The sequence below is a fragment of the Brevundimonas sp. SL161 genome, from assembly GCF_049896985.1.
Lineage (GTDB): Bacteria > Pseudomonadota > Alphaproteobacteria > Caulobacterales > Caulobacteraceae > Brevundimonas.
The window spans coordinates 57672-113489 of the sequence record NZ_JAFCVJ010000009.1; the positions used below are offsets into that span (position 1 = coordinate 57672).

Annotated in this window: 55 protein-coding genes (2 of these 55 running past the window's edge); 33 read left to right on the forward strand and 22 right to left on the reverse strand. The window is 67.8% G+C overall.

What is annotated here, in order from left to right; genetic code table 11:
- From ACP7AU_RS08570 to ACP7AU_RS08595, 6 genes are all read left to right on the forward strand, one after another.
- A protein-coding gene (locus ACP7AU_RS08570) for an LPS-assembly protein LptD (protein ID WP_426051138.1) crosses the window boundary here: on the forward strand, positions 1-1266 show its 3' portion. Its footprint begins 1173 nt before the window's first position; only the last 1266 of its 2439 coding nucleotides appear in the window; its start codon lies off the left edge, out of view; it ends in the stop codon at positions 1264-1266.
- An 82-nt stretch (positions 1267-1348) separates the two neighbouring features.
- The gene (locus ACP7AU_RS08575; RefSeq protein WP_426051139.1) at positions 1349-2674 is read left to right on the forward strand and encodes a peptidylprolyl isomerase; all 1326 of its coding nucleotides are present in this window, start codon (positions 1349-1351) and stop codon (positions 2672-2674) included.
- 5 nt (positions 2675-2679) lie between these two features.
- Positions 2680-3690 (forward strand): 4-hydroxythreonine-4-phosphate dehydrogenase PdxA, encoded by a 1011-nt coding sequence (gene pdxA, locus ACP7AU_RS08580; protein ID WP_426051140.1) that lies wholly within the window; start codon positions 2680-2682, stop codon positions 3688-3690.
- Positions 3691-3699: 9 nt separating this feature from the next.
- A complete protein-coding gene (rsmA, locus tag ACP7AU_RS08585) occupies positions 3700-4512 on the forward strand; it encodes a 16S rRNA (adenine(1518)-N(6)/adenine(1519)-N(6))-dimethyltransferase RsmA (protein WP_426051141.1) in 813 nt (270 codons plus the stop codon).
- On the forward strand, positions 4509-5639 hold the full coding sequence (locus ACP7AU_RS08590; protein ID WP_426039303.1) for a pyridoxal phosphate-dependent aminotransferase: 1131 nt from the start codon (positions 4509-4511) through the stop codon (positions 5637-5639). Before rsmA ends, ACP7AU_RS08590 begins: the two co-directional genes overlap by 4 nt.
- A gap of 190 nt (positions 5640-5829) precedes the next feature.
- A complete protein-coding gene (locus ACP7AU_RS08595) occupies positions 5830-6360 on the forward strand; it encodes a dihydrofolate reductase family protein (RefSeq protein WP_426051142.1) in 531 nt (176 codons plus the stop codon).
- Between the two features lie 159 nt (positions 6361-6519).
- Here the strand turns inward: ACP7AU_RS08595 and gmk are convergent, their stop codons facing one another.
- The 8 genes from gmk to fabD form a co-directional block, all read right to left on the reverse strand.
- The gene (gene gmk, locus ACP7AU_RS08600; protein WP_426039301.1) at positions 6520-7161 is read right to left on the reverse strand and encodes a guanylate kinase; all 642 of its coding nucleotides are present in this window, start codon (positions 7159-7161) and stop codon (positions 6520-6522) included.
- Entirely contained in the window at positions 7151-8017 is an 867-nt protein-coding gene (locus ACP7AU_RS08605) for a YicC/YloC family endoribonuclease (protein WP_426039355.1), read from the reverse strand. The genes gmk and ACP7AU_RS08605 overlap by 11 nt, the downstream gene beginning before the upstream one ends.
- A gap of 29 nt (positions 8018-8046) precedes the next feature.
- Entirely contained in the window at positions 8047-9270 is a 1224-nt protein-coding gene (mltG, locus tag ACP7AU_RS08610; protein ID WP_426039300.1) for an endolytic transglycosylase MltG, read from the reverse strand.
- A 2-nt stretch (positions 9271-9272) separates the two neighbouring features.
- Complete coding sequence (gene fabF, locus ACP7AU_RS08615; RefSeq protein ID WP_426039299.1) at positions 9273-10553, reverse strand: beta-ketoacyl-ACP synthase II; 1281 nt, start codon at positions 10551-10553, stop codon at positions 9273-9275.
- Positions 10554-10663: 110 nt separating this feature from the next.
- Positions 10664-10903, reverse strand: coding sequence for an acyl carrier protein (locus tag ACP7AU_RS08620; RefSeq protein ID WP_013270001.1), 240 nt, complete (start codon positions 10901-10903; stop codon positions 10664-10666).
- Positions 10904-11105: 202 nt separating this feature from the next.
- A complete protein-coding gene (locus tag ACP7AU_RS08625; RefSeq protein WP_426051143.1) occupies positions 11106-11297 on the reverse strand; it encodes a hypothetical protein in 192 nt (63 codons plus the stop codon).
- A complete protein-coding gene (fabG, locus tag ACP7AU_RS08630; protein WP_426039297.1) occupies positions 11297-12037 on the reverse strand; it encodes a 3-oxoacyl-[acyl-carrier-protein] reductase in 741 nt (246 codons plus the stop codon). Before fabG ends, ACP7AU_RS08625 begins: the two co-directional genes overlap by 1 nt.
- Positions 12038-12220: 183 nt before the next feature.
- Positions 12221-13165, reverse strand: coding sequence for an ACP S-malonyltransferase (fabD, locus tag ACP7AU_RS08635; RefSeq protein ID WP_426051144.1), 945 nt, complete (start codon positions 13163-13165; stop codon positions 12221-12223).
- A 150-nt stretch (positions 13166-13315) separates the two neighbouring features.
- Between fabD and ACP7AU_RS08640 the strand changes: the two genes are divergently transcribed.
- The 7 genes from ACP7AU_RS08640 (at position 13316) to ACP7AU_RS08670 (ending at position 21743) form a co-directional block, all read left to right on the forward strand.
- On the forward strand, positions 13316-15388 hold the full coding sequence (locus ACP7AU_RS08640) for a TonB-dependent receptor plug domain-containing protein (protein ID WP_426051145.1): 2073 nt from the start codon (positions 13316-13318) through the stop codon (positions 15386-15388).
- Positions 15389-15576: 188 nt separating this feature from the next.
- On the forward strand, positions 15577-15960 hold the full coding sequence (gene rpsF / locus ACP7AU_RS08645) for a 30S ribosomal protein S6 (protein ID WP_303696101.1): 384 nt from the start codon (positions 15577-15579) through the stop codon (positions 15958-15960).
- A 14-nt stretch (positions 15961-15974) separates the two neighbouring features.
- Positions 15975-16262, forward strand: coding sequence for a 30S ribosomal protein S18 (gene rpsR / locus ACP7AU_RS08650; protein WP_303696100.1), 288 nt, complete (start codon positions 15975-15977; stop codon positions 16260-16262).
- 1 nt (position 16263) lies between these two features.
- Positions 16264-16848 (forward strand): 50S ribosomal protein L9, encoded by a 585-nt coding sequence (gene rplI, locus ACP7AU_RS08655; protein ID WP_303696099.1) that lies wholly within the window; start codon positions 16264-16266, stop codon positions 16846-16848.
- A 303-nt stretch (positions 16849-17151) separates the two neighbouring features.
- A complete protein-coding gene (locus ACP7AU_RS08660) occupies positions 17152-19614 on the forward strand; it encodes a TonB-dependent receptor plug domain-containing protein (RefSeq protein WP_426051146.1) in 2463 nt (820 codons plus the stop codon).
- Positions 19615-19738: 124 nt separating this feature from the next.
- Positions 19739-20125 (forward strand): hypothetical protein, encoded by a 387-nt coding sequence (locus ACP7AU_RS08665; protein WP_426039293.1) that lies wholly within the window; start codon positions 19739-19741, stop codon positions 20123-20125.
- 121 nt (positions 20126-20246) lie between these two features.
- Positions 20247-21743, forward strand: a complete 1497-nt coding sequence (locus ACP7AU_RS08670) for a replicative DNA helicase (RefSeq protein WP_303696096.1) — start codon at positions 20247-20249, stop codon at positions 21741-21743.
- A gap of 154 nt (positions 21744-21897) precedes the next feature.
- Here the strand turns inward: ACP7AU_RS08670 and dksA are convergent, their stop codons facing one another.
- The gene (gene dksA / locus ACP7AU_RS08675; RefSeq protein ID WP_303696140.1) at positions 21898-22332 is read right to left on the reverse strand and encodes an RNA polymerase-binding protein DksA; all 435 of its coding nucleotides are present in this window, start codon (positions 22330-22332) and stop codon (positions 21898-21900) included.
- 184 nt (positions 22333-22516) lie between these two features.
- Complete coding sequence (locus tag ACP7AU_RS08680) at positions 22517-22942, reverse strand: flagellar assembly protein FliX (RefSeq protein WP_426039292.1); 426 nt, start codon at positions 22940-22942, stop codon at positions 22517-22519.
- Positions 22943-23175: 233 nt separating this feature from the next.
- Between ACP7AU_RS08680 and ACP7AU_RS08685 the strand changes: the two genes are divergently transcribed.
- The 6 genes from ACP7AU_RS08685 (at position 23176) to uvrA (ending at position 29978) form a co-directional block, all read left to right on the forward strand.
- Positions 23176-24231, forward strand: coding sequence for a flagellar basal body P-ring protein FlgI (locus tag ACP7AU_RS08685; protein WP_426051175.1), 1056 nt, complete (start codon positions 23176-23178; stop codon positions 24229-24231).
- Positions 24231-24554: a rod-binding protein gene (locus ACP7AU_RS08690; RefSeq protein ID WP_426051147.1), complete on the forward strand. Its 324-nt coding sequence runs from the start codon at positions 24231-24233 to the stop codon at positions 24552-24554. The genes ACP7AU_RS08685 and ACP7AU_RS08690 overlap by 1 nt, the downstream gene beginning before the upstream one ends.
- Positions 24551-24991 carry a flagellar basal-body protein FlbY gene (locus ACP7AU_RS08695; RefSeq protein ID WP_426039290.1) on the forward strand — a complete coding sequence of 147 codons (441 nt, stop codon included), beginning with the start codon at positions 24551-24553 and terminating at the stop codon, positions 24989-24991. The genes ACP7AU_RS08690 and ACP7AU_RS08695 overlap by 4 nt, the downstream gene beginning before the upstream one ends.
- A 74-nt stretch (positions 24992-25065) precedes the next feature.
- Entirely contained in the window at positions 25066-26667 is a 1602-nt protein-coding gene (locus ACP7AU_RS08700) for an EAL domain-containing protein (RefSeq protein ID WP_426051148.1), read from the forward strand.
- A 51-nt stretch (positions 26668-26718) separates the two neighbouring features.
- Positions 26719-26910: a hypothetical protein gene (locus tag ACP7AU_RS08705; RefSeq protein ID WP_426051149.1), complete on the forward strand. Its 192-nt coding sequence runs from the start codon at positions 26719-26721 to the stop codon at positions 26908-26910.
- A gap of 131 nt (positions 26911-27041) precedes the next feature.
- A complete protein-coding gene (uvrA, locus tag ACP7AU_RS08710; protein WP_426051150.1) occupies positions 27042-29978 on the forward strand; it encodes an excinuclease ABC subunit UvrA in 2937 nt (978 codons plus the stop codon).
- Positions 29979-29981: 3 nt separating this feature from the next.
- On the opposite strand, the gene ACP7AU_RS08715 is transcribed toward uvrA, so the two are convergent.
- From ACP7AU_RS08715 to ACP7AU_RS08730, 4 genes are all read right to left on the reverse strand, one after another.
- A complete protein-coding gene (locus tag ACP7AU_RS08715) occupies positions 29982-30923 on the reverse strand; it encodes a CPBP family intramembrane glutamic endopeptidase (RefSeq protein ID WP_426051151.1) in 942 nt (313 codons plus the stop codon).
- A gap of 76 nt (positions 30924-30999) precedes the next feature.
- The gene (locus ACP7AU_RS08720; RefSeq protein ID WP_426039286.1) at positions 31000-31887 is read right to left on the reverse strand and encodes a hypothetical protein; all 888 of its coding nucleotides are present in this window, start codon (positions 31885-31887) and stop codon (positions 31000-31002) included.
- A gap of 19 nt (positions 31888-31906) precedes the next feature.
- A complete protein-coding gene (locus tag ACP7AU_RS08725) occupies positions 31907-32857 on the reverse strand; it encodes a hypothetical protein (protein ID WP_426051152.1) in 951 nt (316 codons plus the stop codon).
- 13 nt (positions 32858-32870) lie between these two features.
- Entirely contained in the window at positions 32871-33677 is an 807-nt protein-coding gene (locus ACP7AU_RS08730; RefSeq protein WP_426051153.1) for a hypothetical protein, read from the reverse strand.
- A gap of 99 nt (positions 33678-33776) precedes the next feature.
- On the opposite strand from ACP7AU_RS08730, the gene trmFO reads away from it, so the two are divergent.
- Together trmFO and ACP7AU_RS08740 are read left to right on the forward strand one after the other, a co-directional pair.
- On the forward strand, positions 33777-35162 hold the full coding sequence (gene trmFO / locus ACP7AU_RS08735; RefSeq protein ID WP_426051154.1) for a methylenetetrahydrofolate--tRNA-(uracil(54)-C(5))-methyltransferase (FADH(2)-oxidizing) TrmFO: 1386 nt from the start codon (positions 33777-33779) through the stop codon (positions 35160-35162).
- A gap of 3 nt (positions 35163-35165) precedes the next feature.
- Complete coding sequence (locus ACP7AU_RS08740; RefSeq protein WP_426051155.1) at positions 35166-36035, forward strand: oxygenase MpaB family protein; 870 nt, start codon at positions 35166-35168, stop codon at positions 36033-36035.
- Here ACP7AU_RS08740 and ACP7AU_RS08745 read toward each other — a convergent pair whose 3' ends face one another.
- Both ACP7AU_RS08745 and fni read right to left on the reverse strand, forming a co-directional pair.
- Entirely contained in the window at positions 36036-36194 is a 159-nt protein-coding gene (locus ACP7AU_RS08745) for a hypothetical protein (RefSeq protein WP_426051156.1), read from the reverse strand.
- 103 nt (positions 36195-36297) lie between these two features.
- Positions 36298-37317, reverse strand: coding sequence for a type 2 isopentenyl-diphosphate Delta-isomerase (fni, locus tag ACP7AU_RS08750; RefSeq protein WP_303696082.1), 1020 nt, complete (start codon positions 37315-37317; stop codon positions 36298-36300).
- An 18-nt stretch (positions 37318-37335) separates the two neighbouring features.
- Here fni and ACP7AU_RS08755 point away from each other — a divergent pair, with 18 nt between their 5' ends.
- Positions 37336-37881 (forward strand): sterol desaturase family protein, encoded by a 546-nt coding sequence (locus ACP7AU_RS08755; RefSeq protein ID WP_426051157.1) that lies wholly within the window; start codon positions 37336-37338, stop codon positions 37879-37881.
- Positions 37878-38624 (forward strand): fatty acid desaturase, encoded by a 747-nt coding sequence (locus ACP7AU_RS08760; RefSeq protein WP_426051158.1) that lies wholly within the window; start codon positions 37878-37880, stop codon positions 38622-38624. Before ACP7AU_RS08755 ends, ACP7AU_RS08760 begins: the two co-directional genes overlap by 4 nt.
- On the opposite strand, the gene ACP7AU_RS08765 is transcribed toward ACP7AU_RS08760, so the two are convergent.
- From ACP7AU_RS08765 to ACP7AU_RS08780, 4 genes are all read right to left on the reverse strand, one after another.
- Positions 38596-39534, reverse strand: a complete 939-nt coding sequence (locus ACP7AU_RS08765; protein ID WP_426039276.1) for a phytoene/squalene synthase family protein — start codon at positions 39532-39534, stop codon at positions 38596-38598. The two genes, ACP7AU_RS08760 and ACP7AU_RS08765, sit on opposite strands and share 29 nt — an antisense overlap.
- Positions 39531-41033: a phytoene desaturase gene (locus tag ACP7AU_RS08770; RefSeq protein ID WP_426051159.1), complete on the reverse strand. Its 1503-nt coding sequence runs from the start codon at positions 41031-41033 to the stop codon at positions 39531-39533. Before ACP7AU_RS08770 ends, ACP7AU_RS08765 begins: the two co-directional genes overlap by 4 nt.
- Entirely contained in the window at positions 41030-42196 is a 1167-nt protein-coding gene (gene crtY / locus ACP7AU_RS08775) for a lycopene beta-cyclase CrtY (protein WP_426051160.1), read from the reverse strand. Before crtY ends, ACP7AU_RS08770 begins: the two co-directional genes overlap by 4 nt.
- A gap of 178 nt (positions 42197-42374) precedes the next feature.
- Complete coding sequence (locus ACP7AU_RS08780; protein ID WP_426051161.1) at positions 42375-44246, reverse strand: PPC domain-containing protein; 1872 nt, start codon at positions 44244-44246, stop codon at positions 42375-42377.
- Positions 44247-44343: 97 nt separating this feature from the next.
- Here ACP7AU_RS08780 and ACP7AU_RS08785 point away from each other — a divergent pair, with 97 nt between their 5' ends.
- The 5 genes from ACP7AU_RS08785 to ACP7AU_RS08805 all read left to right on the forward strand — a co-directional run bounded on the left by ACP7AU_RS08785 (position 44344) and on the right by ACP7AU_RS08805 (position 48321).
- Entirely contained in the window at positions 44344-45267 is a 924-nt protein-coding gene (locus tag ACP7AU_RS08785) for a bifunctional methylenetetrahydrofolate dehydrogenase/methenyltetrahydrofolate cyclohydrolase (RefSeq protein ID WP_426051162.1), read from the forward strand.
- Positions 45268-45335: 68 nt separating this feature from the next.
- A complete protein-coding gene (locus tag ACP7AU_RS08790; protein ID WP_426051163.1) occupies positions 45336-46013 on the forward strand; it encodes a LemA family protein in 678 nt (225 codons plus the stop codon).
- Positions 46010-46846 carry a TPM domain-containing protein gene (locus ACP7AU_RS08795; protein WP_426051164.1) on the forward strand — a complete coding sequence of 279 codons (837 nt, stop codon included), beginning with the start codon at positions 46010-46012 and terminating at the stop codon, positions 46844-46846. The genes ACP7AU_RS08790 and ACP7AU_RS08795 overlap by 4 nt, the downstream gene beginning before the upstream one ends.
- Positions 46846-47532: a TPM domain-containing protein gene (locus tag ACP7AU_RS08800; protein WP_426051165.1), complete on the forward strand. Its 687-nt coding sequence runs from the start codon at positions 46846-46848 to the stop codon at positions 47530-47532. The genes ACP7AU_RS08795 and ACP7AU_RS08800 overlap by 1 nt, the downstream gene beginning before the upstream one ends.
- 51 nt (positions 47533-47583) lie before the next feature.
- Complete coding sequence (locus ACP7AU_RS08805; RefSeq protein WP_426039268.1) at positions 47584-48321, forward strand: endonuclease/exonuclease/phosphatase family protein; 738 nt, start codon at positions 47584-47586, stop codon at positions 48319-48321.
- Here ACP7AU_RS08805 and ACP7AU_RS08810 read toward each other — a convergent pair.
- Entirely contained in the window at positions 48306-49769 is a 1464-nt protein-coding gene (locus ACP7AU_RS08810; protein ID WP_426051166.1) for a phospholipase D-like domain-containing protein, read from the reverse strand. The two genes, ACP7AU_RS08805 and ACP7AU_RS08810, sit on opposite strands and share 16 nt — an antisense overlap.
- Before the next feature lie 158 nt (positions 49770-49927).
- On the opposite strand from ACP7AU_RS08810, the gene ACP7AU_RS08815 reads away from it, so the two are divergent.
- The 3 genes from ACP7AU_RS08815 (at position 49928) to ACP7AU_RS08825 (ending at position 53546) form a co-directional block, all read left to right on the forward strand.
- Positions 49928-50119: a hypothetical protein gene (locus ACP7AU_RS08815; protein WP_426039266.1), complete on the forward strand. Its 192-nt coding sequence runs from the start codon at positions 49928-49930 to the stop codon at positions 50117-50119.
- 147 nt (positions 50120-50266) lie between these two features.
- Entirely contained in the window at positions 50267-52834 is a 2568-nt protein-coding gene (locus ACP7AU_RS08820; RefSeq protein WP_426051167.1) for a tipN, read from the forward strand.
- Positions 52835-52949: 115 nt separating this feature from the next.
- Complete coding sequence (locus ACP7AU_RS08825) at positions 52950-53546, forward strand: hypothetical protein (RefSeq protein ID WP_426051168.1); 597 nt, start codon at positions 52950-52952, stop codon at positions 53544-53546.
- Here ACP7AU_RS08825 and ACP7AU_RS08830 read toward each other — a convergent pair.
- Positions 53543-54700 (reverse strand): MFS transporter, encoded by a 1158-nt coding sequence (locus ACP7AU_RS08830; protein ID WP_426051169.1) that lies wholly within the window; start codon positions 54698-54700, stop codon positions 53543-53545. The genes ACP7AU_RS08825 and ACP7AU_RS08830 overlap by 4 nt on opposite strands.
- Positions 54701-54749: 49 nt before the next feature.
- Here ACP7AU_RS08830 and ACP7AU_RS08835 point away from each other — a divergent pair, with 49 nt between their 5' ends.
- Positions 54750-55118, forward strand: coding sequence for a DUF423 domain-containing protein (locus tag ACP7AU_RS08835; RefSeq protein WP_426051170.1), 369 nt, complete (start codon positions 54750-54752; stop codon positions 55116-55118).
- Between the two features lie 28 nt (positions 55119-55146).
- A protein-coding gene (gene pip / locus ACP7AU_RS08840) for a prolyl aminopeptidase (protein WP_426051171.1) crosses the window boundary here: on the forward strand, positions 55147-55818 show its 5' portion. It continues 303 nt past the right edge of the window; the window shows 672 of its 975 coding nt (coding positions 1-672); the start codon lies at positions 55147-55149; the stop codon falls past the right edge of the window.

Genomic DNA, 55818 nt, shown 5'->3' on the forward strand with positions numbered 1-55818 from the left:
GTCGCAGCCTTCTCGATCCAGAGCCTGCGGGTCGCCCGGTTCAACGACGTAACCCCGGCGCTGAACGTGTTCGAGTCCGACGGCGCCCTGCCGCTCGTCGCGCCCCTGATCGACGCTCGGTGGGAGCCGGCCGGCGCCGTCCTCGGCGGCCGCCTGCGCCTGCGCGGGTCCGCCGTGTCGCTCTATCGCGACGATTATTTCGGCAGCCCCGTCCTGCGGCCCGAGATCATTCCGGTGGGCTCGACCCTCGGTCTGCCCGGTGTCGACAGCCGGCGTGTGACCGGTCAGCTGGACTGGCGCCGGTCCTTCACCTCACCCGCAGGCGTGCGCTACGAGCCGTTCGTCGATGGCCGCGTCGACGTCTATTCGGTCGCTGACCTGCCGCCGATCCTCGGGCTGAAAGACGAGACCATCACGCGCCAGCGCGCCACGATCGGCCTGGACGTCAGCTACCCCCTGATCCGCCGCCTCAGCGACGGGGCCGATCTCATCGTCGAGCCGCTCGGCCAGATTTCGATCTCGACAGATCCGGACCTCGATCCGCGCATCCCGGTCGAGGACGCCCAGACGCTGGAGCTGGACGAATCGTCCCTGTTCCGGATCGACCGCTTCCCCGGCTACGACCTGATGGAGGGCGGGGTCCGCGTCACGGCCGGGGTGCGCGCTACCGTGCGCTGGAGCGAGGGCCGGACCGCCAGCCTGTTTGTCGGACGAAGCATGCGCGACGCCGAACAGGACAACTTCCGCATCCCGATCCCCGACGCGCCGAACAACCTTTACGATCCGACCGGGCTGGCGGCCCAGACCTCCGACTGGGTGGTTCAGGGCAGCTTCCAGCCGTCCGACCGAATCCGGGGCTGGGGCCACGCAACGGTGGACGGATCTGGCGACATCCGCCGCGCCGAGATGGCCGTGGACGGCCGTTGGGGCCGTCGCAACCTGGCGACCGCCAGCTATATCGTCGACCGCTCCAATCCCCAGGATGGACCACTCAACCGCAACTACGAATTCGTGCAGTTGGCGGGCCAGCAATTCATCGCGGGAAACTGGGGCGTGGCCGTCGCCGGCATCGCTGACCTTGAACGCAACCTGATCACCCGCTCGGAAGTCGGCGTCGTGTTCGATGACGATTGCTTCCGCATCGAGGTCGGCTATCGCCGCGACAACACCCGCGTCAGCCCTACCGGCCCGTCCGGGGGTGTCTACTTCCGTCTAAACCTCGCCACTTTTGGAGGGTCAGGCTATGGATCAAACGGCTTGCGTTAGGCATGACGCGTAAAGGCGTGCGCCAACCCGGTGGAGAATCGGGGCAGCAGGCTCGAAGGAATCAGGACTGACCATGCGTTTAATGCGTTTTACGGCCGGGGTCGCGATGGCCGCGCTGGTCGCCGGTGCGGCGATTGCCCAGACCGCCCCTGCGGGTCAGGCGGCGGGCACGCTCGATCCTGCCGCCGAGCAGGCCCCCGCCACCGCCGCCGCTGCGGAACCCGAGTTCACCCTGGCGGACGGCATCGTCGCTACGGTCAACGACCAGGTCATCACCGGCTTCGACCTGCGTCAGCGCATGCTGTCGGTCATCGCCATGAGCCAGGTGCAGCCGACCGAGGAGAATATCCCGGCGATCCAGCAGCAGGCGCTCCAGGCGCTGATCGAGGAACGTCTCCAGTCCCAGGAGATCGCCAACTACGAAACCCTGAAGATCAGCGACGAGGAAGTGAATCAGGAAATCGCGGGCATGGCGCAGGAGGCCGGCACGACGCCCGAGAACTACATGGCCTTCCTGGCCCAGGGCGGCATCCGCCCCGAGGCCATGCGCGAACAGCTGCGCACCGAGATCGGCTGGCGTGAACTGGTCGGTGGTCGCTTCAACAGTCGCTCGCGCGTCAGCCGCGCCCAGGTCGATCAGACCTTGCGCCAACTGACCGAAGCCGCGTCCAAGCCCCAGTATCTGATCGGCGAGATCTATCTTGAGGCCAACCGCGTCGGCGGCCAGCAGGCGGCCGTGAACGGCGCCGAGCAGCTGGTCACCCAGATGGTCCAGGGCGCGGCCTTCCAGGCCGTGGCCCGCCAGTTCTCGGCCGCGCCTTCGGCGGCCCGCGGCGGCGACGCCGGCTGGGTCGTCCAGGGCACGGTGCAGCCGGCTCTGCAGGCCGCGCTGGACTCGCTGCAGGTCGGTCAACTGTCGCGTCCCATTCCGGTCGATGGCGGCGTCTACATCATCTACATGCGCGACAAGCGCACGGGCGCGGCGACCAGCCTGGTCTCGCTGAAGCAGGCGATGATCGAGCTTCCGGAGACCGCAACCACGGAAGAGGTCGCCGCCGCCACCCAGCGTCTCGAAGGGATCCGCGCCAGCCTGACCTGCGACAATATTTTGCAGCGCGCGACGTCGGAAGCGGGCCTGCTCGGTTCGGACCTCGGCGAAAGCGACGTGGCCAACCTGGCGCCCCAGTTCCAGCAGGTCGCTCGTTCGGCCGAGGTGAACACGGTGTCGAACCCGGTCCGCACGCCTCTCGGCATCCACCTGCTCGCCGTCTGCGGCCGTCGGGTGGGCGGCGTGGATGTCCCCAGCTATCAGGAGGTCGAGGCCCGTCTGCGGAACCAGAACCTTGCGATGCTGGCGCGCCGCTATATCCGTGACCTGCGGGCCGACTCCCTGATCGAAATGAAGTAACCGGGGTGGCGGCGGTTTCCGGCAGCGTGGGGCCGCTGGTCCTCACCCTGGGCGAACCGGCGGGCGTCGGTGCGGAGATCATCGCCAAGGCCTGGAGCGCGCTCTCGGGGCAGGCTCCTTTCGCCGTCATCGGCGACATCCGGCTGCTTGAAGCGCAAGGCGTGCCCGTGCGGGAGATCGGCGACCTGTCCGATGCGGCGACCGTCTTCGCCCGCGCCCTGCCCGTCCTGAATCATCCGGCTCCAGCGCCGATCGAGCCGGGCAAGCCCGATCCGCGCAATGCCGCCGTGGTCGCCGACTGGATCGAGCGCGCCGTGGCCCTGGCCCTGTCGGGCGAGGCGTCGGGCGTGGTCACGGCCCCCATCGCCAAGGCTCCCCTCTATGCCGCCGGCTTCCGCTTCCCGGGGCACACCGAGTTCATCGCCGAACTGACCGCCGACGCTCCCTACGCCGGGACGCGCGGGCCGGTGATGATGCTGACGGCGAAGAACCTGCGCGCCTGCCTTGTCACCATCCACGTCGCCCTGGACCAGGTGCCCGAACTGGTGACCGGGGAGCGCGTCGCCCGCACCGCCCGCGTCGTCCACGAGGTCCTGCGCCGCGACTTCGGCATCGCCCGACCCCGGCTGGCCCTCGCCGCCCTGAACCCGCATGCGGGCGAAGGCGGGGCGCTGGGCCTGCAGGAGATCACCGTCCTGAGGCCGACAGCCGAGACCCTGCGCGCCGAGGGGATCGACATCACCGATCCCCTGCCCGCCGACACGATGTTCCATGACGAGGCGCGGACGCGGTACGACGCCGCCATCTGCCTGTACCACGACCAGGCCCTGATCCCGGTGAAGACGCTGGACTTCTGGGGCGGGGTCAATGCGACACTGGGCCTGCCGGTCATCCGCACCTCGCCCGACCACGGCACCGGCTTCGACATCGCCGGCAAGGGGATCGCGCGGCCCGATAGCCTGATCGCCGCCATCCGTCTGGCCTCGGAGATGGCGGCGCGGCGAGCGGCGGGCTAACACGGCGCGGTGACCGACCTCCCCCCCCTCCGCGAATCCCTCGAAGCCCACGGCCTGCTGGCCAAAAAGAGCTTCGGCCAGCATTTCCTGCTGGACCTCAACATCACGCGAAAGATCGTCCGCCTCGCGGGGCCGTTCGAGGGCCGGGCCGTGATCGAGGTCGGTCCCGGCCCCGGCGGCCTGACCCGCGCCATCCTCGAGAGCGACGCCGGCAAGGTGGTCCTGATCGAGAAGGATCCCCGCTTCCTGCCGCTGTTGGCTGAGCTGGACACCGGCGACGGGCGGCTGACCATCGTCGAGGCCGATGCGCTGAAGGTCGATCAGGGGACGCTGGTCGAGGGGCCGGCCCATGTCGTTTCCAACCTGCCCTACAACGTCGGCACGCCCCTGCTGATCGACTGGCTGACGGGAGCGTGGACGCCTGTCGCCATGACCCTGATGTTCCAGAAGGAGGTCGCCGAGCGGATTGTGGCCGCGCCGGGCGACGACGCCTATGGCCGCCTGGCGGTCATCTCCCAGGCCGTGGCCGAAGTGAAGATCGTGATGCATCTACCGGCCGCCGCCTTCACCCCGCCGCCCAAGGTCGCCTCGGCCGTCGTCCATGTCGTGCCTCGCGCCGACCGGCCCGATGCCGCGACCCTGAAGCGGCTGGAGCGGGTCACGGCCGCCGCCTTCGGCCAGCGCAGGAAGATGCTGCGCTCCAGCCTGAAACAGCTGGGTGGCGGCGCCCTGTGCGAAGCCGCCGGGATCGACCCGGACGCCCGCGCCGAAGTCATCGACATCGCGGGCTTCCTCCGCCTCGCCGGAGCCCTCCAGTCATGAGTGAAATCGAACCCTTCCGCGCCATCGCCATCAGCCGTCTGGCCCATGCCCTGAAGGCCGAGGGGCGGTCGGTGATCCACATGGAGTTCGGCCAGCCCTCGACCGGCGCCCCGCCCGCCGCGATTGCCGAGGCGCATCGCGTGCTCGACATCGACAGCATGGGCTACTGGGAAAGCGCACCGCTGAAGGCGCGCATCGCCCGGCTGTACGACGAGCGGTATGGGGTCAGCGTCTCGCCCGACCGGCTGCTGCTGACCAACGGGGCCTCGCCGGCCCTGGTCCTGGGTCTGTCGTCGCGGTTCGCGCCCGGCGACCGGATCGCCATGGCCCGGCCCGGCTATGTCGCCTACCGCAACACGGTGAAGGCCCTGCGGATGGTCCCGGTGGAGATCGCCTGCGGCCCCGACGAACACTACCAGTTGACCGCCGCCGCACTTGATGCGCTGGAGCCTGCGCCGGCCGGGGTGATCATCGCCAGCCCGGCCAACCCGACGGGGTCGGTGATCGCGGCCGAGGAACTGACCGCCATCGCCGGGGTCTGTGCGCGCAAGGGGATCCAGATCCTGTCCGACGAGATCTACCACGGCCTCAGCTACGTCGGGCCCCAGCCGTCGCTGCTGCAGTTCGCGCCCGAGGCCATGGTGATCAGCAGCTTCTCCAAATACTGGAGCATGGCCGGGTGGCGGCTGGGCTGGCTGCTGGTCCCGCACGATCATATCGAGCGGGCCCGCGCCTACATCGGCAACCTGTTCCTGACCCCGCCGTCGCTGAGCCAGCACGCGGGCCTGGTCGCGATGGACCAGCACGCGGTGCTGGAGGGCCATATCGAGACCTACGCCCGCAACCGCACCCTGATGCTGGAGGCCCTGCCGGCCCTGGGCCTGAAGTCCATCGCCCCGCCTGACGGCGCCTTCTACATCTGGGCCGACATCGGCCACCTGACCGACGACAGCGTGGCCTTCTGCGAGCAGCTTCTGAGAGACACGGGCGTGGCCACGGCGCCCGGCGTGGACTTCGATCCCGTCGACGGCCACCGCTTCATGCGGTTCAGCTTCGCCGTCTCGACGCCGGAGATCGAGGAGGCCCTGCGCCGCATTACACCGTGGTTCGAGGCCCGATCCGCCTGACCCGGAATTGCACTCCAGAGGACAGGGTGCACAGAGTGCAAATGATTGATTACAATCAGTTGTAGCCAGACTCTGTCTTTCAGCCTGCGATATTTCTGGACTCTTCCGGGGTCCGAGCGATGCGGCCGGCCCACGCATGGACTCCGCAGAGACGAAGGCTATTCTCTCGCCGCGCAGGGAGGGGGGCCAGATGGCGAAGCTGATCTATGGTCTGAACCAGTCGCTGGACGGCTATGTGGATCACGACGGCTTCGCGCCCGACGCCGTCCTGTTTCGCCATTTCATCGAACACATGGGGCGAGTGACAGGCAGTATCTACGGCGGCCGGATGTACGAGATCATGCGCTACTGGGACGAGGATCAGCCCGAGTGGGACGATGCCGAGCGGGACTACGCCGGGGTCTGGCGCGACAGCCCGAAATGGGTCGCGTCCCGGTCGCACACGTCGGTCGGTCCCAACGCGACGCTGCTGAAGGGCAATCTGGAGACGGCGATCCGCACGCTCAAGGCGGAACAGGACGGGGAGATCGAGGTCGCCGGACCGGCCTTGGCCGCGATCCTGATGTCGATGGGGCTGATCGACGCGTATCAGATCTACCTGCACCCGGTCATACTGGGCGGCGGAACGCCCTTCTTCAAGGACGCCAGGCCGCCGCTGCGGCTCGTGGGAAACCAACCGATCGGCGAGTCGGTGGTCCGGCTGACCTACGTCCCGACCTGAGGCGCGAGGTCTCTTATCACCGTGCACCCCGGCGGAGGCCGGGGTCCAAATGGCGAACTCCTACCTACACGTTGCTCTCGGTGCGAAATCCGAGCCGACGGAATCTGTGATCTGGACCCCGGCCTTCGCCGGGGTGCACGGAGGGGAGGCGAAAAGGCGCTAGACGGCCTCGGCCAGCAGGGCCGACTGGTAATCGGCGACCCAGATGTTGCGGAACCGGCGGCTGCGTTCGGAGTGATAGATGTGGGCCAGCTCCGCATAGGAGCGGTCGAAGTCGTCGTTGACGAAGACATAGTCGAAGTCTGTGCAGTGCTCGATCTCGCCCTTGGCGTTGGCGATCCGGCGCTCGATGACGTCGTCGGCGTCCTGCGACCGGGTCACCAGACGGCGCTTCAGCTCTTCGAGGGTGGGCGGCAGGATGAAGACCCGCACGGCGTCTTCCGGGCACTTCGTCGCGATATCGCGCGCGCCCTGCCAATCAATGTCGAACAGCACGTCACGACCCTCGGCGAGGGCCTTGTCGATCGGCGCGCGCGGGCTGCCGTAGCGAGAGCCGTGGACGTCGGCCCATTCCAGGAAGGCGTCGGCATCGATCAGGCTCTGGAAGTCTTCCGGCGAGACGAAGTGATAGTCGCGGTCGGCCACCTCGCCCGGGCGGATGCTGCGCGTGGTCATCGAGACCGACAGCTCCAGCCCGCCGTGGTCGGCCATCAGCCGTCGGCACAGCGACGTCTTGCCGGCCCCCGAGGGGCTGGCGACGATCAGGAGGACGCCCCGACGGGGCGTGCGTTCATTCGACATTCTGTACTTGCTCTCGAAGCTGTTCGATGACCGCCTTCAGGTCCAGGCCTGTGGCGGTCAGCGCGGTCGTAGCCGATTTCGAACAGAGGGTGTTCGCCTCGCGCATGAACTCCTGCATCAGGAAGTCCAATTTGCGGCCCGAAGGCGGTTGATCCAGCAGGGCGCGGGCAGAGGCGACGTGTGCGGTCAGCCGGTCCAGCTCCTCGCGCACATCCGCTTTCGTCGCGAGCGCGGCGGCCTCCAGCACGATCCGGTCTTCAAGCCCCGGCGCGTCAGGCGCCAGTTCGGCCATGCGGCGGGCGAAGCGTTCGCGGACGGCTTCCGTCTGGGCGGCGGCCCCGGTCTCGGCCGTGGCGACGAGGCTCTCGATGCGGGAGACGAAGTCCTCGATCACGGGCCGCAACTGGGCGCCCTCGCGTTCGCGGGAGAGTTTCAGCGCGTCGAGCGTCTGTTCGACGGTGGCGGACATGGCGGCCTCGATCGGGGCGCGTGCCTCGGGATCCTCGGCCTCCTCGTCGATATCCAGCACGCCCCGCAGGGCCAGCAGGCCATCGGCGGAGGGCGGCGTCGCCCCCTCCTCGGCCAGCTGGTTGGCGAGCTGGAAGTAACGGGCCAGCACGGCCTCGTTGACCTTCAGGGCCGAGGCGTCGCCCTGCGCGCGGCGCGCCTGGATGCCGATCGTGACCTGACCCCGGCTCAGACGCGCCTGACCGGCCGCCTTGGCGAGCCGCTCGAGGTTGTCGAAGCCGTTCGGACCCCGGAAGCGGACCTCCAGATTGCGACCGTTGACCGAGCGCGCCTCGACCGACCAGGTCCAGCCGTCGAGGGCGCCATCGGCCCGGCCGAAGCCGGTCATTCCGGACAGGATGGGGCCTGACGACACGCTCACGGTCCGTTCGCCGGAACCGGCGGTGTGGTCGCCGGGGGCGTGGGACGCAGGGTCCGCGACGGCGTCACCGTTCCCGGCGCCTGCATGGTGATCACGGCCTCGCCGGTCACGGTGGGCGGGGCGACCGCCGCGCCTTCCGGCGCGCCCTGTCCGGGCGGCGGGGCGCCGGGAACCGCGCCGGGCGGCAGGGTCTCGGCCGGCGGGGCCTTGCCCGCCTCGATCGCCCGCCAGCGCGACACGTTCATCAGATGCTCTTCATAGGTCCGGGCGAAGGCGTGGCCGCCCGTCCCGTCAGCGACGAAGAACAGGTCCTGGGTCGTCGGCGGATTGAGCACCGCCTCCAGCGCCTGACGGCCAGGATTGGCGATCGGCGTCGGCGGCAGGCCGTCGATCAGATAGGTGTTCCAGCCCGTGTCGCGCTGCAGCTCCGACAGACGGATACCGCGTCCCAGCGGACGGCCTTTGGTGATGCCGTAGATGATGGTCGGATCGCTCTCCAGCCGCATGCCGATCCGCAGCCGGTTCGAAAACACGGCCGCGACGCGGGGCCGTTCGCGCGCCAGCCCGGTCTCCTTCTCCACAACAGACGCCAGGATCACGGCCTCCTCGGGGGTCCGGACGACGGTGTTGGGGCTGCGGGCGGCCCAGAGCTCGGCCAGATTGTCGGCGGCGTCGCGCTGCATCCGCGCGATCACCGAGGCCCGGGTCTCGCCCCGCGAGATCTCATAGGTGTCGGCCCACAGGGAGCCCTCCTCCGGGTCCTCGTCGATGGTCCCCGTCAGGATCGTCTCAGCGTTCAGGATGTCCACCGCCTGGGCCGAGGACCAGCCCTCGGGGATGGTCACGAAATGGCGCACCACCCGCCCGTCGGTCAGCAGGCCAATGACGGCCTTCAGCGAGGCGCGGGTCGGCACTTCGTACTCGCCGGCGCGCAGTCGACGATCCGCCCCGGTCAGGGTGGCGGCAGCCTTGAACATGTCGACGGACCGGATCACGCCGGCGCGCTTCAGCGTCGCGGCGATGGCCGAGACGCCCGACCCGGACGGGAGGGTGACCACCGTCGTGTCGCCTTCGCGCGCCGTCGGCCCGGGCGCGTAATAGACGCTCCATCCCCAGGCCAGGGCCGCAATCAGGAACAGGCTGAAGGTCGCGGACGCCGCCAGCAGCGCCGCCATCAGACCCGGACGCTGCCGTTTCGGCGCCCCCCCGGCGTTCGCCACGGTCAGGCGACCTTGCGGAAGATGATCGAGGCGTTGGTGCCGCCGAATCCGAAGCTGTTGGACATGGCCACATCGATCTCCATCGGCTTGCCCCTGTGTGGCACGAGATCGATGGCGGTTTCGTGTTCCGGGTCGTCGAGGTTGATCGTCGGCGGCGCGATCTGGTCGCGGATGGCCAGAATGCTGAACACCGCCTCGATGGCCCCGGCGGCGCCGAGCAGGTGTCCGGTCATCGATTTGGTCGAGGACATGGCCATGTCTTTCGCATGATCGCCGACCAGCCGCTCGACCGCGCGCAGCTCGATCCAGTCGGCCATGGTCGAGGTACCGTGGGCGTTGACGTAGTCTATGTCCTCGACCGCGATCCCGGCCCGTTTCACCGCCGCCTTCATGGCGCGATAGGCGCCGTCTCCGTCCTCGGACGGAGCGGTGATGTGCCAGGCGTCGCCCGACATGCCGTAGCCAATGACCTCGGCGTAGATCTTCGCGCCACGCGCCCTGGCGTGTTCGTATTCCTCGAGGATGACGACCCCGGCGCCCTCGCCCATGACAAAGCCGGCATGACCGCGGTCATAGGGGCGCGAGGCCTTCTCCGGCGTGTCGTTATAGGCGGTGCACAGGGCCTTGCAGGCGAGGAAGCCGGCGATACCGAGCGGCACGATGGAGCTCTCGGCCCCGCCCGCCACCATCACATCGGCATCGTCCAGCATGATCATCCGCGCCGCGTCGCCGATGGCGTGCACGCCGGAGGCGCAGGCCGTCACGACGGCGTGGTTCGGCCCCTTCAGGCCGTGGCGGATCGAGATCTGGCCGCTGGCCAGGTTGATCAGGGCCGACGGGATGAAGAAGGGGCTGACGCGGCGCGGACCGGATTCGGCCAGGATCGCCGCGCTGTCGGCGATGGGACCCAGGCCGCCTATGCCCGCCCCCATGATTACGCCGGTGCGTTCCTTGTCCTCGTCCGTCTCGGGATGCCAATTGGCGTCATTCAGAGCCTCGTCGGCCGCTGCGATGCCGAACAGGATGAAGTCGTCGACCCGCTTGCGTTCCTTGGGCGTCATGATGGCGTCGGGATCGAAGCTGCCGGGGATGTCGGGCCCGCCCCCGCCGCGACCGTCCACGCTCGGAACCTCGCCCGCGATGGTGCAGCCGAAGCCCTCGGTATCGAAGGCCGTGATCTGTCGGATGCCGGAACGGCCCTCGAGAATGCCTTTCCAGCTTAAATCGACCCCGTTGCCCAGGGGCGTGACAAGGCCGAGACCGGTAACGACGACGCGACGCATGATGTCGGGCTCCAGCTCCACGAATCCTGAATCAGAAACAGTAATGGCCGCCGGGCCTCTCCGCTAGGAGGGCCGGGCGGCCATTGACTGCCGGCTGAGCCGACCGAGGCTTAGGCCGCGGTCTTCTCGTCGATGAACTTCACCGCGTCGCCGACGGTCTGAATGTGTTCGGCGGCGTCGTCGGGGATCTCGATATCGAACTCTTCTTCGAAGGCCATGACCAGTTCGACGTTGTCGAGCGAGTCAGCGCCCAGGTCGTCGATGAAGCTGGCCTTTTCGGTGACCTTGTCCGGATCGGCGTCCAGGTGGTCAATGACGATCTTGCGGACGCGTTCCAGGGTGTCGGACATGTGTGTCTCTGCCTTCTAGAGCCGCCGGGGCGGCGTATGATGGTCTTGCCGTCTCACGACGGCTCCGCTTGCGCAAGAGGCAACGCCTCACTGACCCAACCGGTTGCTCGGCCTTTAGCACACCCCTCGGCGAGGGAAATAGGTGTGAACTCTCATTGATGGGCGATCGCGCGATCGCGCGACTTGAGCCCGAGGGCCTTGATCAGCGGCGGCGGTTGACCCACCAGACCAGGGTGCCGCCCACCAGGGCCATCGGCGCACCGTAGATCGCCCAGATGATCTGGCCGGTCATGAAACTGCCCGGCAGGACGTTCAGCCCCTGAAGCACCCAGATGACGCCGATCAGCAACAGCGGACCGCTGAGGATGGTGGCGAGGTAGCGGAGGGCGATCATCAGATCATCGCCATGCCGCCGTTCACGTGCAGCGTCTGCCCCGTGACATAGGCGGCTTCGTCGGACGACAGATAGACGGCGGCGGCGGCGATCTCGTCGCCCGTGCCCAGACGCCCGGCCGGGATGTTGCGCAGAATGCCCTCGCGCTGCTGCTCGTTGAGCACGTCGGTCATCGGCGAGGTGATGAAACCCGGGGCGATGCAGTTCACGGTGATGCCCCGGCTGCCGACCTCCTGGGCCAGAGATTTGGAAAAGCCGATCATCCCGGCCTTGGACGCCGCATAGTTGGTCTGGCCGGCATTTCCGGTGACGCCGACCACCGAGGTGATGCCGATGATCCGGCCCGAACGGCGCTTCATCATCCCCTTCATCACGGCGCGCGACAGGCGGAAATAACTCTCGAGATTGACGGTGAGGACGGACTGGAAGTCCTCGTCCTTCATCCGCATCAGCAGGCCGTCCTTGGTGATGCCCGCATTGGCGACGAGGATATCCAGGGGAGCTCCCGCCACGGCTTCCGCCGCCGCCACGAGGCCATCGACAGAGGTCGGCTCCGACAGGTTCGCGGCCGAGAACGTCGCACGGTCCCCAAGCTCCGCCGCCAGTTGCGCCAGAGCGGCCTCGCGCGTGCCGGACAGGACGACGGTGGCGCCCTGCGCGTGCAGGGCGCGGGCCACGGCCCCGCCGATACCGCCCGTGGCGCCGGTAATGAGGGCGGTCTTGCCTGTGAGGTCGAACATTTGAGTCTCCCTGTCCCTTCTCCCTTTGCGGGAGACGGTGGCCCGGAGGGCCGGATGAGGGGTCACGCGGACCTCTCCGATTGGTTTGCGACGGGTCACCGCATAGACCGGTGCGCCCCCTCGTCTGTCAGCCCCCGATCACCTCGGGGGGCTGCCACCTTCTCCCGCAAGGGGAGACAGAAATCAAAGCGACTTCGCAAATGCCTCGATATCTTCCGGCGTGTTGAGCGCCAGGCTCTCGGCGTCGGGGGCGATGCGTCTGGCCATGCCGATCAGGACCTTGCCGGAGCCGACCTCGACGAAACGGGTCACGCCCCCTTCGGTCGCCATCCACTCCATCGACTCGCGCCAGCGGACGCGACAGGTGACCTGTTCGACCAGCAGGCGACGGATCGCAGCGGCGTCGGCTTCAGGCCGGGCGGTGATGTTGGCCACGAGCGGCACGACGGGAGAGACCAGCGAGGCCGCCGCCAGGGCGGTCGCCATCTCGTCGGCGGCGGGCTGCATCAGCGGACAGTGGAAGGGCGCCGAGACGTTCAGCGGGATCGCCCGCGCGCCCAGTTCCTTGGCCTTTTCGATGGCGCGATCGACGGCGGCCTTCTCGCCCGAGATGACGACATTGCCGTTGTTGTTGTCGTTGGCGACGACGCAGACCCCGAGCTCGGCGCCTGCCGCAGCGGCGGCTTCGGCCAATGCGAGGTCGGTTTTCGGCCCGATGAGGGAGGCCATCGCCCCCTGTCCCACGGGCACGGCCCGCTGCATGGCCTGGCCGCGCAGTTTCAACAGGCGGGCGGTGTCGGTCAGCGACAAGGCGCCCGCCGCCGCCAGGGCAGAATATTCGCCCAGCGAATGGCCGGCGACGAAGGCGGCGCGATCCACGGAGACGCCGAACTCCTTGTCCAGCACCCGCATGACGGCCAGGGACACGGCCATCAGGGCCGGCTGGGCGTTCTCGGTCAGGGTCAGCTGGTCCTCGGGTCCGTTGCGCATCAGGCCGGACAGATCCTGTCCCAGGGCCTGGTCGATCTCGGCGAACACATCCCGCGCCGAAGCGAAGGCGTCGGCCAGCGCCGCGCCCATGCCGACCGCCTGGCTGCCTTGTCCGGGGAACAGGAGGGCGAGGGTCATCGATAGGGTCCGTGATCGTTGTCAGAAGCGCGGAGGGGTAGGCCAACCTGTCCATCGGCTCAAGGCCGACAAGACCCCGCAAGCGTCGCCGTTCATCCGACACAATCACCAGCAACCTAGGGTTAAGAGTAGGATTCTTGGGGGCGTTGCATGGCGGTTGGACGTAGGAGCGTGTGCGCGCTGGCGGGTGCGGCCGTCCTGGGTTTGAACCTCGTCATTTCGTCCGCCGCCTTGGCTCAGGCCAGCGCCGCGCTGACCGTCGATGCCAATGTCACCAACTACCCGGCGACCTTCTTCACAGAGTTCCGACCGGTGACGGCGCTGGACATGATCGGGCGCATTCCGGGCTTCCAGTTTGACGGCGGCACGTCGGGCCGGGGCTTCGCCGGAACCGTCGGCAACATCCTGATCGACGGCGAACGCCCGCCGGTCCGCAGCGATTCCCTTCAGTCCATCCTGTCCCGTATCCCGGCCGCGCAGGTCGTTCGCATCGACATCGTTCGAGCGGGCGCCGGCGGTATCGACATGCAGGGCAAGGCGGTCGTGGCCAACGTGATCCGCCGCCCTGACGGCGGCGTGTCCGGCTCCGTTTCCGCCAGCGTTACGGACAACACTCAGGGCCGCCTTCAGCCCAATCTGAACCTGCAAGCCCGGTGCCAGTGGGACGGCCGATCGCTGGAAGCCTCGCTCAGCGCCTATCAGGGATCGGGAGACAACCACGGCATCCGCGAGCGTCGATCGCCGACTGGCGCGCTGCTCCTGCTCGCCCGCAGCCAGGGGGTGTTCGACTTCCACGGCGTGTCCGGCACTACGGTCTACGAGGGGCCGTTCGGCGGCGGGCGCATCCGCCTGAACGGCCTCGTTGACGTCAACGGCAGCGGCTATGAGGGCGACGATATCCTGATCGTTCCGTTCGGTCGCGAAACCTCCCTGTCTGAAAGCACCCAGACCAAGGGCGAGATCGGCCTGCGCTGGACCCGAAGCCTGCCCCTCGGGGCGACACTGGAGGTTCTCGGCTCACAACAGCTGATCGACAACGACAGCATCGGTTCCTACGACACTCCCGACTTCACCTCCGCTACGGTCAGCGACGGATGGCGCGGGGAAAGCATCGGATCGGGGTCTCTGAAGTTCGCCTCGCTCGAGACCCCCTGGGGATCGATCGACTTCGAAACGGGGTCCGAGATCGCCTTCAACTTCGTCGAGAGCGGCACCGCCTACCTATTCGACGGCTCACCCCTACTGCTTCCGGGAGACGACACCCGGGTGGAGGAACTGCGCAGCGAGAGTTTCGTCTCCGGCGTCTGGACGCCCCGCGAAAACCTAAGCGTCACTGGCGCGCTTCGTTATGAGCGGTCGCGCATCACCACGACGGGCAGCGGGGGCGGGGCCGAAACCGATCTCAGCTTCCTCAAGCCCCGCCTGAACGTCGCGTGGACTCCGGCCCCGGGGCATCAGCTGGCCTTCAAACTGGAGCGCAACGTCGATCAACTCTCTTTCGGGGCCTTCCAGGCCTCCGCCGCCTTCTCGACCGGCATCTTCGGGCGCGGCAACCCGGACATCCGTCCGGCACAGATCTGGTTGACCCAAGCCCGATATGAACGGGTTTTCGGTCGTCAGGGCTCGTTCGTCGCCGAACTGACCCACGAGGCCTACGACGACGTCCTGGGTCAGATGGTCGTCTTCGAGACACCGCCGGGCTACTCAACGCCACGCCAGTACAACGTTACCCGCAACGTCGGGACGGCGACGCGCGAGACCGCGAAATTCACCGGCCGCCTGCCTTTGGACAGCTACGGCATGCGCGGCGGCATCGCCTCAGCAACGCTTCAGCTGCGGCAGTCCGAAACCCGCGATCCCGTGACCCTGCTCGAACGGCGTCTTTCCGGCGAGCAACCCGTTACCCTGAGCCTGGGCCTCAGCCAGAACCTGGTCAGCCAGGGCATCAACTGGAGCGTCAGCGCATCGACCGCCCGGCCCGGGCGCAGCTTCGGCCCCAGCACCCTGTCGCGCTTCTCGATCGATCCCACATTCAACGCGGGTCTGAGTTGGCGGCCAGATGATCGCCTCAGCCTCGGCGGCGGAGTTACCGTCTCCGGCGGGTCAAACAACGAGTTCGTGCTGTTCGGCGCGCCGCGTGATCGCGGCGTCCCGGTCTATTCCGAAACCTCGCGCTCCAACGGCACGATCAGCGCCTATGGCAGCGTGCGCCGCAGCTTCTGATCAACGAACCGCTTGCGTCATTGCCCTCACCGCCCTTTTCCCCTATACGCGCCCGCTTTCCAGGGCTTCGGTCCGGTCGCGGAACACCAAAGGGTTCGGGAAGTCATCCCGGCCGCCGCTGCAGGATCCATCGTGGTTCGGACTTACCCGGTCCGTCCGCGCCGACGCCCTACAAGGGAGACTGCACTATGGCTCTTTACGAGCACACGGTCATGTCGCGCCAGGATATCAGCGCGCAACAGGCCGAAGCCCTCAACGACACCATCAAGGACCTCATCGTGGCCGGCGGCGGATCCGTCGCCAAGATCGAGTACTGGGGACTGCGCAACCTGACCTATCGGGTCAAGAAGAACCGCAAGGCTCACTATTCCCTGCTGGCCATCGACTGCCCGCCCCCCGCCATGGCCGAAGTCGAGCGTCAGCTCGGCATCAATGAGGACGTGCTGCGCTGGCTGACGGTCAAGGTCGAGGAACTCGATCTGGAACTGTCGCCCCTGCTGGCCCGCCGCGAGCGTGAGCGCGAGCGTGACCGCGAGCGTACGCCGCGTGAAGACGCCGAAGTGGCCGCGTAAGGAGATCTGGACCCATGACTGACACCACCTCCCCCTCCGCCAACGTTCCCGGCACCCCTGCCGGCTCGGGCGGCTCCGGCCGTCGTCCCTTCTATCGTCGTCGCAAGGTCTGCCCGTTCTCGGGTGAAGGCGCGCCGAAGATCGACTACAAGGACGTCAAGCTGCTCCAGCGCTACATTTCCGAACGCGGCAAGATCGTGCCTTCGCGCATCACGGCCGTGTCCCAGATCAAGCAGCGCGAACTGGCCAAGGCCATCAAGCGCGCCCGCTATCTGGCCCTCCTGCCTTACGTGGTGAAATAAGATGAAGGTCGTTCTGCTCGAACGCGTCGAGAACCTCGGCGCCATCGGCGACGTCGTCACTGTCAAGGACGGTTTCGCCCGTAACTTCCTCCTGCCCCGCGAGAAGGCGCTTCGCGCCACCTCGAAGAACCTGGAGAAGTTCGAACTGGACCGCGTCGCCATCGAGGCGCGCAACGAACGCAACAAGACCGACGCCGGCGCGATCGCCTCGAAGATCGACGGCCAGGTCTATGTGATGATCCGTCAGGCCGGCGAAACCGGCCAGCTGTACGGTTCGGTCGGCGGCCGCGACGTCATGGAGGCCATCCAGGCCGAGGGCGGCAAGGTCGAACGTTCGCAGATCGTGCTCAACACCCCGATCAAGACCCTGGGTCTCCACGTCGTGCCGGTTCGCCTGCACGCCGAGGTCTCCGCCACGGTCACGATCAACGTCGCGCGCTCGGCTGATGAAGCCGAACGTCAGGCGAAGGGCGAGGACGTGATCAAGTCGGCCTACGACGACGACCGCAACGCGGCCGCCGAACAGGCTCGCGACATGGTCGAGGGCGGCGCCGGTCAACAGGACGGTCTCGGCTCCGAGGCCTGATCCTGAAGATCGGTTCGTCGAGCCGATAGAGACGCTAAAGGGCGTGTCCTCCGGGCACGCCCTTTTTGCTGCAAGCGAACCGAACTATGTCAAAATTGCAACGAGGGCAGTCGCTTGCATTAACACACGCTTGACCACGCCGCTCGACGCACCCAGCTTGCATGATAGGGGGCGTCCGCGCTGGTCCGCGCAATATTGTTGCGTGGCCGGTCGGCCGATAACCACGCGGCGGTCAACGCCGGACATCCGACCACATCTCGCGCGCCACGCGTCCCGCGTCGGCCCCATCTCGTCAGGCTCGTCATGCACCTCAGAATTTCCCGCTCAGTCCTTCTCGGCTTCAGCTCCGCCGCGACCCTGCTCGCCTGCCCGATCGCGGCGACAGCCCAGACGGCGCCTCAGGAAGCGACCGCGGTCGACGAGATCATCGTCACCGGCACGCGCACCGTGGGCCGCACGCGTCTCGACTCGGTCGCCCCGGTCGATGTGATCTCAGGCGAAGTCCTGACGCGCCAGGGCGCCGGCACCGAGCTGGCTGCGGCGCTCGCCGCCACCGCCCCGGCCATCAACTTCCCACGTCCCGCAATCTCGGACGGTTCGGACCACGTCCGCCCGGCGACGCTGCGGGGCCTCGCCCCCGACCAGACACTGGTCCTGATCAACGGCCAGCGCGGCCACGTCGCCGCTCTGGTCAACGTCAACGGCAACCTCGGTCGGGGCTCGACGGCCTTCGACCTGAATACGATCCCGGCGATCACCCTCGGCAGCGTCGAAGTCCTGCGTGACGGCGCCTCGGCCCAGTACGGCGCCGACGCCATCGCCGGCGTCATCAACCTGCGCCTGCGCGAGGCCGCCTCGGGCGGCGGCCTGACCGCCGTCTATGGCGTCTACGACACCCAGTTCGACACCGCGCGCGGTTCGCACGACCGCAACGATGGTGAGCAGATCTCGCTCTCCGGCTGGGTCGGCCTGCCCCTGTTCGGCGATGGCTTCCTGACGATCTCGGGCGAGGTCCAGGAGCGCGACCCGACCAATCGCTCCGACTACGCCGCGCCCGGCAGCGTCTCGAATGGTTCGTCCACCACCGTCCTCGGCCGCTTCGGCGATCCGAAGACCAGCGCCCAGTCGGTCTGGTTCAACGCCGGCAAGCCGCTGGAAAACGGCTGGGAAGGCTACGCCTTCGGCGGCTACCAGCACCGGGATTCGGAATCGGCCGCGACCGCACGTGCCTTCAACAACAGCAACAACGTCCTGGCCATCTATCCGAACGGCTTCCTCCCGATGATCGGCGCCGCGATCGACGACTACAACCTGTTCGGCGGCCTCAAGGGCGAAGCCGGCGGCATCGATTGGGACTTCTCGGCCGGCTACGGCCGCAACGAGCTGGACTATACCGTCTTCAACAGCCTGAACGCCTCCTACGGCGCGGCGTCCCAGACCTCCTTCGACGCCGGCGGCCTGGCTTATGACCAGCTCACCGTCTCGATCGACGGCGTGAAACAGGTCGAAGCCAACCTGTTCGAGCCGCTCAACGTCGCCTTCGGCCTGGAATATCGGCGCGAGTCGTTCGAAGTCCACGCTGGCGAGCCGACCTCCTACAACCGCGGCCCGCTCGCTGCCGGCGGCGGCGCCCAGGGCTTCCCGGGCTTCCAGCCGGCCAACGTGGTCGATGAGGACCGCAGCAACGTCAGCGCATACATCGATCTGGAAGGCCGCCTTTCTGAATCGGTTACCATCGGCGCCGCCGCACGTTACGAAGACTATTCGGACTTCGGCGACACCCTGACCGGCAAGCTGTCGGCCCGCTGGGACGCCAATGAACATTTCGCCCTGCGCGGCGCGATCTCGACAGGCTTCAAGGCCCCGGCCCTGCAGCAACAATTCTTCAGCTATGTCGCCACCAACCTGGTCACTACCGTGGTCGGCGGCGTGCCCGTGACCTCGCTGGTCCAGGCCGGTTCGTTCCGCGTCAATGACCCGGTCGCCATCGCCCTCGGGTCGGCGCCGCTGGAGCCGGAACACTCGACCAACTTCTCGGGCGGCTTCGTTCTGCGGAACGGCGGGTTCGAGCTGACGGTCGACGCCTACCGCATCGATATTGCGGACCGGATCATCTACTCCGAGACGCTCGGCCTGGCCCGTCCCAGCCAGTCGGCGGCGACCACCAGCGCCACTCTGGCCCTGCTGGCGCCCTTCGGCGTGACCGGCGCACGCTTCTTCCTGAACGGCGTCGACACCTCGACCAGCGGCGTGGACGTCGTGGCCCGCTATCGCACCGACCAGGACTTCGGTCAGTTCACCTTCACGGGCGCTGCGAACTTCAACGCGACCGAGATCACGGCCCTGCCGGAAATCCCGTCCACCGTCGCCATCCCGACATCGCCGGGTTATCTGTTCGACCGCGCCAACCAGCTGTCGTTCACGGACGGCACGCCCCGGCGCAAGGTCGTCGGCAGCGTCGACTGGAGCCTGGGCGACTTCTCGGCCACGGCGCGCGCGACCTACTACGGCAGCGTCCTGGTCCCCAACAACACATCGACCCTGGACTACCAGGCGGGCGACGCGACCCTGATCGATCTGGAAGGCCGCTACACCTTCCCGATCGGCGTCACGGCAGCTGTGGGCGTCAACAACCTGACGGACGAGTATCCGCAGTTCACGCCGTCAGCGCTCAACGGCGGCACGGGTTCGGTGGGCTTCCCCAGCTTCTCGCCTTACGGCTTCAACGGCCGTTTCCTGTTCGCCCGCGTGAGCTACAACTTCTAGAGCGCGCTCCAGACCTGAACGACGGAACGGCGCGGAGAGCGATCTCCGCGCCGTTTCGCAATTCGGCGCCATGTTTCCGCCACTAGCAGGCGTTGAAGCTTGGCAGTCAACCGGAGGTATCGTCGTGAGAGTCGCCAGTTTCGCAGCCGCCTTCGTGGCAGTATCGGTCGTGCTTGCCGCACCAGCCTCGGCCCAGTCGAACACGACGCTTGACGCCTTCGTGGCCCGGGCCAATCGCATCCCGTTGAACCCACTCGCAGCGCTTCGGCCTGACGCGCGCCGTCTGATGTCCGAAGCCAACGCGGCCTTTACCACGGTCAGATCCGATATCAGCGCTGCCCGGGCGGCGGGTCGCCGGCCGGGCGCGTGCCCGCCCGAGCGGATCGAGGTCAACCCGCGACAGTTGCTGGCCTTCCTCAACGCCATTCCTCCGGCGCGCCGCACGCGCATGACAGTCGCGGAAGGCTTCGGCGAATGGATGGCGTCGCGCTACCCCTGCCCGGCCGCCTGACGGCGCCGGAACTGATCCGTCTAGGGATTTTTCAGCAGTCCACAGACCGACTGATTCCATCCCCGTTGACGGGTGCGTCCGGGCATGTCGCAGGGGCGTGGGACGGGTAAGCGTTAACCCGATGAACGCTTTCTCTCCCTTTGCCCCGTCCGATTCATTTGGGGCCGTCGCGATTCCGTCGCTGCCTCATAACCTTGAGGCCGAACAGGCGCTGCTGGGCGCCCTGATGTTCGACAACGCCATCTTCGAGCGGCTCAGCGACCGCCTGCGCGGCCAGCACTTCTACGAGCCCTTCCACCAGCGGCTCTACGACGCGATCGAGGACCATATCCGCCAGGGCATGCTAGCCGAGCCGACCATTCTGATGGAACGGTTCAAACAGGACCCGGCCTTCGCCGAGTTCGGCGGCCTGCGCTATCTGGCCGACCTGATGGACCGCGCCCCCCTCGGCGCCAACGCGCCGGACTATGCCCGTGTGGTCTATGATCTGGCCCTGCGCCGCGACCTGATCCGCGTCGGCGGCGACATCGTCAGGGACGCCCCCAACCCCGAGACCGCCGCCATCGACCAGATCGAGCAGGCGGAACTGACCCTGTATTCGCTGGCCGAGACCGGCGCGCCTTCGTCCGGGTTCGTCAGCTTCTCGACCGCTCTGGCCGGGGCCGTCCAGATGGCGGGCGAGGCCTATCAGCGCGACGGCAAGCTGGCCGGTCTGGCGACCCACCTCGACGATCTGGATTCGAAGCTCGGCGGCATGCACCCGTCCGACCTGCTGATCCTCGCGGGCCGTCCGTCGATGGGCAAGACGGCGCTGGCGACCAATATCGCCTTCAACGTGGCCCGCAACTACCGCTGGGAGCCGACGCCTGACGGCCGCAAGACCGTCTCCGGCGGCGTAGTTGCCTTCTTCTCGCTGGAAATGAGCGCCGAACAGCTGGCCATGCGGATTCTGGCCGATGCCTCCGGCGTGTCCTCCGACCGCCTCCGCAAGGGCGAGATCGACGCCTCAGACTTCGGCAAGGTCCGCGACGCCGCCATCGAGATCGGGGAAAGCCCCCTCTATATCGACGCTACCGGCGGCCTGGCCATCTCCAAACTGGCCGCCCGCGCACGGCGCCTGAAGCGGATGGAGCAGGGCCTCGACCTGATCATTGTCGACTACCTCCAGCTCATCACCGTCGGCGACGGCAATGCGCAGAAGAACCGGGTGCAGGAGGTGTCCGAGATCACCGGCGGCCTGAAGGCCCTGGCCAAGGAGCTGAATCTGCCGATCATCGCCCTGTCGCAGCTGTCGCGTCAGGTCGAGAACCGCGAGGACAAGCGGCCGCAGCTGTCCGACCTGCGCGAGTCGGGCTCGATCGAGCAGGACGCCGACTGCGTCATGTTCGTCTATCGTGAAAGCTACTACCTGGGCCGCACCGAGCCGCGCGAAGGCACGGAAGAGCACCTGAAATGGCAGGAGGACATGGACCTTCTGGAACACCAGGCGGAGGTCGTCATCGGCAAGCAGCGCCACGGCCCGATCGGCATCGTGAAACTGAGCTTCGACGCCGACACCACCCGCTTCGGCAACCTGGCCCGCAGCGGCTACGGCAACTTCAGCGACATTCCGGAGTAGGAGCCCGATAAAACTCCGTACATCCCCGCGAAGGCGGGAACCCAGTTCTTTAGGCGATGGATGTCACCGAACGCTCGCGGACCTTGATCCCGGGCACAGAGTTGCCGCCAAAGCCTGGGTCCCCGCCTTCGCGGGGATGCACGGGTTTGGCGTCTCAATCGTCCCTGTGAACCCGTTCGCGGCGCTCGTGGCGTTCCTGGGCTTCGACGGACATGGTCGCGGTCGGACGGGCTTCCAGCCGCCCGAGGCCGATCGGTTCGCCGGTGTCCTCGCAATAGCCGTAGGAGCCGTCCTCGATCCGACGCAGGGCGTCCTCGATCTTGGAGATCAGCTTGCGCTGTCGGTCGCGCGTGCGCAGCTCCAGCGCGCGGTCCGACGCCGAAGACGCCCGATCCAGCAGATCCGGATGGTTCTCCGTCTCGGCCTTCAGGTTGACCACGGTGCCTTTGGATTCGCGCAGGATGTCATCCCGCCACGCCATGAGCTTGTGCTTGAAATAGGCGAGCTGACGTTCATTCATGAACGGCTCGTCGTCGGAAGGTCGGTAGGCGACCGGTTCGTCAGACACGATCGAGGCCAATGCGGTCATCATCGCACTCACACTCTAGAACAACGCCCCCCATGGCGCTTGCAGGCGTATAGGCAGGCCGGAGAGTCGCGGCAACCGTGTTCGCGCGTCCGTGATCGCGGCAATGCTTCGTTGGACCCGGCACCGTGACATTCTGTCCTCACCTTGTCCTCGGAACAGGGGAATAAGGCCGCTTTTCGGCAGTTTATGCTGCATTGCGGCGAACTTCGGCCTTGGCCAGCTCAACTGCAGCGCGCAGGTCGATCTGTTCCAGCAGGCCTGTCAGGCCCGCGTCCTCGTCCTCCGGACGTTCCTCACGAAGGGTCCGGCCCAGGCGTTCGAGCGCGCCTTCCCCGGCCTCACCCGACAGCATGGCGATCTTCAACTCGTCCAGACGGTCCAGCAGGGTCCCGCCGCGACGGATGGCGCGACGACGGCGCTCCGTCGCCGTCTCGACGCCCTGAAGCGCCATTAGGGCCGAGAGATCTGCGACCGCGGACGCCGGAACCACCGCCTGCGACGCACTGGCCGGGGCCGCGCCGGACGGCTGGGGCATGGAAAATCCGCCGGCCGAGCGCACCGGACGCTGGCCGCCGGTTGGGGCGGCGCCGGACGGGCCGTTGACCTTCATGAGCGGAGACTCCGGGACATTCCGCACCATCGTCGGGCGACCGTCACTGTTTGGTTAACGGCAAGGCAGGATTTGCCGGGCCAGGCGGGCGTCGGCCAGATCGATTCGTTGATTTAAAACGGTTTCCTTCGCGGCACGATCTTCGCAACGCCTGTCCCCGAACCCTCGGGGAAAGCCGGCCAGTGCAAAAGTTTCTTACCGCCTTCCTGATCCCCTTCGCCCTCGGCGCCGTGATGGCCGCCCCGGCGTCGGCCCAGTCGCGGATCAAGGACATCGCCTCGATCGAGGGCGTCCGGACCAACCAGCTGGTCGGCTACGGCCTCGTCGTCGGCCTGAACGGCACGGGCGACAGCCTGCGCAACTGCCCGTTCACCCGCCAGTCGCTGGAAGGCATGACCGAGCGCCTTGGCGTCAACATCCGCGGGACCAACGCCAACTCCAAGAACCTGGCCGCCGTCATGGTGACGGCCGAGCTGCCGCCCTTCGCCACGCCCGGCTCGCGGGTCGACATCTCGGTCTCCAGCCTGTGCGACGCCAAGAGCCTACTCGGCGGCACGCTTCTGGTCACCAGCCTCCAGGGCGCCGACAGCCAGGTCTATGCCGTGGGGCAGGGCTCGGTGCAGACCGGTTCCGTGTCGGGCTCGGGCGGTTCGGGCTCGTCGGTGACGCGCGGCGTGCCGACCGCCGGCCGCATCGCCTCGGGCGCCACGGTCGAGCGTGAGACGGGCTTCCAGCTCGACAGTCTCACCGAAGTGCGCCTGACCCTGCGCAATCCCGACTTCACGACGGCCCAGCGCGTGGCCGCCGCCATCAACGCCACCTACCCTTCGACCGCCCTGGCCGAGAATGGCTCCGTCGTCGCCCTGCGTGCGCCCGGCCAACTCGGCATGGCCGCCTTCATCAGCCGCGTCGAGAACATGCCGGTCGCGGTCGACACCCCGGCCCGGGTGATCATCGACGAGGTCAACGGCGTGATCGTCATGGGCGAGAACGTCCGCATCTCCACCGTCGCCATCGCCCAGGGCAACCTGACCATCTCGGTCCAGGAGAACCCGCAGGTCAGCCAGCCGGCCCCCTTCAGCCAAGGCCAGACGACGGTCGTCCCGCAGTCCGATGTCACGGTCGAGGAAGAACTGGGCCGCGAGATCCGGCTGGTGAACGGCGCGACCTCGCTGTCGACCCTGGTCAACGGGCTGAACGCGCTCGGCGTCTCGCCCCGCGACATGATTTCCATCCTTCAGGCCATCAAGGCGGCGGGCGCCCTGCAGGCCGACATCGAGGTTCTGTGATGAGTGACCTGGCCGTCTCCCCCTCCCTGCTGACCTCGCCAATGGCCGCACCGACCGCTGAAACGCCGCGCATGCGCGAGACGGCGGAGAAGTTTGAGGCCTCCTTCCTGTCGCAGATGCTCAAGCCGATGTTCGAGGGTATCGACACCAACGGCCCGTTCGGCGGCGGCGAGGCCGAGGGCACCTGGCGCAGCTTCATGATCGACGAAATGGCCAAGCAGACCGTCCGCGCCGGAGGCATCGGCCTGGCCGACACCGTCGTGTCCGAGATGATCCGCATGCAGACCGAACAGACCCAGGCCCAGCCCGGAGCGGTCGCATGACCCACGATCCGACCACCGCCACGGCCTATCTGCGCAGACTCACGGCGCTGACCGACCGACTGACCGCCCGGCTCGAGCGGGAGACCGACGCCTTCGCCACCCGTCGCGCGGCCGATGTCACGGCAGGCCTGGCCGAGACCCAGGAGCTGGCCAACCAGTATCGCAAGGAAACCGGGCACCTCAAGGCCAACAAGGCGATCCTGGCCGCCGCGCCGGCGAGCGATCGCATGGCCCTGATCAAGGCGACCGAGGCGTTCGAGGCGGTGCTCGCCATCCACGGCCGCACGGTCGAGGCGGCGCGCACGATCTCGGAGGGTCTGGTCCGCACCATCGCCCAGGAGGTCGCAGGCGCGCGAGCCATGGGAACCGGCTACGGCGCCTCCGGCAAGGCGAACGGCGGCGACAGCCGCGCCGTCACACTGAACCGCACGGCCTGAACCGCCTGGCCTGAACCGGCACGTTAACGACAAGTCTGAGGCCAAGCTTAACGGGTTGGCGGAAGTATCGCGCGATGTCCATCCGCAAACGCCTTCTGGGTCTGGCCTTCGCCTCGTCGGACCTCCTGCTGGAGATCGACAGAGACGGCCGGATCACGTTCGGGCTGGGATCCGGTCCCTCTGCTCAGACGTCGGCGGAATCCCTTATCGGCAGCTCCCTTTTCGACGGCATCGGCAAGGCCAGCGCCAAGCTCCTCGAGCGGGTCGTGGCCGATCTTGCCGCCGGCTCGCGATCCGCCCCGGTCGAAGTGCTCTTTAGGTCCGGCGATGACCGCGTGCGCCGGGCGACAATACGGCTTTTCGGGTTGCCGGACCTCGCACCGAACATCTCGATCTCGGTGGCTTGGGAGGGCCCGGCCTATGCGCTCCACGATCCTCACGCGCGGCCGGCGCTGACGCCGGGCGCCTTCCTGGATCGCGCCCGCGACCTGCTGACGGCGCCCGACGCCTCGGCGGACATGACGGTCGCCTTCGTCGATGTCGTCGGTCTCGCGGCGGCCGAAGGCCTTGGCGAGGCGGGCCAACGCCTGACGGCGAGGGTCGAGGCCGCGCTCCAGGCGGCTTCGATCGACGGAGCCAGCGCCGGCAAACTCGGCCCGGAGCGTTTCGCCATGTTGCGCGACCGCACGATCGCCCATGACCTCGCCGGGGAGATGCGTGAACTGGGCCTCAGCGAGGGCCTGACGCTCGATGTCGCCGCGACGGACGTGGGCACGGAGACCGGCGGCAACACCCTGAACACCCTCCGGGCGCTGCGCTTCGCTGTCGAAGGCTGCCTGAACGGCGGCGCGGGCGGGCCCGAGCTATCGTTCACCGCATCCCTGTCCCGCACGCTCAAGGATGCCGACGCCTTCAGGGCCATGGCGCGCGATCGTAGTTTCGATCTTCACTACCAGCCGATCGTCGACCTGAAGACCGGCGGGGTCCATCATTTCGAGGCGCTGGCGCGCTTCAAGGGTTCCGCCGGGCCGGCGGACACCATCCGGATGGCGGAAGAACTCGCCCTGATTGACGCCTTCGACATCGCGGTGGCGGAAAAGGCTCTCAGCCGGCTCCGGCGCCCCGGCGCCGGTCTCATGAAGTTCGCGGTCAATGTCTCCGGGGCTTCGCTGGCCGACGACCGCTATGTGCAGGCCGTCCTGCGAATGACGGCGTCCAAGCCCGACGAGAGACGCCGCTTGATCGTCGAAGTGACCGAGTCCGCCGCCCTGGCGGATATCGAGTCCGCCAACCGCCGACTGGGCGCGCTACGCGCGGCCGGCATCAGGGTCTGTATTGACGATTTCGGAGCCGGCTCGGCCTCCTATGACTACCTGCGCGGCCTCTCGGTCGACACGGTCAAGATCGATGGACGGTTCGTGGAGGGGATCCAGACCGACTCTCGCGCCCGGACGATGATCGGCCATCTGGTCGACCTCTGTCGCTCGATGAAGGTCGAAACCATCGCCGAGATGATCGAGACCGAGGACGTGGCGGACATCCTGCGCGATCTCGGCGTGAATCAGGGGCAAGGTTGGCTGTTCGGCAAGGCCGAAGCCGAACCGCGCACCGTGCTGGCCTATGGCGAGCCGGCCGCCGCCGTCCGACGCGTGGGCGCCGTTTTCGGCTGGGGCTGACGGAACGCCGCGAAGCGTGACAGGTCAGGCCGCCGGCATCCGGAGGTCGCCTTGGTCCGCCCCATCCTCGCCGCAACCGTCCTGATCCGGCCATCGATTCCAGGTGCTTGCCGACGATTGCACGCTCCGGACGACCGAAATCGCCGAACGGATCTGCCCGACGTAGACGACCGCTACATCGGGGGTGTCGAGGACATCCCCTGCGTCGTCCCCCTGAACACCCGCGCCGCGCTGCTGGATTGACAGCATCTGGCGGCAGCGCCTTGATGTTCCCATATTGTTCTTGCTGATATCCCCGGATCAGTTCCCATATAGCGTTGTCGCTCCGGACCTCGTCCGGTCTCCCGCGTTCCCGGCCCCCGTTTCCTGGCAGCATGACCGAAAAGCACAACTTCATCCGCGTGCGCGGCGCCCGCGAGCACAATCTCAAGGGTGTGGATGTCGACATCCCGCGCGAGAAGCTGGTCGTCATGACCGGCCTGTCGGGGTCGGGCAAATCCTCACTCGCCTTCGACACCATCTATGCCGAGGGCCAGCGCCGCTATGTCGAGTCGCTCAGCGCCTATGCGCGCCAGTTCCTGGAGCTGATGGGCAAGCCGGACGTCGACCTGATCGAGGGCCTGTCGCCGGCCATCTCGATCGAACAGAAGACGACGTCGAAGAACCCGCGCTCGACCGTCGGCACGGTGACCGAGATCCACGACTATATGCGTCTGCTGTGGGCGCGCGTCGGCGTGCCCTACTCGCCTGCGACCGGCCTGCCGATCGAAAGCCAGACCATCTCCATGATGGTCGACAAACTGGGCGCCCTGCCAGAGGGCGAGCGCCTGCTGCTGCTGGCCCCGGTCATCAGGGGTCGCAAGGGCGAATACAAGAAGGAGATGGCCGAGTGGCAGCGCTCGGGTTTCCAGCGTCTGAAGATCGACGGGGCCTTCTACGCCATCGAGGACGCGCCGACGCTCGACAAGAAATTCAAGCACGACATCGACATCGTCGTGGACCGGATCGTCACCAAGGCGGGTCTTGAGGCGCGCTACGCCGACAGCCTGCAGACCGCGCTCGGTCTGGCCGACGGCATCGCCGTCGCGGAATGGGCCAATGCCGAGGAAGGCCAGGAACCGCGCCGGATCACCTTCTCCGAGAAGTTCGCCTGCCCCGTCTCCGGCTTCACCATCGCCGAGATCGAGCCGCGGCTGTTCTCGTTCAACAATCCGTTTGGCGCCTGTCCGGTCTGCGACGGCCTGGGGGTCAAGCTGGCCTTCGACGCCGACCTGGTCATCCCGGACCGCGACAAGACCCTGCACAAGGGCGCGGTAGCCCCGTGGTCGCGCGGCCCCTCGCCGCTCTACACCCAGACCCTGCAGGCGCTTGCGCTCCACTACGGCTTCTCGATGGACAAGCCGTGGCGCGAGCTGCCCGAGAAGGCCCAGTCCGTCATCCTGAACGGCACGGGCTCGGAGAAGATCAAGTTCGTCTATGACGACAACGCCCGGAAATACGAGGTCTCCAAACCGTTCGAGGGGGTCGTGCCCAACCTCGACCGCCGCTGGCGCGAGACCGACAGCGCATGGGTCCGCGAGGAACTGGGCCGGTTCCAGTCAGAAACGCCGTGCGACGCCTGCGGCGGCAAGCGGCTGAAGCCCGAGGCCCTGGCGGTGAAGATCGCCGGCAACGACATCGCCGAGATCTCCATGCTGTCGATCAGGAAGGCCTACGACTGGGTCAGCGCCCTGCCCGACCAGCTGACCGACAAGCAGATGGAGATCGGCCGCCGCATCCTTAAGGAGATCAGCGACCGGCTGCGCTTCCTGAACAATGTCGGCCTCGACTATCTCAGCCTGTCGCGGTCGTCCGGCACCCTGTCCGGCGGCGAGAGCCAGCGCATCCGCCTGGCCTCCCAGATCGGCTCGGGCCTGACCGGCGTGCTCTATGTACTGGATGAGCCGTCGATCGGCCTGCACCAGCGCGACAACAGCCGGTTGCTGGAGTCCCTCCGGGGTCTGCGCGATCTCGGCAACTCCGTCCTCGTCGTCGAACACGACGAGGAGGCGATCATGACCGCCGACTATGTCATCGACATGGGGCCGGCCGCCGGCGTCCACGGCGGCGAGATCTGCGCCGAGGGCACGCCCGAAGAGGTCATGGCCAATCCGAAGTCCCTGACCGGCAAATACCTGACCGGCGAGCGTGAGATCGAACTGCCGCCGGAAGGCCGCCGTCCGATCGACCGCAAGAAGATGCTCAGGATCTCGGGCGCGACCGGCAACAATCTGAAGGCGGTCACGGGCGAAATCCCCGTCGGCCTGTTCACCTGCGTCACCGGGGTGTCGGGGGGCGGCAAGTCGACCTTTACGATCGAGACCCTCTACAAGGCTGCCGCGCGCCGGCTTCACAACGCCTCCGACGCCCCGGCCCCCTTCGATCGGATCGAGGGGCTGGAGCATTTCGACAAGGTCATCGACATCGACCAGTCGCCCATCGGCCGCACCCCGCGCTCCAACCCGGCCACCTATACCGGCGCCTTCGGGCCCATCCGCGACTGGTACGCGGGCCTGCCGGAATCCAAGGCGCGCGGCTATGGGCCCGGGCGGTTCAGCTTCAACGTCAAGGGCGGGCGCTGCGAGGCCTGTCAGGGCGATGGCCTGATCAAGATCGAGATGCATTTCCTGCCCGACGTCTATGTCACCTGCGACGTCTGCAAGGGCAAGCGATACAACCGCGAGACGCTGGAGATCGTCTTCAAGGGCAAGAGCATATCCGACGTGCTGGACATGACGGTCGAGGAGGCCGGCCACTTCTTCAAGGCCGTGCCGCCGATCCGCGACAAGATGCTGACCCTGTCACGAGTCGGCCTCGACTACGTCAAGGTCGGCCAGTCTGCGACGACCCTGTCGGGGGGCGAGGCCCAACGGGTCAAGCTGTCCAAGGAGCTGTCGAAACGGGCGACCGGCAAGACCCTCTACATCCTCGATGAGCCCACCACAGGCCTGCATTTCGAGGACATCCGCAAACTGCTGGAGGTGCTGCAGGAACTGGTCGAGGCCGGCAACACGATCGTGGTGATCGAACACAATCTCGATGTCATCAAGATCGCCGACTATCTGCTGGACTTCGGCCCCGAGGGCGGCGACGGCGGCGGCGAGATCGTCGCGGTGGGCACCCCCGAACAGGTCGCGGCGAACGAGGCGAGCTGGACCGGCAAATACCTCAAGGAGGTGCTGGACCGGCACGAGACCCGCCGCAAGGCGCGGGTCGCCGCACTCACCGCAGAAGCCCCGGTGAAGAAGGCCCGAGCCAGGGCCGGCGCCTGAGGATCAGGTCGCGGGCGCCTCGGCGCGCGCGACCGGTTCCGGCGTTGCGTGGCCCTTGAACGGTCCACGCAGGACGACCCAGACGCTGGCCCCCAGCAGGATGGCGGTCGTCACCACGCTGGCTTCGGGTCCGAAGGTCGCGCCGGTCAGCCACCAGGGCGCGCCCGCCGTGGTCGTCAGGTCGACGAACAGGGGGGTGACGTCGATGACGTGTCCCGATACCTCCAGGCCGAAACCCAGACCCAGCAGCCAGTTCCAGGCCGCATGCCAGCCGCACACGCCCCACAGCGAGCCCTCACGCGCCGCATAGAGGCCGATGAAGGTGCCGAACAGGACGATGTTCACGACGCCCAGCGCCAGCTCCGGCGTCGGGTCCGTGTTGCCGGCATGGGCCAGGCCGAACAGGACGGCGTTGACGATCAGGGCGATGACCAGGCCGTGGCGCGAGGCGATCAGCTGCATCAGCCATCCCCGGAACACGATCTCCTCGGCCGAGCCCTGGACGATAAAACCCAGCAACAGGGCGCCGATGGGCAGGAGCGCCGCGACCGCGCCGGCCTTGGCGAACACGCCGCCGCTTTCGATGCGATAGCCGCCGACAACCCAGATCAGGCCGATCGTCACCAGCAGGAAACCCAACCCGATCGCATAGCCGCGCAGGAAGCGCTTCAGGCCATGCTGGTTGAAGCCGATGGTCGACAGCGGCCGCCGCTCGAACAAGACGACCCAGGCGATCAGCAGCGCCGCCGTCAGGCCGAAAAAGACGACCAGCTGATAGAGCTCGCTGGTCCACCCCATCCGGGAATTCAGCCCCGTGAGCTTGGCGATCAGGACCGCGATCAGCGGCCCGCCAATCAGGAAGACTGCGGCGAGAACCACCGCGGCCACGCTCCATGTGCGTCGATGACGCGCCAGCCTCGGCGCGTAGAGTTCAATTCCGGCCATCTGGGGTCCCCCGCCCTGTTTCCATGACGCTATCCGCCCGGTCGCACCGCGCCAAGTTACCCTTGCGACAGAAAGCCTAGTCCTGCGGCAGACCCTTCAGGTCGCGATAGGCGGCCGAAAACGGCGCATAGACCACCGCGATCTGGAGCGCTGAGAAGATGGCGTTGACCACGCCCCAGCCGATCAGGCCGGCTCCGGCGGCCTGCAGGATCTGCGCCGTCGACTGGCCGTCCATCGTCGCCAGTTGCTGGATTCCGCCGGTCGCCAGCGTGATGGGCAGGGCGATGATCGTGCCCAGCAGGGTGACGAGGATCGACATGATGAAGGCGATGACCGCCATGCCCAGCAGCGGCAAGGCGTGGCCCTTGGTCATGGCGAAGGATGCGAACGGCGCGATCCGCTTTTCGGCCACGGTCAGAGGGATGGCCATGCTGAGGCGGATCGCCAGCCAGAAGAGGACAACGCAGGCGCCGAGGCCGACCAGGACCCCGACGAGGATGCCAACGCCTGCATTGGCCTGCGCGGCCAGTCCGGCCAGCACTCCCACGACCCCGAACAGAACGATGGAAACAGCGAAGAAGACGATGCCCAGAATCACCGAGACAGCGAGTACCCGCAACTCATCGCCACCGAGGCGCACGTAGCCGAAGCCCTTCTCGGCGGGAAACAGGACCGCGCGCGCGACGGCGGCGTTCAGCACGGCGCCGATCACGAGCCCAAGCGGCAGGGCGAGGGCCATGAAGCCCAGATAGGTCTGGCCCAGGGCTTCCAGCTCCTGCGCGCTGGGCTGCGCGCCCTCCAGGCTCTCTGTCGTCGCCATCAGGGTCGCCAGCGAGCCGCCGAACAACCCGAAGAAGGCGGCGAAGAAGATCAGATAGGCCAGACTCCAGAACACAATCGCCAGCGGATGGCGGCGCACCACGCGAAAGCCTTCGAAGGCTGCCTCGGTCGCTGAAAAGGTCATCGATTCCCTCCGTGAATCCCTATTGGGATGGTTGTAGCGTATCGACGGGCGGCGCGTCTTCGACGATCGCGGCCGGCGCGGGAATGCCGTCCAGAAGTTGGCGAGCAGCCACCACGCCGGGGGCGGCATACAGGGCCATCACCCAGCCGAACCCGAGCGACATCGGAATCACGGTCCCCAGCGCCGGTAGCAGCATCGGCCGCAGCAAAGGCTCCAGGTCCGCGACGCTGTCGATATCATGCGGCCAGACCAGGCCCTGACCGAAGAACCCGGCCGCCAGGATCGCGCCGACCGCGGCGTAGATCAGGATCGTGCTGATCATGTAGATGATCCAGATCACCAGGTTCAGGCCCAGCAGCTTCCACATCTGGCCCCGCGCGATTGCCCAGCCTTCGGTGAAGGCGAACCGCTTCAGGATCAGGCTGGCCGGCGCGATCAGCGACACCCTCAACCACCCCCAGACCGACAGTGCGAAGACCAGCAGGCCATAGGCGATGAGCACGCCGATAGTTGTGGCATGGCCCTGGCTCCACAGCGCCAGGCCGATGCCGACCCCGATCAGAACCATGACGATCAGGACGATGTACCAGATGAAGAAGACCGCAATCATCGTCACGGCGACCCGGACCTCGTCCATGCCCAGTCGCAGGAACAGGAAAGGATCGCCACGGCCGGGCGAGAGGGTCGCGCGGGCCGCCGCCGTCCAGGTCAGCAGCATGACCAGGTACATGGCTACGTTCATGCCGTTGACCGTCGCCTGCAGCCGGATCGTCTCCGTCAGATAGGTGTCGAACGCCGCCTCTCTGTCCGGAGCGACGATCATCGAGCCCAGGGCGGGGATCATCAGGCTGTAAAAGGCCGCGATCAGCGCCGCCATTATCAGGCCCCAGACGAACAGGCTCAGCGGCCGCCGGCGCAGCAGCACAAACGGAGCGCCGACGGCGTCGTTGAAGGAAAAACCCGGCTTCATCGCGTCGTCTCCATCATTTCGGTTCGTCGGGGGACCAGTATTCCAACTGTCGATAGGCCGCGCCGAGGAAGCCGATCGTCAGCGGCAGTTGCAGCCCCACCAGGCCCACGACCCAGGCGACCTGACCCGCCACGCCGGTCAGCATCCCGGTCCCGATCAGCGTCAGCAGCACGATCTTGGGCAGGGCCGTCGCGATCAGTCCCGCCAGCAGCGGCCAGAAACTGCCGTAGGCGATGCCCATCGAGTTCAGCGATACCATCTGGCGTCGTCCCAGGGTGGCGGGCACGAACAACGACAGCCGCACGAGGAGCAGCAGCGGAATGGCCACCGCCCCCGCAGCGAGCACCGCCAGCACGCCGAGCTTCCACGGCGCGCCCACGGCGGCCCAGTTCCGCGCCTGGATGGCCTGAACGTTCAACTCCGCCATACCGAAGATCGCCAGAACGACCAGCGTCAGGATCGCCACGATCATGGACAGGAACAGCAGACACAGCAGCAGGGCGCCGACCAGACGCGCCTCGGGCGGCTTCGCCTGCAGACCCAGCGGCCCCAGACCCAGCGCGCGCGCCTCGGTCACGTCGTCACGAATAGACAGGCGGGCCAACGCTCCGACCGCGACCAGGGCGGTTGCCCCTGCCGCCAGCGCCCATGCCCACCGCATCAAACCCTCGATAGGCCAGACGACAGGCAGCAACCAGAGCACCGCACACAGACCCAACGCCCCGGCCGCACCCGACCACAGCCGAGGCAGAGCGCGCACCGTCGTCCCCAGCGCGGCCTGAAGGTTCAGGCGCCGGCCTCCGACATCCTTGTTGCTCATCAAGCCCCCTCGCCGAGCGTTCGGCCGATCATAGCGGGCGATACCACACGCCGACCAGACGCCTGCTGACGAACACCATTCCCGTGTCTAAGAAGCCGCATGACTGACCTCTCCCCTATCCACGTGATCGGCGGCGGCCTCGCCGGATCCGAAGCCGCCTGGCAGATCGCCTCGGCCGGCGTCCCCGTCGTCCTGCACGAGATGCGCGGCGTGCCGGGCATCAAGACCGACGCCCACCATACCGACGGTCTGGCCGAACTGGTCTGCTCCAACTCCTTCCGCTCCGACGACTGGGAGCACAATGCCGTGGGCCTGCTGCACGCCGAGATGCGGGCGCTCGGTTCGATCATCATGTCCTGCGGCGATGCGCATCAGGTACCCGCCGGCGGCGCCCTGGCCGTCGACCGCGACGGATTCTCCCATGCCGTGACCGCCAAACTGGAGGCCCATCCGCTGGTCACGATCCAGCGCGAGGAGATCGCCGGCCTGCCGCCCGAAGAGTGGGACAGCGTCATCGTCGCCACCGGCCCCCTGACCTCCCCGGCCCTGGCCGAGGCCATCCTGAAACTGACCGGCGAGGAGAGCCTGAGCTTCTTCGACGCCATCGCCCCCATCGTCCACGCGGAGTCGATCGACTTCGACATCGCCTGGCGTCAGTCGCGCTACGACAAGGAGGGTCCGGGCGGAGACGCTGCCGCCTACGTGAACTGCCCGATGAACAAGCAACAGTATGACGCCTTCGTCGACGCCCTGATCGACGGCCCCAAGGCCGAGTTCAAGGAATGGGAGAACGTCCCCTATTTCGACGGCTGCCTGCCCATCGAGGTCATGGCCGAACGCGGTCGCGAGACCCTGCGCCACGGCCCGATGAAGCCCGTCGGCCTGACCAATCCGCGCGATCCGCTGGTCAAGGCCCACGCCATCGTCCAGCTGCGTCAGGACAATGCACTGGGTACATTGTTCAACATCGTCGGCTTCCAGACCAAGCTGAAGCACGGCGCCCAGGCTGAGACCTTCCGCATGATCCCGGGCCTGCACAACGCCCAGTTCGCGCGGCTCGGCGGCCTGCACCGCAACACCTATCTGAACAGCCCGCAGTTGCTGGACCGCCAATTGCGGATGAAGTCGATGCCGCGCCTCCGCTTCGCCGGTCAGGTCACGGGCGTGGAAGGCTATGTCGAAAGCGCGGCCACCGGTCTGCTCGCCGGCCGTCTCGCCGCCGCCGAGCGGCTCGGCAAGCCGCTGGAAGCGCCGGAAGCCCACACCGCCATCGGCGCCCTGGTCGAACACATTACCGGCGGCCATCTGGCGGGCTCGAAGTTCCAGCCGATGAATATCAACTATGGACTTTTGCCCCCGCTCGAGGCGCCCAAGGTTGACGAGGCCGGGGTCAAGATCCCGATGAAGGAACGCGGCCGGGCCAAGAAGCGGCTGATGAGCATCCGGGCCCTGCGCGCGCTGGAAGCCTGGCGGGACGCGGCCTGATCAATGCGGGATCCGGTCAAGGTCGCGATCCGACGCCGCATCAATGAGCTGTTCAACGACTATGAGCGCGGCGAGCGGCCGGCCCTGCGCCGCGCTGACGCCCTGTTCCCGACCGACGCCGTGGCCTGGCGGGTCAATGGCGACATCGTCACCATGATGATCGGCGGGGTGTCGGGCCTGCTGCTGCAGATGCTGCATCCGGCGGTGCTGGCGGGCGTCTGGGATCACTCCGACTTCCGCGCCGACATGCACGGCCGCCTGCGGCGGACGGCCAAGTTCATCGCCGTCACCACCTTTGACCATGCCTCGGCCGGTCAGGCGGCCATCGACCGGGTCAAGGGCATCCATCGCAAGCTCGGCGGGACCCTGCCCGACGGAACGCCCTATCGCGTCGACGACCCGGCCCTGCTGGCCTGGGTCCATGTGACGGAGATCAAGAGCTTCCTCGACGCCTGGATCCGCTATCAGCATCCGCAGATGTCGATGGCGGATCAGGACGCCTATTTCGACGAGATGGCCCGCATAGGGCTGGGCCTCGGTGCCGACCCCGTGCCCCGCAATCGCGCAGAGGCGGAGGCCCTGATCCAGTCGATACGGCCGCAGTTGCAGGCCGACGCCCGCACGCGCGAGGTCGCCGCCCTCGTCATGGGCCAGAGGATCGGCGGCCCGGCCGAGGGCGTCGCTGCCGGTCTGGTCATGGCCGCCGGCGCGGACCTGTTGCCGGACTGGGCGCGCGCCATGCACGGACTCCCGGCGGCGCTACCCGCCCAGCGATTCGGCGCACGCTCCCTGGCCCGCACCCTGGCCTGGGTCTATCAGGGCTCGCCCAACCGCGAGATCTGGCCCGATCAGGTCCACGTCTGGCCCGAGTAGCTAGGCCAGCCAGAACCAGACGCACAGGGCGAACTGCGCCGCGGTCGCCAGCACAAGGCCCGCGACCAGCATCAGCTCGACCCGATCCGGCCGCCGAACGGGCGCGCTCCTGGAGGGAGACGGGGCTTTGGACACGGCGGGAAAGGGGTGAACGCTCAACGACTCGGCTCCGGCGACCCCCCGACAGTACACGATTCGGATCACCACTTGAGCGGGGCGCAGCGGACGTCGATCTCTACCTCTACGTGCTTGGCGTCCGCTTCTATTGCAGTCGCGCCCGCCTCAGGTCCTGAAGATTGGCCGAGCCGGTGCAGAAACACGTGGTGCGCAACTGGCGGATGACGATCTGGAAATGCTCGACCACCGCCTCGGTCGAGAGGGTCGCGGCCTTGAGCACGCCGGCCGCCTGACCGACGATGTCGGCGCCCAGCCGGATGGCCCTGGCCGCATCGACGCCGTCGCGGACCCCGCCCGATCCGATCAGGACCATGTCCGGACAGGCCGCCCGCGCCTGGGCGATCGCCACGGCGGTTGGAATGCCCCAGTCGGCGAAGGCCAGCGCATGCGCCTTGTCGGCCGGATGGGCCGCCCTCTCACCCTCGATCAGCCCCCAGTTCGCCCCGCCCGCTCCGGCCACATCGAGCCCGGCCACGCCCATCTCCGCCAGACGTCGCGCCGTCGCCGCCGACAGACCGGCGCCCGTCTCCTTGACGACGACCGGCGCGTCCAACCGTCGCACCAGCGCCTCAAGCGCCGCGCCGACGCCCCACCAATCACGGTCGCCCTCGGGCTGACAGGCTTCCTGCAGCGGGTTCAGATGGACGATCAGGGCGTCGGCCCCGATCATGTCGACGACCCGCCGCGCCTCCTCGAGGCCGAAGCCCCGCGTCAGCTGGGCCGCGCCGATATTGGCCAGGATCGGCATGTCCGGCGCCCGCCGGCGCAGAGACTGGTCCAGACCGCTCGCCCCGCCCTCAAGCGCGGCCCGCTGGGAGCCCACCGCCAGGGCGATACCCAGCGCCTGCGCCGCCTCGGCCAGATGAGCGTTGATCGTCTCGGCCCGGGCGGGTCCGCCGGTCATCGAACTGATCAGCAGCGGCGCCTTCAGTCGTCGGCCGAGGAAGTCAGCGCCGAGGTCGATCTTGGCGTGATCCAGATCCGGCAGGGCCTCATGCACGAAGCGGATCGCATCGAACCCGGCGTCGTGCGCATGCCGGCCGCCGCCCGCCAGAACGACGTCCAGATGCTGGTCCTTGCGGTCGCGGATCACGTCGTCGGCCATGCAAGACTGCTTAGCGGCATGACGCCACGGTTGGAACAGCGGCCGCGCAGGCGTATCCTGCCGCCCATGCTTCCCGTGTGGTTCACCCTGCTGACCCTGGCCGTCTTCTTCCTCATGGAGGGCGTCGCCTGGTGGACGCATCGCTATGTCATGCACGGGCCCCTGGGATGGGGGTGGCACCGCGATCACCACGAGCCCCACGACAAGACGTTCGAGACCAACGACATCTATGGCGTCGTCGGCGCGATCGTGGGGACGGGCCTGTTCGTCATCGCCTGGCTGACGGGTCTGTGGTGGGTGCGGGCCATAGCGCTGGGGGTGACCCTGTACGGCGCCGTCTACGCCTTCGTGCACGACGGACTGGTGCATCAGCGCTGGCCGTTTCACTGGATGCCCAAGAACGGCTACGCCCGCCGTCTGGTCCAGGCGCACAAACTGCATCACGCGGTCCAGACGCGGGAAGGCGCCGTGTCGTTCGGCTTCGTCTTCGCCCCTGACCCGCACCGCCTCAGCGCCGTCCTGAAGGCCCGCCGCACCGAACGCGCCGCCCAGGCCCCGGAGTGACAGCCTGCCGCCAGAGCGCGATCGGCCTGGGCCTCGCCGCCCTGATCGTCGGCGGCTGGGCGACGCTGCATGTCTGGGGCGTCTTCTTCCAGCCCTTGACCTGGCCGGCGGTCGCGGTCGTACCGCTGATCATCCTGACCCAGAGCTGGCTCGGCGCCGGCATGTTCATCGTCGCCCACGACGCGATGCACGGCTCGCTGGCGCCCGGCCGTCCGCGCGTGAACGCCGTGGTGGGGCAGATCTGCGTCGGGGCCTATGCCGCCTTCTCCTACCGCAAGCTCAACGGCAGCCACCATCAGCATCACCGGACGCCCGGCCAGGCCGAGGACCCGGACTTCCACGCCGCGCGACCCGAAGCCTTCGCGCCCTGGTTCTACAGCTTCTTCATGCGCTATTTCGGCGGGCGGGAGTTCGCCATCGTGACGGCTGTGCTGATCGCCTATCTGCTGATCGGCGCCCATGTCGCCAATATGATCCTGTTCTGGGCGCTACCGGCGATCCTGAGCGCCTTGCAGCTGTTCGTCTTCGGCACCTGGTTGCCGCATCGACACGACCAGGGTGCCGAGGCCTTCGCCGACCATCACAACGCCCGGACGATTCCGATGCCGTGGATCGCATCACTGCTGACCTGTTTCCACTTCGGCATGCACCACGAGCACCATCTCTCACCGGGGACGCCGTGGTGGCGGTTGCCGGACGTCCGGCGCGAAACAGTCAGACCCGGGTCCACAACCCCGGTCTAGGCGGCGGCGCCTTCCCGCGATCGAGGACCTGGGTCCAGATTGCGATCATCGCCCCCCGCCCGAACAGCCACAGCTTCATCGCCCGGCCGACCGACACCCGCTTGACCCACACCCCCGGCCCGCGTCGACGCACCTTGCGGCCGATCTCGCGATAGATGCCGCGCGCGGCCGCGATCGCCATCGAGGATCGGAACGGCAGGCCCCGCAATCCGTCCCGCGCGCTATCGTAATAGGGCTCGGCCGCCGCCAGAAGACGTTGGGTCACGGCATGCACCACCGCCCGGTTCGCCGGGTCAGCCACGGCCTGGGCCGTCGGTTCCAGCCCCGCCTCGACCAGCCAGTCCGACGGCATGTAAACGCGGCCGTCCTCGGCGTCCTCGATCACGTCGCGCGAGATATTGGTCAGCTGGAAGGCCAGACCCAGATCCTGGGCCCGGCGCAGGACCTCGGCATCGGTTACTCCCATCACGCGGGCCATCATGACCCCGACGACCCCGGCGACATGCCAGCAATAGGCCATGACGTCTTCGAGCGTCCGATAGTCCCGATGCTCCACGTCCATGGCGAAGCCGTCGATCAGATCCATCGCCCAGCGCTCCGGCAGGCGATGGCGGATGGCGACGCGCTGGAAGGCGGCAAAGGTCGGGTCAGGCATGGATTCGCCGGTCATGGCGCGCCGGGTCATGTCGTAGAGGCGGGCCAGACGTCGCTGCTGCTCCTCGACCGACAATTCCTCGTGGCCGAAGCCGTGGTCCTGTCCGTCGATCTCGTCGTCACAGGCCCGGCACCAGGCGTAGAGCAACCACGCGTCCTCGCGCACGGCCGGCTCGAACAGCCGCGAGGCGGAGCGGAAGCTCCTGGACCCTTTGGTGATCGAGGCCTTGGAGGCGGCGAGGACGGCGTCGGTCATTGGCTCTGCGCGGCCTGTTCCAGCATCAGCCCCGCCGTGGCCTTGGCCGAGCCGACCACGCCGGGGATGCCCGCCCCGGGATGGGTGCCAGCCCCGACAACATACAGGTTCGAGATGACATCGTCGCGATTGTGCGGCCGGAACCAGGCGCTCTGCGTCAGAATGGGCTCGAGCGAGAAGGCCGAGCCCAGGTGGGCGTTGAGGTCTTCCCTGAAATCGGCAGGCGTCCAGATGCGCGTCGTGACCAGATCGCGGCGCAGGTTCGGGATGTACCGTTCCTCCAGGTAGTCGATGATCTTCTCGCGATACTCCGGCCCCCTGGTCTCCCAATCGATGTCGGCGGCGCCGAGGTGCGGGACGGGCGACAAGACGTAGTGGCTGCTCATCCCCTCGGGCGCCATCGACGGGTCGGTGGCGCAGGGCGCGTGCAGATAAAGGGAAAAGTCCTCGGGCAGGGTCGGGCCGGAGAAGATTTCCGAGATCAGTTCGCGATAGCGCGGACCGAAGCAGATCGTGTGATGCGCCAGCTGCGGCTGGGGCTTTGACGTGCCGAAGTGCAGCACGAACAGCGACATCGAGAACCGCTTGGATTTCAGCGATTTTGCTTTCGCCTTTCCGCGCGGGGTCCGGCCCAGAAGCTTGTCGTAGGTGTGGACGACGTCGGCGTTCGACGCGACCATGTCGGCAGGGATCGTCTCGCCGGTGTCGAGGGTCACGCCGGTCGCCCGGTCGCCTTCGGTCTCGATGCGCTCGACGGAGGTGTTCAGGCGGACGGTCCCGCCCAGATCCTCGAACCCCTTCACCAGCCCGGCGATCAGGGCCCCGGTGCCGCCACGTGCGAACCAGACGCCGCCGCGCCGCTCCAGGGCGTGGATCAGGGCATAGACGGAACTGGTCTTGAACGGATCGCCGCCGACCAGCAGCGTATGGAAGCTGAAGGCCTGCTGCAGATGCGGGTCCTCGATGTAGCGGGCGACCATGGCGTGGACGCTGTTCCAGCTTTCCAGCCGGGCCAGCTCCGGCGCCGCCTTGATCATCGACCAGAAGGACTGGAAAGGCACCGCGCCAAGTTTGAGGTATCCCTCCTGGTACAGCTCCTCGGAATAGGCGTGGAACCGGTTGTATCCCTCGACATCGGCCGGATTGAAGGCCGCGATCTGGCGCTCCATCGCGGCCTGGTCGTCGTTGTAATCGAACGACGCCCCGTCCTCCCAGCAAAGCCGATAGAAGGGATCGACCGGCAGAAGTTCGGCATAGTCGGACAGTGACCGGCCCGTGCCTTCGAACAGGTCGGTCAGACAGTCGGGGTCGGTGATGACCGTGGGGCCCGCGTCGAAGGTGAAGCCCTGTTCCTTCCAGACGTAGGCGCGGCCGCCGGGCTTGTCGCGCTTCTCGATCAGGGTAGTCCGCACGCCCGCGCGCTGGAGGCGAATGGCCAGGGCGATGCCTCCGAAGCCGGCGCCGATCACTACCGCGCGCTTGGCCGTCACGTCTCTCATTCCGCTTTTCCTCGCCCGGATTCCCGGAGTTGCCTCAGCGCCCGACCGACGGGCACGGGGGGTTTTCCTGCCAGGATGCGGACCTTGTCCAGCGCCGTACTGGCACCTGCGTAGAAACGCCTCACCAGGGGTTCCGGCAAGCCGTAGAAGCGTCGCAGCACCTTCCACCGCTCCCTCGGCTCCGCCGCCCGGAACAACATTCTGTCGAGCAGCCGATAATGGGCGCGCCTGGCCCAGAGCGATTTCGAATATCCCTCAATCAGTGTCCGCAGAGCCGCCGAGGACAGGTCGTCGGCCTCCGCCACCAGTCGCGCCACGGCGACCGCATCCGGCAGGGAGTATCCCGTTGTCGGGTGGAACAGCGCTCCGGCCAGACCCGCGCGCGCCACCGGTGGTCCCTCGGCCCAGAAGGCGTCAATGTCGCCGTCCAGCGCGATGGGCAGGACGCCCTCCTCCTCGCCGACCACGGCCTCGACGCTCCAGCCACGCGAGCAGATGTAGGCGTCGATTCGCCGGTTCAGCAGCGCCCGGTCCAGCATCGGCCCATCGACATAATAGGTGTCCTCGACCAGCACCGTCCGCTCATCGAACGGCAGAAGATAGACGAACCGGTAGGCGTCGCCCTGACCCACCGTGGCGTCCATGATCGTCGGACGTGTCAGGCCGTGCGGCTGGGTCAGCCTTACCGTCCGGCCGACGAACAGCTGCCAGCCCAGGTCCAGATGCGGCGTCGGCGCAGGGCCCCGCGCGTCGATCACCCCGGCCGCCCCCAGCACCCGTCCGTCTGACAAGGTCACGCCGTCTGGTCGGACCTCGACCGCCCTGCCCTTGACGAGGCGGTCACCCAGCAGCGGCGCGACGGTCGCGTGCAGCCGATCGGACGTCAGGCTGTTGTACGGCGTCTGCAGCACCCGGCTCAGCCCCGGAAAAAAGACCTCATACCCGTCCGGCCAGCGGTGCGGCGTCGCGGGCTCCAGCCAGGCGCGATCCCTGGCCGGAATGTCGCCATCGAAGAAGGACCAGGTGTGCTCGCCACCCAGCCGCCCGTCCCGTTCGATCACCGCGACGCGCAAGTCCGGCCGGTCGAGCGCCAGTCGCCAGGCGATCAGGCTGGAGGCCAGACCGCCGCCGACAAGGATCAGATCATGCTCGAGCGCAGCCATGTCCGATCCTTAAACGAAAGAGGCCCCGACGCGAACGCATCGAGGCCTCCCTGAAGATGCAGTCTCTGCGTAATCCGCAGAAATCTGCGTCGCCATCGTCACCGAAATCGCCGGCTGACAGCTGGCTGCGTAGTCGAAGTCGCCGCCAACTCACCGATTGGCGGCGAACGGCAATCGACTACTCCTTGGGTTCAATCGTCAGCGCGTAGGCGCCCGACTGGCCCGAGGAGAAGCTGCGGGCGCGGATGACGTAATCGCCCTCTTCCTCGACCGCCCAGTCGACCTTGGCATGCGTGTCCGACAGGCTGTCGTCGTCCGAGACCACTGAGGTGAAGACGCCGGCCTCATCCTCGCGACCGATATCGATGAAGGCGTCGAACTCGTTGGAAACCATGGTCAAACGCAGCTTGTCGCCGGCCTTCACCGAGATCTTGTAGGCATCATAGAAGCTGCCGTCCTCGGCCAGGGCGTCGTCCTCACCCAGCGTGCCGCGCGCCGTGGCGCCGACGAGGATGCTGCCCGGCAGGGGCTGCGGACCGCGATCCAGCAGCTCCAAGGAATACAGACCGTCGGCGTCCGCATAGAGCGGCGAGGCGCGAACGATGAACTCCCCGTCGGACGGCAGGATGTAGTTCAGGCGCGAGTCCGTGCCTTCGCCCAGACCGTCGTCATCCGAGGCCAAGGCGTAGAAGTCGCCCTCCGGGCTGCCGACCTGAAGGTAGGTGTCGAAGTCGCCCGAGCGCATGATCAGCTGGATGCGGTTTCCGGCCGTTCCACTGAAGGTATAGGCGTCGAAACCGCGGCTCTCGTCGTCGCGCGGATCTTCGGCGACGATCTCGCCCTGCACCGTCGCGCCCCAGGACAAGGCGACCGGCGCCGGCAGCGGCGGCGCCTCCTCGAACGTCAGGGTGTAGGCGCCTTCGCCTTCACCGGTGAAGGCGCGGGCCTCGATCGTGTACTGGCCGTCGGACGGGATGGTGTAGGTCAGGCGGGAGTTGGTGCCCTCGCCCGCGCCGTCGTCGTCCGAATCCAGCGCATAACGACCGCCGGCTTCGTCAGAATTCTCAGAGAACAGTTCGAGATAGGTGTCGAACGCGTCCGAGTTCATGGTCGCGACGATCCGCTGGCCCGTCGTTCCGGTGAAGGCGTAGGCGTCGGCGCGCGTGCCGAAGGCGTTGCCGCCGTCGCCGGCGGCCAGCGAAGCCTCGACCGTCTCGCCGACGGCGATCGGACGCGCCACCAGCGGCGGCGGGGCCTCGGCCAGGGCCAGTTCGTAGTCGCCGTCGGCCGAACCATCCAGGGGCGCGGCGCGGATCACGTACTCGCCGTTCGAGGGGGCGGTGAAGATCAGATAGGAGTTCAGGCCGCCGGCGCCGGAGTCGTCGTTCTGGGCCAGTTCCTCAAACGCACCGCCGCGGCCCATGCGACCCACACGCACGATCGGATCGAAGTCATCGCTCTCGAGCGTGATGGCGAACCGCTCGCCCTGACGCGCCCGGAAGCTGTAGCCGTTGTAGGTGTACTCCCCGTACTGCCCGTCCTCTTCGCTCGGGCTGCGGTCGCTGATCGCGCCGTCGACGTCGTCGCCCAGTCGGATGGTGGTCGGGCGCGGCGCCCGGGGCGCGGGCCCGCGATCAGTCACCTGGATGGTGTAGTCGCCACCTTCCAGACCGGCCAGGGTGCGGGCGCGGATGATGTAGGTTCCGTTGTCGGCCGAGAAGCGCAGACGCGAGTTCGTGCCCTCGCCCAGCCCGTCGTCGTCCATGGCGATCGCCTCGCCCGTATCCGAGCCCTCATAGGCTTCCAGATAGGTGTCGAAGGCGTCCGACCGCATCGTGACTTCCAGTCGCTGGCTGTCGCGCGCCTGGATCGACCAGGTGTCGTAAAGGTACTGGCCGAGCTCCTCGCTATCGACCTTGGTGTCCTCTGCAGTCAGCTGACCGTTGACCGTCTGGCCGACGCGCAGCGGCGCGGCGTCCTGGGCCGCGGCCTGGCCGGCGGCGAACAGCGCGATCACGCTGACGGTCATGATGAAGGTAGAGCGGCGCATTGGAAGTCCCCTGTTCTGTGGAGGGAACATAGACGCTGAACCGTGACGCCTGTAAATCGCCCGGACCTTATCGAATCCTGACGAAAGAGGGCCTCCCATGGCCGGACCCGACACGCGCGCGGCGATCATCGACGGCAAGGCCTTCGCCTCCGGTTTGGTGGAGCGGGTCGCCGCCGCCTCGGCGCGGCTGGAGGCGACCCACGGGCTCAAGCCGGGCCTGGCCGTGGTCATCGTCGGCGAGGACCCAGCCAGCCAGATCTACGTCCGCAACAAGGGCGAGACGACCACCCGCGCCGGGATGCGTTCGGATACCCACCGCCTGCCCGACAAGACCAGCCAGGCCGAACTGCTGGCCCTGGTCGGGACACTGAACGCTGACGCCGGCATCCACGGCATCCTGGTCCAGTTGCCTCTGCCCGCGCGGATCGATTCCTCGGCGGTGCTCGGCGCGATCGACCCGGACAAGGACGTGGATGGGTTCCATGTCGTCAACGCCGGGCGACTGGCGGTTGGACTGCCCGGTCTCGTGCCCTGCACCCCCCTGGGTTCGACCATGCTGCTGAAGCATCAGCTCGGCGACCTGTCGGGCCTGAACGCCGTCATCGTCGGGCGCTCGAACATCGTGGGCAAGCCGATGGCCCAGTTGCTGCTGGCCGAGAATTGCACCGTCACCATCGCCCACTCGCGCAGCCGCGACCTGCCGGCCCTTTGCCGCGCCGCCGACATCCTGGTCGCCGCCGTGGGCCGGCCGGAGATGATCCGGGGCGACTGGATCAAGCCAGGCGCGACCGTGATTGACGTCGGCATCAACCGCGTCCCCTCCGCTGACCCGGTCAAGGCGGCCGAGGGCAGGACACGAGTCGTCGGCGACGTCGCCTTTGCTGAGGCCGTCACGGTCGCCGGGGCGATCACGCCCGTCCCGGGAGGCGTTGGCCCGATGACCATCGCCTGCCTCCTGGCCAACACCTACAACGCCGCCTGCCGCGCGGCCGGGATCGAGCCGGAACGTCTGGACGCTTGAAGCGCCGTCACGAACCGCTGATAGTCCCGGAGTGATCTGCGGCGATCGGCCGTCGGATGGAGGGGTTCATGGCTCGCAGCGCATCTCGTCTCGTCGGTTCAGTCGCCATCCTTCTCGCCGCCCAGAGCGTGGCGGCCTGTGGCTACAACACCATCCCGACCAAGCAGGAGCGCGCCCAGGCGGCGTGGGCCGACGTCCAAAGCCAGTATCAGCGGCGCGCCGACCTGATTCCCAATCTTGTCGCCACCGTCCAGGGCTCAGCCATCCAGGAGCGCACGACCCTGACCCAGGTGATCGAGGCCCGCGCCCGGGCCACGGCGGTCCAGATCACGCCCGAGACTCTCAGCGATCCCGCCGCCTTCCAGGCCTTCCAGGCGGCACAGGGCCAGCTGACCAGCGCCCTGTCGCGCCTGCTGGTGACGGTCGAGGCCTATCCTCAGCTGCAGGCCAACCAGAACTTCCTGCAGCTCCAGTCGCAGCTCGAAGGAACCGAGAACCGCATCACCATCGCGCGGCGCGACTACAACGAGGCGGTTCGCGACTACAATACGAGTCTGCGCACCTTCCCGACCGTGATTTGGGCCAAGACCGCCTTCTCGGGCGAGGAGCCGATGCAGTTGTTTACCGCGACGACCGAGGCCCAGAGCGCGCCCCAGGTGCAGTTCAATCTCGACGGCCAGACACCGGTCGCGACGGGCGGCGCGGCCGCCGCCGTCGCCCCCGGTTCGACGCCGCCCGCCCGGTGAGCCCGATCAAGTCAGTTCGGCCGGCACACTCTCTTCTGGCCATCCTCATCGCGGGTCTGACGGTTCTGTTCGCGCTCGTCCCGCACGCCTTCGCGGCCGACCCGACCTTTCCCGCCCTGTCCGGTCGTGTCGTCGATCAGGCCCAACTGCTGACGCCCGACACAGAGGCTGCGATCACCGCCAAATTGACCCGGCTGGAGACGGACACGGGCGACCAGTTCGTCGTCGTCACCCTCGACAGCCTCCAGGACTATGAGATCGAGGACTACGGCTACCGCCTCGGGCGCGCCTGGGGCATCGGCAATGCGGAGAATGACAGCGGCGTGCTGCTGATCGTGGCCCCCAATGAACGCAAGGTCCGGCTGGAGGTCGGCTATGGCCTTGAGCCCGTTCTGACCGACGCCCTGTCCAACCAGATCATCCAGACCGACATCCTGCCGCCGTTCCGCGACGGCGGCTATGCCGGAGGTATCGAGGCCGGGGTAGACGCCGTCATTGCCCAGTTGCGCCTGGACCCCGCTGAGGCCGCCGCCCGCGCCGCCGCGGCCGCGCCCAGCGAGGCTGAAGCGCCGATCTTCCCAGGCATCGGCATAGCCCTGATTTTCATCCTTTTCTTCCTGAGCTTGCTGCGCGGCATCGGGAGGCGGGGACGCAAACGCGGCGCGCGGCGTAGCGGAATCGATCCGATCCTCGTCTGGGGAGCGGCCGAAATCCTGTCCAACGTCTCACGGGGGTCTTCGCGCAGCTCTTCGGGAAGTTCGGGGGGCAGCTTCGGCGGGTTCTCCGGCGGTGGCGGCAGCTTCGGCGGCGGGGGGGCCTCGGGCGGATGGTGATGCGACTGAACTCCGGCGAACACGCGCGCGTCGCGGGCGCCATCGCGGCGGCGGAGGCGCGCACCTCCGGCGAAATCTTCTGCGTCCTGGCGGGACGGGTCTCGAGCTACCGCGACATCAGCCTGGCCTGGGCGGCGGCGGCGGCCCTGCTCCTGCCGCTCATTCTGATCCCGTTCGGCTTCGAGTCCGCCTGGTTCCCGGGTCTGGCCGACAACTGGGAGGCCGGGCATCTGTCGGCCCTGAACCTGACCATCGGTCGGGCCATCGGGGTCTATGCGGTGGTCCAGGCCGCTGTGTTCCTGGCAGTCTATGTTCTGTTGCGGGTCCCCGCCCTGACCCGACTGACCACGCCGCGCGGGGTGCGCCGCGACCGGACGCGCCAGGCGGCCATGCATCAGTTCCTGGCCCACGGCCTGCATGTCACAGAGCACCGCACGGGCGTGCTCATCTTCGCCGCCATGGCCGATCGACAGGTCGAGGTCATCGCCGACAAGGGAATCCACTCGCGTGTCGATCAGGCGATCTGGGCCGACGCGGTCCAGGTTCTGACCGAGGGACTGCGCGACCGACGCGCTGCCGAAGGCTTTGAACGGGCCATCGCCCTGGTGGGCGGCGTCCTGGCCGAAAATTTCCCGCCCAGGCCGCGCAATCCGAACGAAGTCCCCGACCGGCTGGTCGAGATCTGACGCTGCGCGCGGTCTCGCTTTCGGCGGGGAATTGGCCTAGCCGGTGCCGCCATGCGGCTAGTCACCTATAACGTTCATCGCTGTGTCGGGGTCGACAAGCGACTGGATGTCGAGCGTATCGTCGGCGTGATCGCCGAGCTCGAACCCGACATCGTCTGCCTGCAGGAACTCGACGTCGGCCGCGCCCGCACCGGGGGGGTCGACCAAGCGCGCGCGATCGCCGACCGCCTGTCGATGGCCGTCCGCTTCCACGCCGCCATGCGGGTCGAGGCCGAGGAGTACGGCGATGCTATTCTGACGGGGCATCCGGAAACCCTGATGCACGTCGGCGCCCTCCCTACCGTGCGCGGCGTGCCGGGACTGGAGCCGCGCGGCGCCCTGTGGGTGCGCGTCAACATTGAGGGCGTCGACATCAACGTCCTGACCACCCACCTCGGGCTGGTCCCGCGCGAGCAGCGGCTCCAGGCGGCGGCCCTGGTCGGCAAGGACTGGCTCGGCCATCCGGACTGCAAAGGCCCGACGCTGCTGGCCGGCGACTTCAACGCCACCTCGATCACCCGCCCCTACCAGACGCTGGCGCGGAACCATGCCGACTGTCAGCGCCAGCTGGGTCTGCGTCCGACGATCAAGACCTTCCCGTCCGGCTTCCCCGCGATCCGCATCGACCACGTCTTCGTCAGCCAGGAGATCAGAATCACCGGCGTCCGCGCGCCCTTCTCGCCCCTGTCGCGGATGGCCTCGGACCATCTGCCCCTGGTGGTCGATTTCGAGATTCAGCCCGTCGGTTGAAGCCGCTGCGAGCGGTTGCGCCGCTTCCATGGCCGCCAGGCGTCCCGTGGTGAGGTCGGGTCCCCCAACTGGAACTCGGCGATGGTGCGCTGGATCATCGACGGCGGCGTCGCGCCCAACGGCGACATCCTGCCACTGCCGAACTTCTGGATCGCCTCGCCGGTCGAGCCGCAGACGGCTTCGGCCGCCCCGAATTCGTCCGCGGTCACGCCGATGAAGTGACCGATAGTCCGATGCCGAAAATGCCGGATAGCCTCGCGGCCCGCCTCATCCTCCGGCGCGATGGCGATATCGCACTCGGTGTCGAAACCTAGCGACCGGTTGTTCAGATTGGTCGAGCCGATCCGTAGCAAGACGTCGTCCACCACAGTCACCTTGGCGTGGACGATAATCCGCTCGCCGTTCTTCGTATTGGGGCTGAAGGCGAAGAAGCGGTTGTGCCGGTCAGCGCTTTCCAGCCGGAACAGGACTTCGGCCCTCGCCGTGTCCATGGTCATGCTGTCGAACCAGCTCGGGCTGCGTCCCGTCGAGACCAGCACGATCTCCGGCCCGTCCGGTTCGTCCAGCCGTTCGGCCAGGGCGTTGGCGACGATCGGCGAGGTGAAATACTGGTTCTCCATATAGATCCGCTTCCGTGCGCCCCGAATGGCCTCCAGGTGCAGTCTCTCGTTCTCGCGTACCTCGTGACGACCGCCGAAGCCGGGCTCGGTTCGGGCGATCCCGACCGGCGTGTCGTGGAAGTCGACCGCCAGACCCTCGGGCCAGGGATCGCCATCGACCATTTCCGGCACCGTCCGCTCCCAGGTCGCCTTGAACCAGCGCTCGCGCGCCAGATCGCCCAGAGCGCGCGCCGCCGCTCCGTCCATGACGCACATGGTCTCGTGCCGAGGCGGCGAGATGATCCCCGATGGCTGGCAGCGTCTCGGATCATCGTCCGCATGGGCCTCGGAATCCCAGCGATCGACCGAGATATCCCCGCCGCCGCAAAAGGCCACGGCGTCGTCGATGATGATCGCCTTCTGGTGATGGCAGGCGCCGATGGGGCCCGGGGTATCCAGCCGGAACTCGACCATTCGCTTCCTGAACCAGGCCTGGGCCTTGTGCGGATAGAAGCCCTGCGATGCCGCGATCAGCAGCGGCGACTTCCAGATCAGCAGCCGCACGTCGAGTTCCGGTCGGGTCTTGACCATCATCCGCAGCAAATGGCCGATCTCGGCCTGTTTGTCGCCGGGCCGGGTCTCGGGGTCCAGCCGGGTCCGCGGGTCGAACTGCCAGCCCAGAATCACCACCGAACGCCGCGCCTTGGACAGAGCCGAGGCCAGGGCTTCGAAATAGGCGCCGTTCTCCATAAGGATCGACAGCCGGTCCGCCCGCTCGACCCGCCAGCAGGTCTCGCCGGGCGCCAACAGGGCGGCTGTGTCCAGCAACGGGCCTTGGGCGGCGTCCATATCGGTGTCCCTGCCGGCGTCGGTGATCGAGCGTCCGGCTCGGAGAGATGCCCGGACCCGTCTTCCGTTCCATGCCCGCGCCCCGCTGGTCAATGGCGCCTCCAGGCTGGATTGTCCCGTTCGCCGAAATTAGGCATAAGGAAAGCCGGAATGGGGGAGTGCCGATCGTGCAGGCGTTGATCGAGTTGCTGGCCGGCTTCATCGCCCTGCTCGCCACGGCGGCCTTGGCTCAATTCGGCGTGGACCTGAACGCTGCCCCCCGCCCTGATCGCGAAGTCCATCGCGTCAGTGATTGCCCCGAGGCGCCAACCAAGGCGCTCATAACAGCGCCTCGCTCGAACGACTGCTAGTCGCGCCGCCCGCCGAAATCGGCCGGGTACACACCTCTGATCCATTTTTTGACGCAACGGCGGGTCGATACCCACGCAAAATGGTCTAGGGTTGCGGCTGCGCACGACTCCTGCGTCACGCGCCAGCCCACCTGAGATCCGCGCACCATGAAGTCCCGCTCCCGGCCGCCGTTGACCTTGTCCGACCCCGAACCGGCGCCCCTGGGCGACGCGACGGCCGGACTCGAGGACGCCGCCACTCCCGAACTCGTCGCCAAGCCCCAGGCCGCCCCCGAACGTCCGATGTCGGAGCGTCGTCGCCGTCGCCTGCTGGAGCAGGAGCGGAGCGCCGCTGATCTCGAATTTCCCTCGCCCGCCGAGCCCGACCCCACAGCCCCTGTCGCGCCTCCGATCCGGTCAGAAGAGGCTGAACCGGCGATCGAACCCCTGGCTTTCTCGACCAGCGCCGGCGCCCCGCCCGCCACCCAGGCTTCGCCGCCCGCGCCCACAGCAGCGGCGATTGCATTGAGCCCCGCCGAGGTGCGGTCCGGCCCTTCCTATCTGATCGCCGGGATTGCCGCGGCCCTGTGGATGGGCGGCGTCGCTTCCTGGGCGGCCTATGAGGTCGGTTCCGGCGCGGTCTCGCCCGATCCCCTGCGCCTGGCCATCTACGCCCTGATCGCACTCGCGCCCGCAGGCCTGGCCATCATGCTGGCCCATGCCGTTCGTCAGGGCGCCGGCCTGGCCTCCGAAACCCGGCGCGCCCGCGAACTGGCCGAGGCGCTCGTCGCGCCGACGGCGCTCGCGGCCCAGCAGACCGGACATGTCCTGTCGGCCCTGCGCAACGACATCGACCAGGCCGCCCTTGCCGCCGAGCGGGCCCGCAATGACATGGCCCTGCTGCGTGAGGCTCTCTCTCTGGAGACCAGCCGCCTGAACGAGGCCGCCGAGGCCGCCGGTCGCACGGCGCGTCGCCTGACCGAGTCCCTCGGCCGCGAGCGCGACGAGATGACAGCCCTCGGCAGCCGCCTGGACGGACAGGCGTCGGGCGTGCTCGACGCGGTGGAGCGCCAGTCGCGCCTGATCGTCGATGCGTCTGATCTCGCCCAGACCCAGCTTCGCGAAGCCGAGGCCGCCCTCGCCGCCCGCGCCGCCGACCTCGCCGCTGCCGCCGGCGAGGCGCAGGATGCCGCCCGCATGGCCGCCGACGACCTGGCCCGCCAGACGCTGCGACTCGAGAACGCCGGCACCGGCGTCGCCGAACAGATCCAGTCCGTCGAAGAGGGGCTGGGCCAGCAGCGCGCCGCCCTGGTCACCGCCGCCTACGCCCTGCGCACCGATCAGGAAGACTTCTCCGCCCAGGTCGAGAGCCAGCGCGCCCAGCTGACCGAACAGCTGTCTGCGGCCCGCACCGCCACCGGCGACCTCGGCGAAACCTCCACCAAGGCGTCCGAGGGGCTGCGCGACCTGGTCGAGGCCGCAACCGACCAGTTCCGCGCCCTGGTCGACCTGTCCCAGCGCGAGGCCGACGGCTTCGACGCCGCCACCAAACAGTCGCTGGACCGTTTCGAGGCCCTGGCCGCCGAGGCCCGCGACACCCTGATCGAGGAAACCCGCCGAACGCTCGCGGTGCTCAAGGCGACTGCCGAGGAAAGCCGGCAGGCCGCTGATGGAGCCACGGGCCAGGCCCAGATCCGCGCCGACCGGCTGGGCGAGGCTCTCTTCGACGCTGCCCAGAAGGCGGATGCCGCAGCCGACGCGCGCGTCGAGGGCGCGCGCAGGATCGTCGGCGAGACTGTCGATCTGGTGGACCAGGCCGGCGAGCGGGCCATCGAGAAACTGGAGTCCACCCTCTCCCGCATGACCCAGGCCCTGGCCGAGGTCGATGCCGCCATCGGCGATCTGGACGACCGCGCCTCCCGCCTGCCCGAGGAAGCCCGCGCCCGCGCCGAATCCGTCCGCATCACCGTCGAGGAAGGCCTGGCCGCCCTCGGCGCCGCATCGCGCAAGGCCGCCGAGGACACCGAGGCCCTGGACGCCGGCTTCCAGGAGCGAGTCCGACGCAACTACGACATGCTGACCGAGGCCGTGCGCCTGATGGGGGTCGTGTCCGGCGACGGCGGAGCCCCCCTGCGGCGGCGCGACATTCTGGCTGAACCCGCCGCGCCTGCGGGCGAACGGCCGCTCCGCCCGACTGCGACCGAGCCTGAACGCGAACGCGGCTTCGGCCTGCGCGGTCGGCTGAAGCTGGCTCCAGCCGCCGACGATCCGGGCGCGCGCGGCGCGCCGCCGCCGAAGGATCGGCTCGACTGGAGCGACCTGGTCGATGACGGGCCGGGCGAGCCCCCGCTCGATCTCGACACCCCCGTCATGCCCGCCGACGAGGATGCCCTGACCGACCGGATCACCGCCGCCATTCGCCGTATGGGCGTCGATCCGAATGCCCTCCTGCCCAGGTCGCGGGTCGAAGAGGCAGCGTCCGCCTTCGCCGGGCGCGATCCCGACCGGGCGCGGCAGATCGTCCGGCGCGTCGCCCCGGCCGCCGTCCGCAGCGTCTCTCGCCGGGTGATGAGTGATGCGGAGTTGCGCAGCGATGCCGAACGTTATGTCCGCGCCTTCGCGGGCCGGCTGAACGACGAGGCGCGAGGCGGCGCGGCAGCCGTGCTGTCCACGCTGGCCACCGACGCTGGCCGCGCCTTCATGCTGCTGGACGCGGCGGTCGGCGACCTCGCCTGAAACACGAATCGACCGGCCGAACCATCCCGAGCGCCGCTTTTGGCTTGACGGGATCATCCGCTTGCGGACACCGTCCGGTCGCTGTCATGACGTTGTCACGCACCTAGCAGGGTCCATGCTCGACACCATCGCCGAGAACCAGCCCGACCGCAGGCCTGCGATCCTCGTATGCGTCTATGAGAGCGATGATCCACTCTGGACCGCCATCGATGAGGAAGCCTCCAGATGGACGCCGCCCGGAACCCGCCTTCGTCCGGTCGGTCCCGATGATCCCGCCGTCCTCGCGGCCCTGATCACCGGTCAGCTTGAAGATGCCGATTGTCGCGCCGTGCTGCTGATGGGACGGACACGCAAGAGCAACGGCTTCCGCGTCCAGATGCGGGCCGAGAATCGCGCCCTCGACGGCGGCAAGAAGATCTCGCAGACCGGCCCCGCCCTGGCTCGCGCCACCGCACCCGCCGCCGAAATGGTCCGTGCACTGATCGACGCCGGCCTCGCCGCCGACGCGACCTCGGACAGCGAGGAGGATACCGGCTCCTACCTGCTCTATTGCGTGCTGGCCGCCCTGCCCGACGATGCCGACGCCCCGTCGGTCGGACTGCTGCGGGTCCCGGCCTCGCTGAACGTCGATCAACTGCGTATCGGCGTCCAGACGGCCGCCGCCGCCATGGCGCGCCACCTGTCGCCTCTGCCTCGCGCCCGCGTCAATTAGACCGCCGCGACCCGCCGTAGCCGCCACTGCAGCAGAAGACCGATCGCGGCCAGTCCGGTCATGGCGAGATAGCCCAGCACGCCGACTCGATCGTACAGAGGCCCGGCGGCCAGGGTCGCCAATCCTATCAGAATGCCGGCCGCCATTACGGAGTTCAGGGTCTGGGCCGCCGTGTGGCCACCCGGCGGCGCGAGCTTTTCAATAATCTGCACGCCCGCCAGATAGGTCGCCGCGAATGTCAGGGCATGCAACGCCTGCAAGGGCCACAGCATCCACAGCGGCGGGGAGAAGGCCATGGCCGTCCAGCGGATCACCGCCGCCACGCCACCCAGCGTCAGGATCACGCCCGGGCCGATCCCGCGCCGCTTCCGCCATGGCTCGATCCACCACATGAAGGCGATCTCGACCACGACGGACATCGCCCACAACAGGCCGGTCATGGTCTCGCTGATCCCCTGCGCCTTCCACGCAATAGCGGAGAAGCCGTAGTAGAAGCCGTGCGTCGCTTGCACGGCGCCGATGGCCAGGACGGCGGTCATGAAGACCGGATCGACGGCCAGCCTCGCCAGCCCGGCCAGCCGTTCACGACCGGCGATCCTGGGCCCCTCCGTCACCGGGTCGCTGGGCAGGAGGGTGGCAGCCGTCAGGGCGACGAGGGCCCCGGCGACGGCGATCCAGACGATGACCCAGTCCGCCGAGCCACGCGTCAGGATCGCCCCCATCAGAACATTGGCCGCGACGAAGGCAGCGGACCCGCAACCCCGGGGCCAGGCAAAGTCAAAGCCGTGCCGCCGCGCGACTTGCAGTGACAGCACGTCACTGAGCGGAATCAATCCGGCCATCGCCGTCGCCGCGACGAACCAAAGGAACCCTTGCAGCCAGACCCCCTCGGTCAGGCCGGCGCCGGCGTAGCCCAGACCCAGGATCAGTCCCAGGATCGCGATGGGAGAGCGCCGCCGCCGGAATCCGTCCGCCCACACCGCGATGGCCGGTCCCGTGATCAGCCGGGCCAGCATGGGGGCCGCCAGCAGCACGCCGATCTCGGCTCCCGAGAATCCCTGCGCGCGGAGCCACAATCCCGCGAAGGGCAGGCTCACGCCGTTGGCGCCGAAGAGCAACACATACTGCAGCGCCATGCGGCGAGACGGAGTCATCGCGCATCCGATAGCAGACGGCGACGGATCCGTGGGCTAGGTTCAGCCCATGAGTCGGAATCGTCACCTGGCCGTCTTCGCGGCGTTCAACGGCGCGATGGCGGTGGCTGTAGGGGCGTTCGCCGCCCACGGAGCGGGACCGCAGATCAAGTCCCTGTTGACCACCGGCGCCTCCTACCAGTTGGCTCACGCCCTGCTGGCCCTCATCTGCGCCGTCGCGCCGATCGGTCGGCTGGGGGCCGTGGCCGGGTGGCTGGGCTCTTTCGGCGGCTTGATCTTCTGCCTGGCCCTGGCCTTCCTCGGCCTGCTCAGCCTGCCCGCGCTCGGCGCCGTCGCTCCGATCGGAGGAGTTCTGATGATCGCCGGCTGGCTTGTGCTTGCCTTCGCCGCGTTTCGGTCACAATCAGTAACCGCCTGACCCCCTACCTGAAAGCTCCGACCACCGAATGGCCTTCCCTGTGACCGAGACGCCCCGACGCGAACTGTATCCCGAGCTCGAGCCCTTCGCGTCCGGCTGGATGCAGACCGACAGCGTTCACGAGATCTATTACGAGGAATGCGGCAATCCGCAGGGGCGACCGGTCCTGGTGCTGCACGGCGGTCCCGGCGGGGCCATCAACGCCGGCATGCGACGCTATTTCGACCCGGCCATCTATCGCATCGTCCTGTTCGACCAGCGCGGCTGCGGCAAGTCGCGGCCGAACGCGTCTCTGGACGACAACACCACCTGGACCCTGATCGACGACATCGAACGCCTGCGTGAACGCTGCGGCATCGACAAGTGGGCGGTCTTTGGCGGATCCTGGGGTTCGACCCTATCGATGGCCTATGCCATCACCCATCCAGAACGGGTCGACGCCCTGATCCTGCGCGGCATATTCCTGCTGACGAAGAAGGAGTTGCACTGGTTCTACCAGGACGGCGCCTCGATAATCTTCCCGGACGCCTGGGAGCGGTTTGTCGCCCCCATCCCCGAGGACGAGCGCCACGACCTGATGGGCGCCTACTACAAGCGTCTGACCGGCGACGACCGCGCCGAGCGCGAACGCTGCGCCATCGCCTGGTCCAGCTGGGAAGGAGAGACCGTCAGCGTCGAAGGCCCCGCGGCCCGCCCTGAC

What these genes read in the sequence shown, in the direction of transcription:
- ACP7AU_RS08620 (WP_013270001.1), bottom strand. Translation starts at nt 10,903, where the DNA reads ATGTCCGACACCCTGGAACGCGTCCGCAAGATCGTCATTGACCACCTG.
- ACP7AU_RS08820 (WP_426051167.1), top strand. Translation starts at nt 50,267, where the DNA reads ATGAAGTCCCGCTCCCGGCCGCCGTTGACCTTGTCCGACCCCGAACCG.
- fni (WP_303696082.1), bottom strand. Translation starts at nt 37,317, where the DNA reads ATGGCCGACGACGTGATCCGCGACCGCAAGGACCAGCATCTGGACGTC.
- gmk (WP_426039301.1), bottom strand. Translation starts at nt 7,161, where the DNA reads ATGTCGAATGAACGCACGCCCCGTCGGGGCGTCCTCCTGATCGTCGCC.
- ACP7AU_RS08805 (WP_426039268.1), top strand. Translation starts at nt 47,584, where the DNA reads ATGCGGCTAGTCACCTATAACGTTCATCGCTGTGTCGGGGTCGACAAG.
- ACP7AU_RS08640 (WP_426051145.1), top strand. Translation starts at nt 13,316, where the DNA reads ATGGCGGTTGGACGTAGGAGCGTGTGCGCGCTGGCGGGTGCGGCCGTC.
- ACP7AU_RS08765 (WP_426039276.1), bottom strand. Translation starts at nt 39,534, where the DNA reads ATGACCGACGCCGTCCTCGCCGCCTCCAAGGCCTCGATCACCAAAGGG.
- ACP7AU_RS08725 (WP_426051152.1), bottom strand. Translation starts at nt 32,857, where the DNA reads ATGAAGCCGGGTTTTTCCTTCAACGACGCCGTCGGCGCTCCGTTTGTG.
- ACP7AU_RS08690 (WP_426051147.1), top strand. Translation starts at nt 24,231, where the DNA reads ATGAGTGACCTGGCCGTCTCCCCCTCCCTGCTGACCTCGCCAATGGCC.
- ACP7AU_RS08825 (WP_426051168.1), top strand. Translation starts at nt 52,950, where the DNA reads ATGCTCGACACCATCGCCGAGAACCAGCCCGACCGCAGGCCTGCGATC.
- ACP7AU_RS08605 (WP_426039355.1), bottom strand. Translation starts at nt 8,017, where the DNA reads ATGACCGGCTTCGGCCGGGCCGATGGCGCCCTCGACGGCTGGACCTGG.
- ACP7AU_RS08625 (WP_426051143.1), bottom strand. Translation starts at nt 11,297, where the DNA reads ATGATCGCCCTCCGCTACCTCGCCACCATCCTCAGCGGTCCGCTGTTG.
- ACP7AU_RS08770 (WP_426051159.1), bottom strand. Translation starts at nt 41,033, where the DNA reads ATGAGAGACGTGACGGCCAAGCGCGCGGTAGTGATCGGCGCCGGCTTC.
- ACP7AU_RS08715 (WP_426051151.1), bottom strand. Translation starts at nt 30,923, where the DNA reads ATGGCCGGAATTGAACTCTACGCGCCGAGGCTGGCGCGTCATCGACGC.
- rpsF (WP_303696101.1), top strand. Translation starts at nt 15,577, where the DNA reads ATGGCTCTTTACGAGCACACGGTCATGTCGCGCCAGGATATCAGCGCG.
- dksA (WP_303696140.1), bottom strand. Translation starts at nt 22,332, where the DNA reads ATGACCGCATTGGCCTCGATCGTGTCTGACGAACCGGTCGCCTACCGA.
- crtY (WP_426051160.1), bottom strand. Translation starts at nt 42,196, where the DNA reads ATGGCTGCGCTCGAGCATGATCTGATCCTTGTCGGCGGCGGTCTGGCC.
- ACP7AU_RS08740 (WP_426051155.1), top strand. Translation starts at nt 35,166, where the DNA reads ATGCGGGATCCGGTCAAGGTCGCGATCCGACGCCGCATCAATGAGCTG.
- uvrA (WP_426051150.1), top strand. Translation starts at nt 27,042, where the DNA reads ATGACCGAAAAGCACAACTTCATCCGCGTGCGCGGCGCCCGCGAGCAC.
- ACP7AU_RS08830 (WP_426051169.1), bottom strand. Translation starts at nt 54,700, where the DNA reads ATGACTCCGTCTCGCCGCATGGCGCTGCAGTATGTGTTGCTCTTCGGC.
- rplI (WP_303696099.1), top strand. Translation starts at nt 16,264, where the DNA reads ATGAAGGTCGTTCTGCTCGAACGCGTCGAGAACCTCGGCGCCATCGGC.
- fabG (WP_426039297.1), bottom strand. Translation starts at nt 12,037, where the DNA reads ATGTTCGACCTCACAGGCAAGACCGCCCTCATTACCGGCGCCACGGGC.
- fabD (WP_426051144.1), bottom strand. Translation starts at nt 13,165, where the DNA reads ATGACCCTCGCCCTCCTGTTCCCCGGACAAGGCAGCCAGGCGGTCGGC.
- ACP7AU_RS08810 (WP_426051166.1), bottom strand. Translation starts at nt 49,769, where the DNA reads ATGGACGCCGCCCAAGGCCCGTTGCTGGACACAGCCGCCCTGTTGGCG.
- ACP7AU_RS08835 (WP_426051170.1), top strand. Translation starts at nt 54,750, where the DNA reads ATGAGTCGGAATCGTCACCTGGCCGTCTTCGCGGCGTTCAACGGCGCG.
- ACP7AU_RS08595 (WP_426051142.1), top strand. Translation starts at nt 5,830, where the DNA reads ATGGCGAAGCTGATCTATGGTCTGAACCAGTCGCTGGACGGCTATGTG.
- ACP7AU_RS08590 (WP_426039303.1), top strand. Translation starts at nt 4,509, where the DNA reads ATGAGTGAAATCGAACCCTTCCGCGCCATCGCCATCAGCCGTCTGGCC.
- ACP7AU_RS08790 (WP_426051163.1), top strand. Translation starts at nt 45,336, where the DNA reads ATGGCTCGCAGCGCATCTCGTCTCGTCGGTTCAGTCGCCATCCTTCTC.
- ACP7AU_RS08730 (WP_426051153.1), bottom strand. Translation starts at nt 33,677, where the DNA reads ATGAGCAACAAGGATGTCGGAGGCCGGCGCCTGAACCTTCAGGCCGCG.
- ACP7AU_RS08670 (WP_303696096.1), top strand. Translation starts at nt 20,247, where the DNA reads ATGAACGCTTTCTCTCCCTTTGCCCCGTCCGATTCATTTGGGGCCGTC.
- fabF (WP_426039299.1), bottom strand. Translation starts at nt 10,553, where the DNA reads ATGCGTCGCGTCGTCGTTACCGGTCTCGGCCTTGTCACGCCCCTGGGC.
- ACP7AU_RS08755 (WP_426051157.1), top strand. Translation starts at nt 37,336, where the DNA reads ATGACGCCACGGTTGGAACAGCGGCCGCGCAGGCGTATCCTGCCGCCC.
- rpsR (WP_303696100.1), top strand. Translation starts at nt 15,975, where the DNA reads ATGACTGACACCACCTCCCCCTCCGCCAACGTTCCCGGCACCCCTGCC.
- ACP7AU_RS08695 (WP_426039290.1), top strand. Translation starts at nt 24,551, where the DNA reads ATGACCCACGATCCGACCACCGCCACGGCCTATCTGCGCAGACTCACG.
- ACP7AU_RS08785 (WP_426051162.1), top strand. Translation starts at nt 44,344, where the DNA reads ATGGCCGGACCCGACACGCGCGCGGCGATCATCGACGGCAAGGCCTTC.
- ACP7AU_RS08660 (WP_426051146.1), top strand. Translation starts at nt 17,152, where the DNA reads ATGCACCTCAGAATTTCCCGCTCAGTCCTTCTCGGCTTCAGCTCCGCC.
- ACP7AU_RS08720 (WP_426039286.1), bottom strand. Translation starts at nt 31,887, where the DNA reads ATGACCTTTTCAGCGACCGAGGCAGCCTTCGAAGGCTTTCGCGTGGTG.
- ACP7AU_RS08700 (WP_426051148.1), top strand. Translation starts at nt 25,066, where the DNA reads ATGTCCATCCGCAAACGCCTTCTGGGTCTGGCCTTCGCCTCGTCGGAC.
- ACP7AU_RS08780 (WP_426051161.1), bottom strand. Translation starts at nt 44,246, where the DNA reads ATGCGCCGCTCTACCTTCATCATGACCGTCAGCGTGATCGCGCTGTTC.
- trmFO (WP_426051154.1), top strand. Translation starts at nt 33,777, where the DNA reads ATGACTGACCTCTCCCCTATCCACGTGATCGGCGGCGGCCTCGCCGGA.
- ACP7AU_RS08575 (WP_426051139.1), top strand. Translation starts at nt 1,349, where the DNA reads ATGCGTTTTACGGCCGGGGTCGCGATGGCCGCGCTGGTCGCCGGTGCG.
- ACP7AU_RS08800 (WP_426051165.1), top strand. Translation starts at nt 46,846, where the DNA reads ATGCGACTGAACTCCGGCGAACACGCGCGCGTCGCGGGCGCCATCGCG.
- ACP7AU_RS08685 (WP_426051175.1), top strand. Translation starts at nt 23,176, where the DNA reads ATGGCCGCCCCGGCGTCGGCCCAGTCGCGGATCAAGGACATCGCCTCG.
- ACP7AU_RS08680 (WP_426039292.1), bottom strand. Translation starts at nt 22,942, where the DNA reads ATGAAGGTCAACGGCCCGTCCGGCGCCGCCCCAACCGGCGGCCAGCGT.